Raw genomic sequence first — 55,667 nt, 5'->3', positions numbered from 1 at the left:
TGGCCGAGCAAGGAGGCTTCATGGCCACGATCATGCCGCAAGGCGAATTGACCAGACGCGCCGTCAAATGGATCGACGAGCAGCGGGGACTGACGGGCAAGCCGTTTGCCGCGCTCATTGACCAGGCAGCCATGCAGTTTAACCTCAGCCCCCGGGATACGGAGTTTCTCACCAGCTTTTTTACAGAGCGGGAGGAGCCCCGGCCATAAGCGCGGTTTCGATCAGGACGCGGCACAGCGCCTCCCGGCCAAGGCCGGTCTTGCCGGAAAATACAATGGGCGGGAAGGCGGGTTGCGCGAGCTCCCGCCACTCTTTTTTCCGGGCCTCCCGGTCACGTTGGGCCACTTTTTCGGCCTTGGTCAAAACGACCAGCACCGGCATGCGCCGGGAGCGCAGCCAGTCCACCAGCTCCATGTCCAGGCGCTGGGGCGGCAGCCGGCAGTCGATAAGCGCTGTGACAGCCAGCAGGCTTTGGGACGACTTGATATAGGATTCGATGAGTTTGGCCCATTTGTCGCGTTCGGCCATGGAGCAGCGGGCGTAGCCGTAGCCCGGCAGATCCACCAGGCAAAAGCCATGCCTTTCGGCCATATAAAAATTAAGGCTGCGGGTTTTGCCCGGGGTGGCGCTGGTCTTGGCCAGGGCCTTGCGGCCGGCTAAGCAGTTGACCAAAGTGGATTTCCCCACATTGGAGCGTCCGGCCAGGGCGATTTGGGGTGCGTCAAAGGTTGGCAGCTGATTGGCCAGATAGGCCGTATTCAGCAAGGTCAGTCCAAGGTCCGTGTGTTTCTGGGCTTGATCGTCCATGCCGGGGTTGTGACTGTCCGGGGGACATCCGTCAAGGCCGCCGGGGGCGGCATAAGGGAAAAGGAAGCGAGCATGCGCAAGGTCAGGCTGCTGGTTTTAAATGGACCCAACCTTGGTTTTATCGGTGTGCGCCAGCCGGAAATTTACGGCAGCCGCACCATTGAAGATCTGCCGGCGATGGTGCGCGAGATGCTCGGGCCACAGGCGGATCGGCTGGAATTGCAGTTCCATCAGGCCAACAGCGAAGGGCAGTGCATCGACCGTCTGGAGCAGGCCTGGAAAGACGGCCTGGACGGCATTGTGCTCAACGCCGGAGCCTACACCCATACCAGTCTGGCTTTGGCCGACTGTCTGGCCTGGATCGGCATTCCGTGCGTCGAGGTGCACATTTCCAATATTTTCGCCCGCACCGACGAACCGCTGCGACACAAAAGCCTTATCGGCAAGAACTGCATCGGCTGCATCGCCGGCTTCGGCGTCACCAGCTACGCCCTTGCCGTCCTGGCCCTGTGGCAGCAAATTACTGAAAATCCCAATTATATCTAAGGAGATACAATGCTTTCCACGACCGATTTCCGTCGCGGCCTCAAGATTGAAATGGATGGTGTGCCTTACGAAATCGTGGATTTCCTCCACGTCAAGCCCGGCAAGGGCGGCGCGTTTATTCGTACCAAGCTTAAAAATATGATCAACGGCCGGGTGGTGGAAAACACCTTCCGGTCCGGTGAAAAGATGGTCAAGCCCGACCTTGAATCCAAGGAGATGCAGTATCTCTACCGCGAAAGCGATGATTTCGTCTTCATGGACATGGAGAGCTACGAGCAGATGCACGCCGGCGTGGCCCAGATTGGCGAGAAGGGCGGCTATCTCAAAGACGGCATGGAGCTGAAGATGCTGCTCTATAAGGGCCAGCCCCTGGACATCGACCTGCCGGCCTGGGTGGTTTTGGAAGTCACCGAGACCGAGCCCGGGGTCAAGGGCGACACCGTCAGCGGTGCCAGCAAACCGGCAATCCTCGAATCCGGCATCTCCGTCAACGTGCCGCTGTTTGTCAATATTGGCGAGAAGATCAAGGTCGATACCCGCTCGGGCGAGTACATTGGCCGGGAATAGCCCCAAAATGGCCGGGAATGGTCCAAATGTCGGGGACGGCAGCTTCCGCCTGACCAGGGAACTGGTCGGGTTGGGGGCGCTGTTCCTGGCTGTCTACACCTGTGTTGCCCTCTACACTTACAGTTCCGTCGATCCGGGTTTTAACCAAGTTGTCGCGGCCAAACAGATCGTCGTCAACAAGGCCGGACGTGTCGGGGCGTATTGGGGCGGCTTTCTGGCGGAATACCTGGGTGTGTGGGGCTATCTCGTACCGGGACTGATTGCGTGGCGCGGGCTGCGGTTTTTGGCTCCGCGACTGGCTTTGCCGTTTCGCCGCAGCGTTGGACTGGCGCTTCTCGTCCTGGTTGTCCTGATTTTTCTGGGTTCGGCTTGGGGCGAAGCGATCAGCGTCGGGCGGGTGTACGGCGGCGGCCAGATAGGGCACGTCCTTTTTGAATTGCTCAATAGCTATCTGAGCGTTTTCGGGGCCGTTTGCCTGCTGCTGTTCGGCTTTATTGCCGCCATGCAGTTCCTGTTCGACCTGACCCTGGACAATTTCTGGCGGCCCCTGGCGGCAGTGGTTAACGACCAGTTTTGGCGCATCGGCGATGCGTTTGCTTCCTGGCGCGAGCGTCGGGCCGCCGCCCGGGAGGCGCAGGCGAGCGCCCCTGATGCCGCTGACACCGCGCCCAAGCCGGTGCGCGCGGCGCGCCCCAAAAAAGCCGAACCCGCCCCGGCCGCCGCCGCTGCCGCCGCCGCCGCCGCCCTCGAAGACGCGGCCGGACCTTCGGAAGCCGTGGACCGCTTTCTGGACGCCGTGGTGGAGCAGGTCGCCGGTGCCAACGCCTCCAAGGTGCCGGGACCGGCCAAACCCGCCGCCGCAGCCAAGCCGGAAGATGCGCCGGTCCTTGTGCCGGGACCGACCCCCAAGCCGGTGATGACCGCCAAACAGGCCATCAAGGCCGGCCGGGCCGCTGCCGCGTCCGGCGACATGACCCTGCCGCCGCTGGATCTGCTCTCGGTGCCGCCGGCAGCGGAAATGGTACCGGCTGATCCGGCCATCTGCCGGGGTCAGGCCGAGAGCCTTATCACCTGTTTAAACGACTTCGGCATCCAGGGCGAGGTCACGCGGGTGGTGCCGGGGCCGGTGGTCACCATGTTCGAGGTCAAACCCGCGCCGGGTGTGAAAATCAGCCGCATCGTCGGGCTGTCCGTGGATCTGGCCCTGTCCATGAAGGCGCTGGCTGTCCGCATTGACCCCATCCCGGGCAAGGATACAGTCGGCGTTGAGATCCCCAATGCCAAGCGCCAGACGGTCTATTTTCGCGAAATTCTCGACGCCGACGTCTTTCGCGCTTCGGCCTCGCGCCTGACCCTGGCCATTGGCAAGGACATCCAGGGCCGGCCCCATGTGGCCGATCTGGCCCGCATGCCCCACCTGCTCGTGGCCGGAGCCACCGGCAGCGGCAAGAGCGTGTGCATCAACGGCATCCTGCTCTCGATTCTTTACAAAGCCACCCCGGACGAGGTGAAGCTGCTGCTGGTCGATCCCAAGCGCATTGAGCTGTCGGTGTATAACGACCTGCCCCATCTGGTGCATCCGGTGGTGACCGAAACGGCCATGGCCAAATCCGCCCTGGACTGGGCCGTGGCCGAGATGGACCGGCGCTACGAGGCCATGGCCCTTCTTGGCGTACGCAATATCGCCAGCTACAACGAGAAGCTCGAAAAGCTCGGCGATGCCCGCGAGCCCGAATTGGCCGAGCTGGAGCCGTTGCCCTACCTTGTCATCGTCATTGACGAATTGGCCGACCTCATGATGACGGCGGCCAAGGAAGTGGAGGTGAGCATCGTGCGTTTGGCCCAGTTGGCCCGGGCCGGCGGCATCCACCTGATTCTGGCCACCCAGCGGCCCAGCGTCGATGTGGTCACGGGCCTGATCAAAGCCAACTTCCCCACCCGCATCTCGTTTCAGGTGACCAGCAAGCACGATTCGCGCACCATTCTCGATGCCGTGGGCGCGGAATATCTGCTCGGGCGTGGCGACATGCTCTATAAGCCCAGCGGTGGCAAGACCGTGCGCATGCACGGGGCCTTTGTCTCGGACGAGGAAACTGCCGCGGTGGTGGAATTCTGGAAAAGCAAGGCTGCGCCGAGCTACAAACTGGATTTCAGCGAATGGCAGAAAGGCGGCGACGGCGCAGGCGGCGACCTTGTCGGTGACGGCGGCGACGACACGGCCTCCGACGCCGTCTATCCCCAGGCTGTGGATTTTGTCATGGAGCAGGGCAAGGCCTCCATTTCCCTGATCCAGCGCCGGTTCCGCATTGGCTTTAACCGGGCGGCCCGGTTTATCGAACAGATGGAGCGCGACGGCCTGCTTGGTCCCCAGGAAGGCAGCAAACCGCGCTCGGTCATCCGAAACAAAGATTGAGGCGGGCGGTCGTCCTGGTGTCCTGCCTGCCATACGCTCCATGTGGACGAGACATCTAAAACAACGAAGAAGGCTGGCGGTCGTCCTGGTGGCCTGCCTGTGATACGCTGCATATGGACGAGACATCCGAAACAACGAAGACGGCGGGCGGCTTCCGGCCAAGCGCCCGGACGCCGCTGCCTGCCCGGCCTTTCGCGGCGGGATCACCTGCCGCAAAGCGAGAAATCCCATGAACTATCGTGCTGTTGCCTTGCTCCTGCTGTTTGTTTTGGCCCGGGCCGTCCCGGCCCTGGCCGCTGAGCCGGCCGAACTGGCCGGGCGTATCCAGAAGAAATACGCCGCCATTGGCTCCTTTTCCGCCGAGTTTTCCCAGGCCATTAAAAATGCCGCCAGCGGCGACGTGGAGCAGCGGTCCGGTTCGTTTGTCTTTAAAAAACCGACGTTGGTGCGCTGGGAGACGGTCAAACCGGAAAAGGAACTGCTTATCGTTGGCAAGGACGCGGTCTGGGATTATTTTGAGGAAGACAAGGAAGCCTACCGCTATTCGGTGGAAGAGATCATCAATTCCAAGACGATGCTGCGGTTTTTGACCGGCAAGGCCAATCTGACCGAGGATTTTCTGGTCGTGGCCGGCAAGGCCGGTGAAGCAGGGCCTGGCCAGGCCGTCCTGCAACTCGCCCCCCGCGAGCCCGAACCGGGGCTGGTCATGGCCAAGGTCTGGATCGACCTGTCCACGGACATGATCGCCCGTATTTTTATCCAGGATTTCTACGCCAACACCAACGACCTGACGCTGACGGGTGTTGTGGCCAACCCCAAGCTGTCCGACAACCTGTTCGTCTTCACCCCGCCCAAGGATGCCAAGATCCACGACAACGCCCCGGTCAAGGGACGCGAACTGAAGCAGTAGCCGCGAGGGCCGGCCGCGACGGCGAGGGCATAACGATTGGTGCCGGCAAGCTTGGCCCGAAAGGAAGGTGCCGGCACCTGACGTGCCGTTGCGCCGGTTTTCAGATCGAGTTTGCGCGTCGCCCACTGCCTAGAAACGGTACCCCACCGAAAGTTGACCACTCAGGCCCGCACTTCCCGAGGCGTTGCCGGCTATGGCGTTGGCTTTGGCCTCGATAACAAACGCGTCATGGCGGGTAGTCAGGCCCAGACCGGCTTTTAGAAGATCACAACTGTCGAAGGCCGACTTCTGGCTCACGGCGACCCCGTAGCGCGTTGCCGTGCTTTCGACCTGGGGATTGCCGAGCACCCGTTCATATCCGAGGCTGACGGCAGGCGCGATGGTCCAGGTTCCCAGTTGGCGCGGGTCCAGACTGAGATTGAGGTCGGCCAAGAGGCTGGTTGTGGTGTTACTCTGGCCGTGAACGTCAAGGGCCACTTCGCTGCCGCTTTCCGAAAATCCGCCGAGGGTTTGATTCGTGACGCGAAACCCCAGTTGCGGCGTGATGGTTGCCGGATCAAAGCGCAGGACGTCGCCAATACCGGCCAGCCCGCTGAAAACCGAGCCGTTTACCCGGCCGGTTGCGGTGCCCAGATTGCCGCCCAGGGGGCGGCTGCTTTGGGAATCGACCCAGCCGCCGTCGACGCGCGCCAGCACATACGGCCCGGTTTCCAGGGACACAAACCCGTAGCGCCCGCCGAGGGTGGCCAGGACCGTGTTGATCGTGGCCGTGGCTGCGGCGCTTTCCACCGTGCCTGCGGTTGCGCCCAGGCCAAGATAGGCACTGGCCTGCTCGCTTGGCCGCAGGGTGGCCCCGATGAGTGTTCCGGCGCTGTGTTCGGTGCTGGGGGAAATGCCTGAGCGCCCCTGGGACCAGAAGCCGCCGCCAAGACCGGCCAGCCAGACCCGGGTCTGGCCTTGCGCAAGGTCCAGGCCGTCGGCATAGGGCGCAAGCGCGGCATCAATCCACCGGGGTTGGCGCAGCAGATACGAAGCCGTATCGGCATGCACCTGGCCGCCGATCTGGCGTTGGACGCCTCCGAGCGTGCCTGTGTCCACTGCCGACTGGAGATAGTAATTATAGGCAGTATAATTTCCAGACAAGGAAGAATTCTGCAACGCATTGAGAAACGAGGCCCCGGAAGCGTCGTTGCCGCCAAAGGCAGTCTGACCGGGGAGCAGCGTATAATTGACCATCTTGCCGCGCAACACATAGATGTCTTCCAGGCTCAGGCCAAGGCCCTGCATCAGATAGCCGTACATGGACCCATAGGAAGCGTTGGCCTGATCAAGGGCCGCCTGAAGAAAGCTGGAATCCACACCGAACAGCGGATTGAGGTTCATTCCGCTCAGTTCTGGTGCTATTGCGACAAGGGCTGCTGTCTCGGCGCTGATGGTCGCGGCCAGAGTGGTGTTGGAGGCCAGATAGTCGTTCATGATGGTGGCCGAGGATACGCCGGCGATGCTTTCAAGGAGCACTGCCGTCCAGCCGGTGCGGTCCTTGCCAAGCGAACAATGGAACAGGTCAGGGCCGGAATCATGGGCCAGTGTGAGCAGGACCGTGCGAAATCCCGAGCGTTCGACAGGATTGGTCACAAACGTCTGGTAGCCACTTTGCCCGTAGCTGAGCACTGCATCCATGGTCACGGTAGACAGGGTGGGGGATGGCAAATTTGCCGTGCCGATAACATTGATGTTGGTATAAACGGCACCGGCCGGCACCGTGTCGGGCGCGGCGCTGATCTCGCCGGGTGTGCGCAAATCAATATCCCGGCCGATGCGCAAGGACGACAGTGTGATCCAATCCGCGTTGCTCAGACTGAGCACATTGGAGCGATAAAAGACCCCGGTACGCATCACGCCGAAGTTGCTGGTGGTGTTGGCGAACCCGGTGCCTCCCCTGTTGGCGGCTATACCGGCGATATCGCGAAAATTTTCGGCAGACGTCAGGATCGGCGTGGAAATGGCTTGCTGCGCCGCAGCGGGGGTCAAAGAGATCCACATGAGCACTGCAAGAGTGCCAAACAAGCCAATTTTCATAATACCCCTCTTGAGAGCCGACGTGCATGATCCCTACTGCTTTGAAAGCCGCAAGGTAGCTGGATTTCTATGAATCCGTCAACGACATGCTGGGGGCTGTGGGGCCTTTGGGAGCTCGTTGTGGGGGGGCAGCGCGGCGCGAGGAATGCACGCTTCCAAGGGGCCTTGGCTAGCCCTTTTGCGCCAAAATGAGCTGCACTTCGTCCAGGGACAGGCCGGTGGCCTTGGCCAGAGCCTGGGGCGACTGGCCCCGGCGGGTGCCGTTGACAATAATCTGGCGCAAAAAATCCGGCGAGCGGGTGATCTCCTCGGCCTTGCGCACAAGCTTTTCCAGATGGTGGCTGCGTTCTTCAAGCTTTTGATCCAGGATGCCCAGTTCGGCCTGACGGCGCTGGAAACTGCCTACCAATTCCTGTTCGAGCTTGGCGTTGAAATCGAGCTTTTTGAGCAACGCGTCCTGGTTTTTCTGCAACTTGGCCAGAAGATCCTCGGAGCGGCGCAGGCGCGAGAAGAAAAGCACCACGAGCAGCAGCAAGGCCAGTTCGCTCACGGTGAGGAAGATGACGAGGGTGGAAAAGCCGCTCATGCGCGACGTTCCGGTGAGGCGTCGGTGTGGTGCGCCAGGGTGCACGTGGAGATGATTGGACAGACACTGCGGGCACCTTCGGTGTGGTGCGCCAGAGCGCCAGGAGTGCCGCTATGGCCGGGGGCTGGACAGCCCCCCCGGGTGCCATCGGTCAGGCGCGCCATGGTGAAAGGCGTTTTGTTGTGGCCCGGCCGGGACGACGCGGCGGCTCGGAGCCTTTGCCGCAGGGCCGGCGAAATAGGGGGGTGGTACTGCGACATGGGCAATCAGATCTTGACGTTTATGATGTGGCCGGCAAAGGGCGTGGAGTTGCTGGACTGGGTTTCTTCCAATTCCGGCACAACACGCTGGGCCTTGCGCCGGGAGCGACGTTGCCCGGGGTCTTTGCGTTTCTCCTCGTCGTGCACGGAATCCATGGCGTCCTGCTGCTCAATGCGCTGGGCCTGCTTGTTCTGCTCGGTCACTGCCTGCTGGGCCAGAGCCTGGGAGGCCAGAAGCTGGGCTTCGGGCTGGACGAGTTCGGCGTGGGCCACGTTTTGGACGTAGGGCATGGACTGGAAGATGGTGGTCAGGTCGATGGGCATCTATTTCACCAGGTAATCCTCGATAAGCAGGTTATCCAAGGGTTGCGCCCCGATGAACTGGTTCATAACCGAGAGGACGTCTTTTTTCAGCGCGTCCGCGTTGTTCTTGTCCGTTAAAAACTCCAGGCTCTTATTTTTCAGATAATAATACACGGCGTCGCGCACGACAATATAATTACGCTTAAATTCCAGTTCCACGGCGTGTTCGCGGGTGGCCGCCGAGAAGCGGATGGTCATAAACCGGCTGCGCCCTTTCTGATCGATCAGTTCAATGAGGAACGGGTCCATGGTCAAAACGATTTCCGGTTTGGGCGCAGGCGGTTCCGGCGGCGGCGGCGGGGGCATCTGGGGTGGTGGAGCCGGTTCTTCGTGGGGGACTTGCTCCTCCACCGGTGCTTTCGGGGCTGGTTTTTTAAGCACCAGGAAATAGGCGGCCGCACCGCCGCCCAGCAGCAGCAGGACAATCAGTCCGAGCAGGATCAGGCGTTTTTTCCGGGATGATTTGGCGGTCGAATCATCAACAACCGGCGTCTCGCTTGGGCCGGATGCTTCCGGGGATGGCGGGGCTTCTTCCGGTTCGTCTTCGAGAAAGGGTGCGTCGTCGAGGTCGAGATCGACCTTTTGCAAGGCCTTTGGGAGATCGTCGGAGAGTTCCGAGTCGTCAAGTTTGGCCTTGATTGGTGCATCGAGGCTGTCGTCGTCAACCATGCTCTGGCCTCGTCAGCAGGGCGGCGGACAGGCCCCGAAATCCGAAAGAAAGTCCGGTGACAAGGAGGGCACCGGTGCACAATGCGGCGGGTCTGCCGGGTGCGACGGGCCGGACTCCGGGCAGCGATTGCCTGGGTCCGGTCCGCCTCAATGGGCTATTTATCGAAAATTTTGTCGATTTTCTGGCCAAGGGTCTCGGCTGTGAAGGGTTTGACGATGTAATTGGACACCTTGGCCTGGACAGCCTCAATGATATTTTCCTGCTGGGCTTCAGCCGTGACCATGAGAAACGGCAGCGCGCCGAATTCTTCGCTGGAACGCACTTTGCGCAGCAGTTCGATGCCGGGCATCTTGGGCATGTTCCAGTCGGAAATGATGAAGTCGATCTTGTCTTTATTGAGGGTTTCCCAGGCCGTGCTGCCGTCGTCGGCTTCAACGATGTTGGAAAAACCCAATTGGCGAAGGATATTTTTGATGATTCTGCGCATGGTGGAGAAGTCGTCAACGACCAGAATGCGCATTTCTTTATTGTAGGCCATGGCTCGTCTCCTTAAGAGTGCTACTTCAAAAGTCGCCTTGGAGCATCCCATAGGGCCGGTGATCAGGCCAGAGGATGCGTCCGTCTTGGCGTTTGCTGCGTATGACTTAGTGCTGCTCGATATTGTATTGGGACTTGAACTTCTGCCGCAACCGGGCCAGTGCCTGGGAATGCAGTTGCGAAACCCGACCCTCGGTGATGCCCATGACTTCCGAGGTTTCGCGCATGTTCAATTCCTCACCGTAATAAAGCGACAATACCAGCTTTTCCCTGGGAGTCAAATCGTCGATCAGCGAGGCCAGCTTATCGACGAGTTCCTTGAATTCTGCTGATTTATAGGGCTCGTTTTCCAGTTGGCTCTTTTGATAAGAGGAAATGTTCTCGGTGATGGCGTCCAGGCTCAGGCACAGCTGGTTTTGCAGGGCCTCAAGGCCCATGGACACTTCACGCTCGGTCAGGCCCGTGGCCTCGGACAGTTGTCCAAGGGTCGCCGGACTGCCGGAGTCGTTTTCAATGCGCCGGGTGGCTTCTTCCAGGGTGCGCACCCGCTGCCGCTGTCCCCGGGAGAACCAGTCCATGCGGCGCAGATCGTCGAGCATGGCCCCTTTGATGCGCGACTCGGCATAGGTCTCGAATTTGATGTTGAGTTCAGCCCGAAACCGGCCCAGGGCTTCGAGCAGCCCCATGGCTCCGGCGCTCAACAATTCGCCCATCTCCACCGACGGCGGCAGCTTGACCTTGAGCCGGCTGGCCACGATTTTGATTTTGGGCGAGTAATGGCGCACGATCTCCTGCCGATCGCGCGCATTGAAATCTTTCCACAGCAAGGCTCCCGACTCGAGATCAAGCCAGGGGCTGTTCTTGGAAGAGGAGCTTTTTCCAGAAGAATTTGATGTTTCCATCGAGCTTGGCGTCCACTTCCCAGGAGTCGATGACCTGTGCCAGATCCATGAGTTTTTTTGCCGCCGGAGCATCCGGGGTGAGGTGGCAAAATGGTTTTTGCCGGATCACCGCGTTTTTAACCGCCGGGTCGGTCGGTACATATCCCGTGAAATCAAGGGAAATGCCTGACAAAAAATGATCGCAGGCCGCATAGAGTTTTTCAAACACCGCCTTGGCGGCCTTGGCGCTTTGGGCCATGTTCACCACGACCCGGAAGCGGTGCACGTCGTGGTTTAAGTGCATGACCTTGACCAGGGCGTAGGCGTCGGTCAGCGAGGTCGGCTCGGTCGTCAGGACGAGCAGACGCTCGCGGGCGGCCAAGTTGAAATATATTACATTATCATTAATTCCCGCCCCCGTGTCCACTATCAAATAGTTGATCTTGCCCTCAAGGTAATCCATGGCCTCCAGCAGATCGAGCTTTTGGCCGGTGGACAGGGCCAGCATGTCGCTTATGCCCGAGGAAGCCGGCAGGATGGAAAAGCCAAACGGCGTTTCGAGCAGGATCTGGCGCAGCTCCACCCCTTCGTGAAAGAGGTGGAAGAGGTTTGTCTTGGGGGCCAGCCCCAGCAGGATGTCCACATTGGCCAGACCCAGGTCGGCGTCGAGCAGCACCACCTTGCGGCCCATGCGGGACAGGCAGTAGGCGAGGTTGACCGAGATGTTGGTTTTGCCGACACCCCCTTTGCCCGAGGTCACGGACATGACCATGGGCAGTTCCGGACCGTGTCCGGGCTGGCGCGGCTTTTCGGTTATGCGGCTTGACATGGGTCGTCCTTAGGCGCCGGCGTCGGCATCGGGATAATCGCCGGGCAGCTGGTGTTTGAACAATAATTTCCACACCGCCTTGCCCGAGGCCGCGGCCATGCCGCCCGTGAGGTCCGGACCGTAGGTCAGGGCCGAGATGGGCAGGGATGAGGCGTGCGCCATATTGACAAGGCTACCATAATTACAGGCTTCATCAAGCTTCGTCCAGATGAGGCTGGCCAGATGTTCGCAGCGTCCAACCCGCAGATAGTGGTCGGCCTGGATATTGGAATACAGGGGCGACAGCACCAGATGGGCTGCCAGCCCCGTGCGGCCGGCCAGCCCCATTTCGGTATGCCAGGCCGAGAGCGTCCCTTCGCGGCCAAGGCTTGGCGTGTCCACAAACACGGCGTCGCCGGCCGCCGCACCGTCCAAAATGCGGGCGAAATCCTCAGGCCCGTCGATCTCGGCGTAGGTCAGGCCGGACAATTCGGTGTAATGGCGCAGCATGAGACGCCCTTTGCCCCGGCCGGCATCGGCATTGACCACCACCACCCGTCCCCCGGACAGGCGGCGTTTGGCCTCCAGCGCCAGACGCAGCAGGATGGTGGTCTTGCCCACGCCGCTTGGGCCGAGAAACATGTGGGCCGTATTCGGCCAGGCCGCCGGCGTCAGGGGTTTGACGGCCACGATGCGGGACAGGGCCGGGATGACGGTCTCCTCGCCGCGCTCGACAATGGAGCGGTAGATGGCCAGGACCGAGGCCTCATCCACGCCTTCGCGTTCCAAATATTCCAGGGCCAGACGCTGGCGCGGCGACAGGGCGGCCAGATCCATGCGCGGGCGCATAAGCGCCAGGAGATGGCCTTTTATTTCGCACCATTCCCGATTCCAGTCAGCTTGTTCCGGCTTGCCCGTCGGGACGGCGGTGCTGCGGGCCGTCCCGGGTGACGTGCCGTTGCCGCCATTGCCCGCTTTAACTGATGCCGCGTTGTTGCCGGCCGGGCGGACCGTTGGGCGGGATGCCGGCATCTGGCCGGGATGTTCCAGGGCGGCCATGACCTCGCACATCGCGCGCCCGTCTTCGCGCACGGTCTGGGTGCCAAGTATAACGGCGTCCTTGCCCAGTTCCTGGCGGATAAGCGTCAGGGCGGCGGCCATGTTCTCGCCGCGAAAGGTCTTAACCCGCATTGGTCAGTCCTATGTTGGCAAGGGATTGCAGCTTGATCTCGGCCGGAATCTCGGCCTGGGAGATCACCGGCAGGTTGGGGATGAACCGGGAGAGCAGCTGGGCCAGATGGGGGCGCACCAGCGGCGAGGTCAAAAGGACGGGCTGCCCTTCGCCCAGCATGGCCTTGTCCATGGCCGCCTGGATGGCCTGGATAATGCGCTGGGCCAGGCCCGGCTCCATGGCCAGATAGGCGCCGTGGTCGGTCTGGCGCACGCTTTCCTGGATGGCACCTTCGACCTTGGGGGCGAGCGTCAAGATGGGCAGGGCCCCTTCGCCGGTCAGATAGGGTTTGACGATGGTGCGGCCCATGCGGGACCGGACGTATTCCGTCAACTGATCCGGGTCTTTGACCGTGATGGCGTAGTCGGCCATGGTTTCGGCCACGGTGAGCAGATCGCGGATGGATACGCCCTCGCGCACGAGATTTTGCAGCACCTTCTGGACGCCGCCAAGGTTCATGGCTCCCGGGACGAGTTCTTCCACGGCCTTGGGCGCGCGCTTGGACAGATTTTCGAGCAGGGTCTGCACTTCCTGGCGGCCGAGAAATTCGTGCAGGTGGCGCTTAAAGACTTCGGTCAAGTGGGTGGCGATGACGGTCGCCGGATCGACCACGGTGTAGCCGGCCAGCATGGCCTCGTCCTTTTGCATTTCCGGCACCCACAAGGCGGGCAGATTAAAGGCCGGTTCGCGAGTTTCCACGCCCTGGATGCGGTGCTTGGCGTCGCCGGGGTCCATGGCCAGGTAGTGGTCGATGAGTATTTCGGCCGAGGCCACTTCGTTGCCTTTGATCAGCACCACGTACTGGCCCGGGCGCAGTTGCAGATTGTCGCGCAGATGCAGCGAGGGGATGACCACGCCCATGTCCAGGGCGAACTGGCGGCGGATGGAGCGGATACGCGCCAGCAGGTTGCCGTTTTGTTCCTCGTCCACCAGCGGGATCAGCCCGTAGCCGACTTCGAGTTCCAGGGCGTCCAGCGGCAGCAGGGCCTGCACTTCTTCCGGGGTTTCCAGTTCCGGGGCCGGCGCTTTTTCTTTTTCGGCGGCCGTGGTCTTGAGCATATCCTGCTGCTGGCCCGAGAGCTTGGCCACGAAGAAGAGCAGGCCGGCCATGGTGATAAAGGGCAGGGTCGGCAGGCCCGGGACCAGACCGAAGATGAGCAGCATGCCGGAGACCAGGCGCAGGGCTCTGGGATGGAAGGTCAGCTGGGCCAGGAATTCCTCGCCCATCTTGGCCTCGGCGGCGGCCCGGGACACGATCAGGCCGGCAGAGGTGGAGATGATGATGGACGGGATGATGGAGACCAGACCGTCGCCGATGGTTAAAAGGGTGTAGGTCTGGGCGGCATCCTTCCAGTTCATGCCCTTTTGCAGCACACCGATGAAAAAGCCGCCGAAAATGTTGATGGCGGTGATGATGATGGTGGCGGAGACGTCTCCGGAGACGAACTTGCCGGCACCGTCCATGGCACCGTAAAAATCGGCTTCCTTCCGAATGGTCTCGCGGCGCTCGGTGGCTTGCTTTTCATTGATGATACCGGCGTTCAGGTCGGCTTCAATGGCCATCTGCTTGCCCGGCATGGCGTCGAGGGTAAAGCGGGCGGCCACTTCGGCGATACGGGTGGTACCGGCCACGATGACCTTTTTGTTGATGGCGAAAAGAACCAGAAAGATGACGCAGCCGACCACGTAGTTGCCGCCGACCACGAACTGGCCAAAGGCCTGGATGACGTGTCCCGCCGCCGCCGGCCCTTCGTCGCCGTGGAGCAGGATCAGACGGGTGGAGGCCACGTTCATGGACAGGCGCAGCAAGGTGGTGACCAGCAGCAAGGTCGGATAGATGGAGAATTCCAGGGGCGAACCCATGAACATGCTCGTGACCAGGATCACCAGGCTGATGGAGATGGAAAAGGTGAGCATGAGGTCGATAAAGAGCGGCGGTACCGGCACCAGCATGACGAACAGGATGACCACGACGCCAGCCGCCAGCATGAGGTCGCCCTGGCGGGTGAACCGTTCATAGTTGAACTGGATCGTTTCGTTGGCTGTTTTCGCCATGATTTTGACACCCTTTTTGCTATCCCGGCCGCGCTAACGGGGACGGGAAAAACGCCGGAACTTGTCGAGTTGGGCCAGGATTGAGGCCACCGCCTGGTAGAGATCCTCGGGGATCACCTGGCCAATCTCCACGCTCTTATACAAAGCCTGTGCCAGAGGCTTGTTCTCGCGGATGGGCACGTTGTGTTCCCGGGCAATGTCCTTGATTTTTTCGGCCATAAAATCGCCTCCCTTGGCCAACAGCATGGGGGCCGGCGATTCGGTCGGATTGTAGCGCAGGGCGCAGGCAATATGGGTTGGGTTGGTGATGATGACATCTGCTTTGGGGACATCCTGGAGCATGCGGCGTTGCATGACTTCCATCATCTTCTGTTTTTGCTTCTGCTTGATTGCCGGGTCGCCAAGCGATTGTTTCTGCTCGTCCTTGACTTCATCCTTGGTCATTTTCAAATTTTCTTCATAGTCCCATCGGGTGTACCAGATGTCCAAAATAACGATTACGAGCAGCGGACCCAGGGTGTAGAGCACCATGTCATAGCCGTTGCTCAGCAGGAAGGCGGCAATGGTTTCGGTGGTCTGGTAAAAAAGGGGCAGAAACTCATTGAATCTATTTTTTAAAATAAGATACGGCACCAACCCAATGGCAAAGGCCATGCCCACCTGCTTGCCGAGCTGGACCAGGGTGCGCGGGTTGATGAGCAGGCGTTGGAGGCCGGCCATGGGGTTTATGATGTTGCTGAAATCCGGGTCAAAGACTTTTGAACTCCACAGTTCGCCCACTTGCCAGCGCTGGGTGATGTAGGCGGTTATGGCCATGAGCAGCAGTATGGGCAAAAGCATGATGGCCAGTTTGGCTGACATGGCCCACATAAGGCCCGTTACTTCGTCGGTCGTGGGTGTAAAGGCCACTTGCTGGCCGAGAAACATCTGAAATATTTCACGCATTTCCTCATAGATGTTGTCGAGCGTATAGCGAATGGTGAAAAGCCCGGCCATAAGCACGGTCAGTTTGGGCAGTTCCTGGCTGCGCGCCACCGACCCTTTTTCACGCGCTTTGGTACGCCGTTTGTCGGTGGCTTTTTCTGTTTTACTCGGATCTTTGGCCAAATCGCAGCTCCCGCAAACAGGTTCTCGTCGTGTTCAGGAAGGCAGCGCTAGCCCGAGGCTTTGAGCACCAGCCGATACATCGGCTCAAGTTCGCCTAAAAACTGGTCGATGGTCAGGGCCAGGGCCGAAAACACCAAGGTCATAAACAGAAATCCCACGCTGATCTTTAAGGGAAATCCGATAAACAGCACGTTCATCTGCGGTGCCGCCCGGGCGATCAGGGCCAGGGCCAGATCGACCAAAAAGATCGAGGCCAGGATCGGGGCGGAGATTTTGAGCGCCATGACAAACATCTGGCCCGTAAAGGCGATGAGGTGTTCACCCAGGGCGGGGTTGATGAGCAGGCTTCCAGGCGGCACCAGCTCGAAACTCTGGGCCATACAGGAAATCAGCACCAAATGGCCGTTTAAACACAAAAAAAGCATGGTGGTGACCTGGCTCATGAGGTGGCCGAGGCCGGATTCCTGGGCTCCGGTGGCTGGGTCGATGCTGTTCATGAGGGAAAAGCCCATGGAAAAGCCCATGATGGCCCCGGCGCTTTGGGCGGCGGAGAATAAAAGCCGCACCAGGATATCGAGTAAAAGACCGATAATCACCTCGCCCAGAAACATAAGCCCAAGCGTCCAGGCGTTTGCCGGCATGACCGTGCCGGGAAAGGCCAGCTTGGGCCACAGGGCCAGGGCGAGTATCAGGCACAAGGCCCCCTTGATGCTGGTCGGTATGAGGTCGGCCCCATAAAAGGGCAGCATGAAGAGCACTACGCTGACGCGCATAAAGGTCAGCAGGAAGCTGAACAGCGTGGCCGGATCGAACTGGAACAGTTCCATGCGGGGGGACTAGCAAGAGCCGAGCCAGGGGCCGGCCCGCTACTCCAGGATGTAGCGCATGGGATTGACGGGTGCCCCGCCCAGGCGCGTTTCGTAGTGGAGGTGGGGTCCGTGGGTCTGGCCCGAGTCGCCCACATGGCCGATGATCTGCCCCCGGGACACGGTTTGGCCTTTGGCCACCGTAACGTCGCGCAGATGGCTGTAGGCGGTGGTCAGCCCGCCCTGATGGTCGATGACCAGACCGAAGCCGCCGTCTTCGGTCTCGCCGGCAAAGGTCACGAGGCCGGTCCCCGGAGCCGTCACCGGCGTGCCGATGGGGGCGGCGATGTCCAGGCCCTTATTGAACTCTTTTTTGCCGGTAAAGGGGGCGGTGCGCTCGCCAAAAGGCGAGACGATCCAGCCGGCCACGGGCCAGGTGGTGGGCATGGTGGCCAACCGGGAGCCGGCGGCGTCGAGCAGGGCGAGAAGTTCCTGCTGGCGCACCCGCTCCAGGGCGGCTGTATTGCCCAGTTCGGCCAAAAACTGGTGGAGTTTTCGGGTCAGCATCTCCTGGCGGTACAGCGGCAGGTACTTCTTGTCGAAATCCTTGGCCTCGCCACCCGGTGCAACGTCGCGGGGTTCCTGGTCGAGGTTGACCATCTGGCGCAGTTTGGCATCAAAGCCCCGGATGCGGGTCAGATCCGTTTCCAGGGTCTTGATCTTTTCAGACAGGCTCAGCAACTGGGCGTTTTGATCTTGAACCTGGGTCTCCCACTCGCTCCGTTCGTGTTCCATCTGTTTATAATTATAATAATATTTGACGAGGGAAATGTTGCCGGCAACAAGGCCGGCCAGGGCGACGAGCATGAGGGCAAACAGCCAGCCGCGAAAGCGCAGCTTGCGATAGGCCCCATGGTGGTCCCGGAAGATGACGAGCTGGTAGTTTTTAAACATCGTGGTGATCCTGCCCGGCGACTAGTCGGGCAAGGCGTCCCGGTCAAGCTGCCAGCGGCCCAGGGCGTGCTGGAGGCTGACGTTGCGGTGCTTGTCGCCGGCGCAGATGGAACGGACCCAGGTTTCGGCCTCATGGCGCATGGATTTGCCGGCCATGGGGCAGGGGTTGGAAAAAACCGGCAACTCCCAGGCCTTGGCTGCCCGCACAATGGTGGGCTTGTCGATGAGCAGCAGGGGGCGGATAACGGTGAGGCGGCCTGAGAAAAAGGATTCCCGGCTGGACAGGCCGTCCACCCGGCCGTTCTGGAAGAGGTTGAGCATAAAGGTGGCGGCCAGATCGTCGGCGTTGTGGCCAAAGGCCAGATGCGTCAGGCCATAGGTCGCGCACAGATCGAACAGGCGCTTTCGCCGCAGCCAGGCGCAGTAGAAGCAGGCGGAATTCTTCTTGTTTTCTTCCGAAAAAGCCCTGGGGCCGAAATCCGTCGTCTCGATGTGGGCGGGGATGCCAAGGCCGGCGCACAGTTCGACCAGGGGGCGGTGATTGTGCGGGTCGAAGCCGGGATTTAAGTGGAGCAGCAAAAGCTCCACGGGAAACGGCACGATGCGTCGCCGGATGGCCATGACGGCCAGCATGGCCAGGCTGTCCACGCCGCCGGATACGGCCAGCCCGACCCTGGCCCGGGGCGTGAGCTGGCCGGTCTGCATCATGAGTTTGCCGGCCTTGGCCACGCAGACCCGCTGGGCGTAGCCCAGATCCCGGGTGCGCAGTGAATGGGAGGAGCGTGTCATAAAAAGCTTTGCTACAGCGTGTTGTCCATGAGGATGTCGCGGACTTCGGCGATTTGTTCCATGATGGCGGCCATGACGTTTTCCATTTGCTGGGGTGTCAGGTCCAGGCGGGCGAAGACGGCCTCGGAAGGGACGTACTGCATGCCGTCGATGCCCATGCCGATGCCGGTCATTTTGGCGATGACGTCGCCGACGTGGACGAGATCCAGGGCGATGTCCGGTTCGGGGCAGTCGTCGGGCCGCAGGCGGTAGCGGACCACGTTGACGATGGGGGTGGGGATGCCCCACCGTTCCAGGAGGATGGCCCCAAGTTCGGCGTGGTTGATGCCCAGCACCAATTCCTCGGCCTGCTCAAAGGGGATGTGGCGTTCGTGGGCCAGGGTCAGGATGGGGGCGGCGTCCACTTCCAGAAACGAACCCATGACGGTCTTGCCGATGTTGACGAGCAAGCCGGCCGTGAAGGTATGGGGCGGGGCGGTGATTTCCAGTTCCCGGGCCAGCGTTTCCGAGGCCGCGGCCACGGCCACGGAATGTTCCAGGAGTTCGCCGGGACGCAGGCCGTAGCCTTTGATCTCATACCGGGCGAAAGGGGCCACGCCGGAAGCGATGACCAACTGGTAGACCCGGTTGAGCCCCAGGCGCGTGAGGGCTTCCTTGACCGTGGAAACCTTGTTTGCGCCCCCGAAAAAGGACGAATTGGCCATGCGCAGGACATTGACCGTCAGCCCCGGATCGTAGGCGATGATCTTGGCCAACTGGCGCAGATCGGCGTCGGGGTTGCCGATATAGGCCAGCACCTTTTGCACGGGCATGGGCATGTGCGCGATGGCAGAGGCTTTCTCGATGATGTCTTCGCGTCGGCTCATAGTTCCCACGACCTCCCGCACGATGAGATCACAAGCCGGCCCGTGTCCGCGAAAAGGCGCATGGTACGCGGAATGGTGCCGCCAACATCCTCGGCCGAAAGGTGCATTTCATTGACCTGCAACAATTTTTGAAGCGCCGCGAAATTGTTGGCCCCGGTGTCGAACTGATTGGATATGTGCATCATCCGGCCACAGCCGGCGGCTTTGAGAATGAGGTTTTCCCGGGTTGCTCCGCGTCCGAACATGGCGCGCATCATCTGGGGAACCCCGGTATTGACGTACATGGCCGGGTTTTTTTGCGGTGCCTTGCTGTCTCTGGCCAGGGGGAGCAGGCAATGGATAAGCCCCGCCACCCCGGCCACGGGATCATAGGCGGCAAGGCCGAGACACGAACCCAGGGCGTGCGTGACGATCACGTCCTTGGCGCGGCTGGTGACCTTCATGTCGGAGATGCTGACCACGATCTCCATAGGCAATGGTGTGTGCGTGTCCTTGGAGGAAAAGGTGTTTGCGCAAGCGTGCACGAATAAGTCGCCAGGATAGCCGGAAAATGGGCCGAGGACAAGGCCGGGTGCAGGCCGGTGGAGCATAAAGTGGGTCGCCCGGCAAGGCGAGGGGCCAGGTCGCCAAGGGGGGTGCGGCCGTCCCTGGCCCTCAACGTGGCCGCCATGGCTTCGGTGCCACACGGTGCGGTGCCTTATGGCTGTCGCCCGTTTCCGGCCCACGCGGCCCTGGCCGCCCTTTCGACCGGCGGGGACGTTACCGGTCCGCAGTCGCCCCAGGCCCGGTCCGGGGGGCGGCGGTCTCGTCGAGCCGGGACATCAAGTGGCTGGGGAAGCGGGGCAGGGACAGCGTGAACCTGGCCCCGGGGCTGTAGTCGCGGTCCAGGGTGAGCTGGCCGTTGTGCTCGATGCAGATTTCCTGGGCCAGGGCCAGACCCATGCCGCAGCCGTCGGAGCGCGAGGAATAAAACGGATCGAAAATGTGGGGGGCGTCGGCCGGGGGGACGCCGGGGCCGTCGTCAACGATGACAAGCTCCAGGCGGGGGCCGGCAACGACGGCGGTGAGGCGGATGGCCACGGCGTCGGTGCGGGAAAATTCCAGGCTGTTGCGGAACAGTTCGACCAGGGCCACAGCCAGCAGTTTGCCATCGGCCACCAGTGTCGCGTCGGGCAGGTCGGTTGTCCACACGATGGCCCGGCCAAGGGCTGTGGCCCGGCTTTCCGCCTGTCCCCTGGCCTCGGCCGCCACGGCGGCCAGGGTCGTCTGTTCCAGGCGCAAAGAGCCCAGAGCGGCAAACCGGCCCACGGTGCGCACGATATTTTCCAGACGCTTCGCCTCGTCGAGGATGATGGCGGGGTAGTCCGAAACGATGCCCAGGGCTGTGATCTGGCGCGACAGGCGGGTGGCAAAACCGCCGATGGCAAACGTCGGATTGCGGATCTGGTGGGCCACCGAAGCGGCCAGCTTGCTTAAACCGTGGATTTTTTCTTCCTGAATCCGGTTTATCTCTTTGAGTATCTCAGTTTCACGGCGCTGCATGCGCGACAGCTCGGTCACGTCGTGCACAATGACCACCACCCCGGCCGTATTCGTGTCGCCGGACAGATACGAGCTGGTGATGGACAGTTCCAGCAGGGCTCCGGCCGGTGTGGCATATGGCACCACGCGGCACAGGCCCACCAGTTCATTTTGGATCACGTCCAAAACGACTTGATTAAAGCGGGTGTTGGCCTCGTTATCGAAAAAAAGATCGCCCCAGCCCCGGCCGAGCAACTGTTCCCGCGTATAGCCCAGGATGGTTGCGGCCGCCGGATTGACCGTGGCGAAGGCTCCGGTGTGGTCGACGATGAGCAGCCCCACGGGCAGGCTCTCGACGACGTTCTGGGCGATCAGGTCGTTTAAATAAGTCATAGGCGGCTTTTGGTATAAGGTTGCTAAACCTTGTGCCAGAGTCGCGGCGGCTTATCAAGGCATGCCGGGGACGGTGCGGCTGGTCCGGGAAATTTTTCAAAAGAATGTGGACAGACGACGGGGAACCGCATACTTCTCGCCATGTTTCCATTACGCTCCGGTACAGGCGGAGCCTTGCTGAGGCAGGATCTATGTCCATTGAATTCTTTAAGGAATTGATTGCGCAGTACGGCTATCTGGCGCTGTTTGTCGGAACCTTCCTGGAGGGCGAGACCATCCTGCTGCTGGCTGGCTTTGCGGCCCAGTCGCCGGATTTCAATCTGGATCTGCGCCTGGTCATCCTGGTCGCTTTTTGCGGCAGCCTGGCCGGCGACCAGACCGCCTTTTTCATAGGCCGTCATTATGGCCGAAAGCTGCTTAATAACAGCGAGAAATGGCGGAATCGGGCCGAAAAGGTCCATACCATGCTGCGCAAGTACCAGGAAGTGCTCATCCTGTCCTTTCGGTTTTTCTACGGTTTGCGCAACCTGACCCCGTTTGTCCTGGGCACGGCGGACATCACGGTTCTCAAGTTTTTTTTATTAAATGCTATTGGTGCGGCCATCTGGGCCGTGTCCTTTGCCTCGGTGGGCTATGTCTTCGGCAGCCTGCTGGAAAACGTGCTGACCCGGGTCATCGACAACGTGCATAACGCCGAACTTGCTATTCTGGGCCTGGCCGCCCTGATCGCCCTGGGATTTTGGCTGCGAAAAGCCCTGCGTAACCGTCGCCGTTAACGGTCGGGCAGCGTCTGGCCGGCGTCGTTTGCGGCGCAAGAACATTTTGATTTTTCCCGGTAAGCGTGTAGCCTAGGCCCAGGCTTGGACACCGTCAGCACAGCCAACGTCCTGTGTGCTGGAGGGATCGTCCGGGCGTTTGACCCGTAAGCTGCAGACGATGCGGCAGGGATGGGGACTATGGCCGATACGACTCAGTCAACTGTCGTCCGCGATCTTATGCGGCAATGCAGGCAGGCCCTTGGCGGAACGGAGCAGGGGCTGTCCGTTGTTGTCAAAGCCCGCGAACAGGATTTTCTGGAGCTTGGCGAGGCGTTATACGCCTTGCAATCGAGTTGTGAGGACATTTCCGGCACTGCCCAAGGGTTGGTTGACTGCACCGCAGCCCAGGACATGCACGCCAAGCTCAACGACTTGTCCGAAGAACTCAAGTCCCTCACCGACGACAAGGCCCGGGCCGCCGGCCATCAGAGCCTGGTGGAAATTGACGGCGTGGTCCGCATTGTTGACGAACTTTCCAATATTCTGTCTGCCTTTTCAAAAATTGTTAAGCATTTAAGTATGCTTGGCATCGCCACCCGCATCGAAAGCGCCCGTCTCGGGGCTGACGGCCGGGGCTTTACCACCCTCGCTGATGACGTCGAAAAGCTGGCCCACCAGATCGTTGACCACTGCGCCGGTATCGCCGCACGCATCGAAACCTTGCGCGGCCATGTCCAGTCGGCCCGGCAGCACAACCTGGACATCCTCAACACCCAGGAACAATGCCACGAGGTCATCGGCCGGCAACTCGGGGCCAACATTGCCGCGTTAAGCGACATGGCCGGAAGTTCCGCCGCCGTGTCCCAGGAACTGTCCCGCAGTGCCACCGAGATCGCGTATGACATCGGGCAGGCTGTCAAGTCCATGCAATCCCACGATATTGTCCGTCAGCAGATCGAGCATGCCGAGCATTCCCTGCACGAAACCGCAGTCATGATCGACACCGAAACCACAGACGGGGCCACGCCCCAGGCCCTGCTGGAACTCGTGGCCTTCGTGGCTGACGTGCTCACCCTGCAAACGTCGCAAATCGCCAGTGCGGATACGCATTTTACCGAAGCGGCCGACACCCTGCGCAGCTCCCTGACCTCCCTGGCCGGACGCATCCGCGGCATCGGCGACGCCATTGCCGGCGTTGCCGGCGACGGCGTTTCCCAGACCCCCCTGTCCAGGCTGGAGGCCGGCGTGGCCACGGTCAAAACCGAACTTGGCGATTTTGTCGCCCAGGGTGAAGCCCTGGGTGACATCATGAATGCCGTGGTCGAGACCATTTCCGGCATGGGCGGCGCCATTGAGGCGATTGAAGAGGTGGGAACGGAGATCGAGCTTATCGCCATCAACGCCAGCATCAAGGCCGCCCATACCGGCGAGGCCGGGGCGGCCCTGGGCGTTTTGGCCCTGGCCATCCAGCGCCTCTCGGCCGAGGCGCGCAGCCAGACCAATGCCGTAGCCCGCATCCTTGGGGATATTTCCAATGCTTCTATCGGGTTGCAGGAAAATGCCAGCCGGTATAATGACCAAGCCGAGGCGTGGCGCGTGGTGGGGGAACTGGATACCGTGCTGGGCGAAACCGCCCAAACGGCACGACGCTGTGAGGATCTCTTTGCCTCCCTGCGCCAAGCCAGCGTCATCTGGGGCGACCGGGCCGAGGTTCTGGCCCGTGACATTTCCTTTGACCGTGAAATCGGCCGCAGCCTGACCAGCCTGCGCAGCGCCTTGGAAAGCCAGATCGCCGCGTCGAAAAAACTGGTTCCCGGCGGCGGCAGGGGACGCAGTGCCCGGCTGCGCCAGCTTTACGACCGCTATACCATGGAAGCCGAGCGGGATGTGCACGAAGCCGCCTTCGGACTGTCCCGGAAAAACAAGCCGGCCCGGCGAGAGTCCCTCGCGGCAGCGCAAGCGCCTGCCGAGTTCGGGGATAACGTGGAGTTGTTCTAGGGCCATGACGCCCCGGAGGGCACAGGAGCCAGCCAGAGTATGATATCCCAGGACGATGTCCATCGCTTGGCCTATCTGGAAGAGGCCCGGGAGCTCTTGGCCGATCTCGAGGCATCGCTTTTGGAGTTGGAGCGCACGCCCGACGACGCCGATCTGCTGCACAAGATTTTTCGGGCCATGCACACCATCAAAGGCTCCGGGGCCATGTTCGGGTTTGACGACATTGCGGCGTTTACCCACGATGTTGAAACCGTCTTTGACCGGGTGCGAAACGGACAGCTCGCCGTCAACCGGCAGTTGCTCGATCTGTCGCTGCACGCCTGCGACCATATCCGGGCCTTGCTCGAACCCAAAACGGATCAGGATAGTGCCGTAGCCGCCCAGGGGCGCCTTCTTCTTGACGGCTTTCGCGCCTATGCCGGAGACGTCGAGGCAGGTGCCGATCAGACCCAGGCCGGGGCGGACAGGCACGCCCACGCGCCAGCAGACGCCAGGACTGACCAGCCCCGTATTTTCCGCCTGCGCATCACGCCCCACGCCGATATGCTGATCACGGGCAACAACCCGCTGCATTTGCTTGCGGATGTCATCGACTTGGGCCAGTGCCGGCTCTATCCCCATGTCGAGAACGTCCCGTCCCTGGCCGAGCTTGACCCCGAGTCCTGCTGCGTCTGGTGGGATTGCGTCCTGCGCGCCGCAGCCACCAGCGAGGCGGTGGCCGACATCTTCGTCTTTGCCGAGGACAGCTGCGATCTGGCCATTGATCTGCTCGACGACGGCAGCACGGCTGACGGCGAGCTGGTCCACAAACGCCTTGGGCAGATTCTCGTCGAACGCGGGGATATTGCCGCCGGAGATCTGGAAGCGGCGTTGTCTTCGCAAAAGCGGCTCGGCGACATTTTGACCGGCCAGGGGCTGGTGCAACCGACCCAGGTGGCCTCGGCCCTGGCCGAGCAGGCCGCCGTGCGCGATCTGTGCCAGGCCAAACCCGAGCGCCAGGACAAGACGTCGAGCATTCGGGTGGCCGCCGACAAGCTCGATTTCCTGGTCGATCTCGTGGGCGAACTGGTCATTGTCCAGGCCCAGATCCGTCAGGCCGTGGAAGAGCGGGGCGACGTCGTCATGCGCAGCCTGGCCGAACACCTGGAACGCTTAAGCGGCAGCCTGCGCGATTCCACCCTGTCCATCCGCATGCTGCCCATTGGGGCGACCTTCGCCAAATTCCGCCGCCTCATCCGCGATCTTTCCGCTGAACTTGGCAAGGATATCGAGCTTGTGACCAGCGGCGAGGAAACCGAGTTTGACAAGACAGTCATCGAACGCCTGGGCGATCCGCTGGTCCATCTCCTGCGCAACAGCATCGACCACGGCATCGAACGGCCCGAAGTCCGCCTCGCCGCCGGCAAGCCTATCATCGGCCGGATCAGCCTGACCGCCGCCCATGTCGGGGGTGAGGTGGTCATCACCGTGGCTGACGACGGCGGGGGACTCGATGCCGCCGCCATCCGGGTCAAGGCCGAGGCCCGGGGGCTGATCGCGCCAGGAGCCGACCTGTCAGCCAAGGAACTCTACGCCCTTATCTTTCAGCCGGGCTTTTCCACGGCCAAGGCCGTTACCAGCATCTCCGGGCGGGGTGTGGGCATGGACGTGGTCAAACGGGCCATCGATGCCCTGCGCGGCAGTGTGGAAATCGACTCCGAACCGGGAGTTGGCACGTCCATCAGCGTCCGGTTGCCGCTCACCCTGGCCATCATTGACGGCTTGCAGGTGCAGGTGGAAGGGGAATACTACGTCGTGCCGCTTACCCTGGTCGAGGAATGCGTGGAGCTGCCCCGGGAGGCTGACGGGGGCCGACGACGCATCATCAATCTGCGCGGTGAAGTGGCACCGGTCCTGCGGTTGCGCGAACTTTTCGGCATTGCCGGCACAGCCCCGGTCATTGAACCCGTTGTCGTGGTCAAGGCGGACGGCGAACGCATTGGCATTGCCGTTGACCGGGTGGTGGGCGAACACCAAACCGTCATCAAAAGTCTGGGCCGGCTCTATCGGGACATTGGGGAATTTTCCGGTGCCACCATTCGGGGCGACGGTTCCATGGCGCTGATTCTGGATGTCGCCGCGTTGGTGCGACGGGCTGTTGGAACTGAAGGCGCACCTTCACTCTAGCTCGAAACCGCAGTGTTTTTTTTGGCAACCCCTACGCAACACGAGACAATACCGCGATGGCGGGAGGAAGATATGGCCGAGGCCGCAACCACCAACGACAACCAGTATCTGACGTTCACCCTGGAACGCGAGTTCTTTGCCCTCGACATTGCGTCGGTGCGCGAGGTTCTCGAACTTGTCAACATCACCCGGGTTCCCCGTACGCCCGACTATATTCGCGGTGTGATCAATCTGCGCGGCCGGGCCGTGCCGGTGGTGGACCTCAAGATGAAGTTTGGCCTGGGGGCCACCGAGCGCACGGTCAATACCTGCATCATCATCGTGGAAGTCTGCCTGGACGGCGAGGGCACGGTGCTCGGGGCGTTGGCCGATTCGGTCCAGGAGGTCTATGAAATGGAAACCGGGCAGATCGAGCCGCCGCCGCGCATGGGGACGCCCATCCGGGCCGAGTTCATCCGGGGCATGGGCAAGACCGGGGACCAGTTCATCATCATCCTCGATATCAACAAGGTTTTTACCTCAATGGAACTGGCCGGGCTGGCCCAGACCCTGGGGGATGCCGGCCCCGACGCCGGTGAGGCCTGATTCCCATGCTCCCAAGCGCCCCTCCCGGCCGGACTTCCGGTCTTGTCGCCATGACCGACAAGGAATTCAAACGACTGAGTGAATTCATCCATACCGAGGTCGGCATCAAGCTGCCGTCGTCGAAAAAGGTCATGGTCGAAGCGCGGCTGCAAAAGCGTCTGCGCCAACTGGGCAAGGCCGGTTACCACGACTACTACGAATACCTTTTCAGCCCCGAAGGACTTGATGCCGAACTCGTCCAGCTTATTGATGTCATCACCACCAATACCACGGAATTTTTCCGGGAGCCGCGCCATTTCGAGATCATGACCGAGCAGACCCTGCCGCTGTGGCGCAAGCAATACAGCACGAGCCGGCCCTTTCGGCTCTGGAGCGCCGGGTGTTCCACGGGCGAGGAACCCTATACCCTGTGCATGGTGCTCTCGGAATTCGCCGCGCGTGCCCCGGGCTTTCGGTTTGGCGTCATGGCCACGGATATTTCCACCCGGGTGCTGGCCATGGCCAAAAATGGCGTCTATCCTGAGGAACGCGTGGGCAAGATGACCCTGGACTTCAAGCGCCGCTATTTTCTGCGCAGCAAGGACCACGCCAAGCGTCTGGTGCGGGTGGTGCCGGACATCCGCCGCCTCGTGGATTTCAGACGTCTCAACTTTATGGATTCCTTCGCTTTCCCAGAACCGTTGGACACCATTTTTTGCCGCAATGTCATGATCTATTTCGACCGGGCCACCCAGGAACGGCTGCTCCAGAAATTCTGCACCCAATTGCTGCCCGGCGGTTTTTTATTCATCGGCCACTCCGAAAGCCTCACCGGTATGGACCTGCCCTTGCGCCAGCACGCCCCGACAGTATATAGAAAGATTTAACGCTACTTACGAATTCTGTTTGCGAGGTTTTGCGTGAAGCAGACAATCAAGGTTCTGGTGGTGGACGACTCCGCCCTGGTTCGCCAGACCCTGACCGATATCCTGGCCTCAGATCCGGAAATCGAAGTCATCGGCTCTGCCGGTGACCCCTATGCTGCGGTCAAGCGTATGGAAACGCAGACCCCCGATGTCATAACCCTGGACATCGAAATGCCGCGCATGGACGGGCTGACGTTTTTACGCAAAATCATGACCCAGCATCCCATCCCCGTGGTCATCTGCTCCACGCTCACCGAAGCCGGTTCGGAAACCATGCTGCGGGCCATGGAATACGGCGCAGTGGACGTCATCCTCAAGCCCAAACTCGGCACCCGCCAGTTTTTGGAAGAATCGCGCATCCGCGTGGTGGATGCGGTCAAGGGCGCTGCCCGGGCGCGCCTCAAACGGCTGGCTGCGTCCGGGCCGATGAAGGTCTCCCCCAAGCTGTCCGCCGACGCCATGCTGCCCGGCCCCACCGGCAAAGCCATGTTTCAGACCACCGACAAGGTCGTGGCCGTGGGCGCGTCCACCGGCGGCACCGAGGCCCTGCGCGAATTCCTGGAAGCCATGCCCCAGGACTGCCCTGGCATCACCATTGTCCAACACATGCCCGAACAGTTCACCGCCGCCTTTGCCAAACGCCTCGACGGCATCTGCCGCATCACGGTCAAGGAAGCCGCCGACGGCGATACCATCCTGCGCGGGCAGGCGCTCATTGCGCCAGGTAACCGCCACATGCTGCTCAAACGCAGCGGCGCGCGCTACTATGTCGAGGTCAAGGACGGGCCGCTGGTGCGCCGGCACCGGCCCAGCGTCGATGTGCTCTTTCGTTCCGCCGCCCGCTATGCCGGAAAAAACGTCGTGGGCGTCATCATGACCGGCATGGGCGACGACGGCGCGGCCGGAATGCTGGAAATGCACGAAGTCGGGGCCTACACCATCGCCCAGGACGAAGCGTCGTGCGTGGTCTTCGGCATGCCCCAGGAAGCCATCAAACTCGGTGGCGTGGATAAGGTCATGCCCCTTGGTGCCATCGCCTACGAAGTGGTCCGAGCCTGCACCGGCTAGCATAAGGGAAGAGAAATAAAGAAAAGGCAGAAGAGGCCTCCGGCGGCCAAAGGGCTGAGCCCTTTGGAATCCCACCTGGAAGGCAAGGGGTTAAAGGGGAACGGCGTTGCCGCAACGGTGGGTGGGTGCGGGCAAGGCCGCACGGCAGGCTTGACGGGAACCACCATTTCTCCGGCGGCCGGGGGTTCATCCACCGGGCACCCCTTATCGGGGAAAGTTTTTCAAGGGATTCCGCGTTGGCTGGCAACCGGGCCGGCTTCGGCCGGAGAAGGGGGTGCGCATGACCATCGCTGACGAGATCGAAACCAAATTTGTCGTGGCGGATTTCGACGCCGTGCGTCCGGCCCTCTCCGCTGCCGGCGGTGTGTTGCGCGCGCGCTGCTTTGAGGAGAACGTGGTCCTTGATGATGCGGCCGGCACGTTGCGGGGGAGCGACGTGCTGCTGCGCATCCGGCGCGACGCCGGATGTAAGGTGACGGTCAAGCTCCCGTCCGAGACGGCAGGCCGCACAGGGCTTAAAATCCGTCGGGAGATCGAAACCGAGGTGGCCGACGCCGTGGCCCTGGAGGCCATATTCGCCGCCTTGGGCTATGTGCCGTTTCTGCGCTACGAAAAAGTCCGGGAAACCTGGCAGGTCGGAGACACCCTGGTCTGTCTCGACGAACTCCCCTTTGGCCGCTACCTGGAGATCGAAGGCCCGGCCGCAGCCATCCCGGCACTGGCCGCGCGGCTTGGCTTAGCCATGGAGCAGGCCCGGCCCGAGACCTACCACGAATTGCATCAGGCGTACCGCCGCGCCCACAATCTGCCCCCGCAGACAAGCTTCGTCTTCCCGCCCGACACACGTCGCAGCATCCTGGCCGAATTGGCTGGATCGCACTAAAAAGCACCAACGATTTCAGCTTGCTGCCAACGCAGTTGTCAGTGGCCGCATTTTTCCGTAGGCCAGAGCATGGAGTCCGGGGTGCTGGGCGCGGCCTTGCGCCCCCTCGACAGTCCGCCGCAATGACTTATATATCCCCGAAGTAGGGAAATCGGGCCAAGGGCCTGACTTACTCCGTTGCACGAGGTTAGCACAAGCTCATGAGTCATCCCATGCAAGAGCAACAGCCCGGCCTGGGCGTTGCCGTCGAAGACGATGTCCGCGAACCCAGGCAGTACAAAGTCATGCTGCACAATGACGACTACACGACCATGGAGTTCGTCATCCTTGTGCTCGTCAACGTGTTTCGCAAAAACGAAAATGAAGCCACGCAGATCATGCTCAACGTCCATAACACTGGCGTAGGGGTTTGCGGCATCTATACGGCCGAGGTGGCCGAGCTCAAAGTTTCGCTGGTCCACCGTCTGGCCAAGGAAAACGGCTATCCCCTGCGTTGCAGTATGGAAGAGGTCTAAATGCTCAGTAAAAAGCTTGAACGGGTGTTGACCAGCGCCGTCAAAGAGGTCAAGCGCCGCCACCATGAGTATCTCACCCTGGAGCATCTGCTGTACGCCATGCTCCTGGAAGATACCGGCCGGGATATCCTGGTCCACTGCGGTGCCAACGTGGTCCGTCTCAAGCATCAGCTTGAACGCTTTTTCACCGATCACATGGAAACCCTGCCCCAGGATGCCAACGCCGAAGTGGTGCAGACCCTTGGTGTGCAGCGCGTGCTGCAACGGGCCATCATGCAGATGCAGTCCTCGGGCAAGGATCAGGTGGAAGTCGGCGACGTGCTGGCCGCCACCTTTGACGAGGAAGATTCCTATGCAGTCTATTACCTGAAGTCGCATAACGTCACCCGCCTGGACGTGCTGGAGTACATCTCCCACGGCGGCGGCAAGGAAGCGGCTAGCGAAGGGACCGGCAGCAGTGGTGATGATCAGCGCGACGGCAAGGCCGGCGGCTCGGCCCTTGAGCAGTACACCGTGGAACTGGTGGCCAAGGCCAAAAAGGGCGAGGTCGATCCGCTGATCGGCCGCGACCAGGAGCTGACCCGCACCATCCATGTGCTGCTGCGTCGCCGCAAGAACAATCCCATCTTTGTGGGCGATCCGGGCGTTGGCAAGACCGCTCTGGCCGAGGGGCTGGCCCTGCGCATCGCCAAAAACGAAGTGCCCGAGAGCTTTCGGGATACGCTCATCTACGCCCTGGACATGGGTGCCCTTTTGGCCGGCACCAAGTACCGCGGCGATTTCGAGCAGCGTCTGAAAAGCGTGCTGTCGGAACTGGAGCAAAAGCCCGGAGCGATTCTCTTTGTGGATGAAATCCACACCATCGTCGGGGCCGGTGCCACCAGCGGCGGGACGCTCGATGCCTCCAACATCTTAAAGCCCGTGCTTGGGTCCGGGAAGATGCGCTGCATCGGGTCCACCACCTACGAAGAATACAAGAACCATTTCGAGAAGGACCGCGCCCTGTCGCGCCGGTTCCAGAAGATCGACGTGGCCGAGCCTTCGGTGGAAGAGGCGGTGGAGATCTTAAAGGGGCTGCGCAGCCACTACGAGAACCATCACGGCGTGCGCTACACGGTTGCCGCCCTGCGTTCGGCCGTGGAGCTTTCTTCCCGCCACATCAACGACCGCTTCCTGCCGGACAAGGCCATTGACGTCATCGACGAGGCCGGGGCCGTGCGCAAGCTGGCCGGCACCGAGGCCAAGGGGGCCATTGGCGTGGCAGAAATGGAAAAGGTCGTGGCCACCATGGCCAAGATTCCGGCCGCCCGGGTCACGTCCTCGGACAAGGTGCGCCTGGAGAACCTCGAAGGGGAACTCAAGAGCCTCGTCTTCGGCCAGAATGAGGCCGTGGACGCCATGGCCAAGGCCATCCTGCGCTCCCGGGCCGGGCTGGCCCATAGCGGCAAGCCGACGGGATCGTTCCTGCTGGCCGGACCCACGGGCGTTGGCAAGACCGAACTGGCCAAGCAGCTCGCTGCGGTGCTGGGTGTGAACTTTGTGCGCTTTGACATGAGCGAATACATGGAAAAGCATGCGGTGGCCCGGCTCATCGGCTCGCCTCCGGGCTATGTCGGTTTCGAGCAGGGCGGGCTTCTCACCGACGCCATCCGCAAGCATCCGTATTCGGTGCTGTTGCTTGACGAAATCGAGAAGGCACATCCCGACATGTTCAGCATCCTGCTGCAGGTTATGGACTACGCCACGCTCACCGACAACAACGGCCGCAAGGCAGACTTTGGCCACGTGATCCTGCTTATGACCACCAACGCCGGAGCGCGCGAGATGTCGGCCAAGAGCATCGGGTTTGGCGCTGGCAAGCCCGGCGAGGCGGCGGACAAGGGCTTAAAGGCCATCGAACGGCTGTTTAGCCCGGAATTCCGCAATCGCCTGGACGGCATCATCGGCTTTAAGTCCCTGACCCCCGAGGTCATGGACCGCATTGTCCACAAGTACATTCGCGAGCTCAATGCCCAGTTGGCGGAAAAGCGCGTGTTCGTGCGCCTGACCCCGCTGGCGGCGGCCAAATTGTCCGAGAAGGGCTTTGACGCCGATTACGGCGCGCGGCCGCTGTCCCGGGTCATCCAGGTGGAGATCAAGGACACGCTGGCCCAGGAGATGCTCTTCGGCAAGCTGCAAAAGGGCGGCGAGGTCGTCATCGACGCCGCCCCCGAGGGTGCGCCGGAACTGTTCAGCTTCACCTTCTCCAACCGCGCCCCGCGAAAGGCCCTGGCCGAAACGGCCGAGGCCGAATAGACTCCAACAGCAGATGCCCCCGGCCGTCGGGGGCATCTGCTGTTTTCTCTTCCCTTACTTCTTTTCTCCGTCCATTTTCCTAACCGGCCGGGGCCAGCGCCACGTAGATTTCCGTCAGGTTGTCTTCGGGCGGCGTGGTTTTGGGGTCGGTCAGATAGAACTCCATGCTCGGCCCGGCGGCAAATTCCCGGCCAGACTGCGGTCCCCAGACGCCGGCCAGCCAGGCATAGGCCGGGCCAAGGTTGGTGTACGGCCCCTTGACCACGGCGCTGGCGTATTCCTGATCCCCGATGACCGCCACCGGCAGTTCCGGCGTGCCGGCAAAGCTGTCCGGCACGGTCAGGCAGGCGTCGTAGCGGATTTTCTCCGGCGGCGTGATCTGGGGACAGTCGTGGCCGATGCCGATAAATTGGGTCGTCGGCCCGAACAGTCCCAGCGGCCCGGCCAGGGCGCACAGCGTTTCCCAGGCTCCCTCGCACTGGTCGTAGGGACCGACATGGCGCACGCAGGCCACCTTGAACGGCGGCAGTTTCTTGATGGTGACGGTCAAATCCATAGTCATGAACTCCTCCTGGATAAGGGGTTGGCATGTGGGAATGGCCGGCGGGCCGCTGCGGGCCAGGCAGGCGCGCCGCCAGGCTGAAGGTGCCATCGAATAGACGCGGGCAAAGGCGCGGGTAAAGGCTTCCGGGGCGTCGAAACCCGCATCCAGCGCCACGTCCGTCACCGGCTGGTCGCTGTAGCACAGGCGTTGGGCCGCCCGTTCCAACCGCAGCCGGCGCAGGCACGCGCCAACCGTCTCGCCGGTCATGCCGGCAAAGACCCGGTGGAAGTGGTATGGCGAGAAATGGGCCGCCGTCGCGATGTCGGCCAGGGACAGTTCGCCGTCAAGCCCTGCCTCCATCACCTGCATGGCGGCCAACACCCGCCGTTCCCAATCCTTTCGCGTCTGTGTGGTCATTCGTCCTCCGTGGCCAGGGTGATACCCGGCCCTCAGGCTGCGCGCCTGATATTTTTTGCTTTTTTCATAAAACGGGTGGGATTGTCTGATTTGAAATGATAAACAAGCTAAAATTATTGTTGCACAATAATTTTAGCTTGTTTATCAATCCCTCGTCCGGACAGTGAGCCAGAGAGTTGGGCAACTTCGCCCGCCGTTTGTCGCCGCTTCGGCGGACACAGAAAAGAGGAAAACAATCATGGAAGCCACGAACAACCTGGAACGCATCCGGCGACAGGGCCGGCTGCTCGAAATCATCTGCCTCGTGGCGGCTGTATCGGTCGTGCCGCTGACTGCCGTCTATTGGACTGCCTTTAACCTGTTGCCGGCGGACATGACCCGCCAGGCCGCCGAACTGGCTGTCTCGCCCGAACTGCCGGGCTGGGTGCGCCTGCTGTGTTTCCTGGCCGCCCTGGTGCCGGGTGTGGCGCTCATGGTCACCTTGCTGCGGCTGCGCCGCCTCTTTGCTCTCTACAAGGCCGGGCGCATCTTCACCCTGGCCACCGTGGCCTGCTTTCAGTCCGTGGCCAGGGCGCTTTTTGTCTGGGCCGCCTGCGCAATTCTCTCTACGCCGCTGCACGGGCTGGCCGTCACCGCCGCCAATCCGCCGGGACGCCACATGCTCACCCTGGGCATCGGCACCACCGAACTGGCCCTGCTTTTCATTGCGACGCTGGCTGTGGTTCTCGCCCGGGTCATGGACGAGGCCAGACGTCTGGACGAAGAAGCGGCACTGACGGTATAGGCCGGTTATGGCAATTATTGTCAATCTCGACGTCATGTTGGCCCGGCGCAAAGTCAGCTCCAAGGAACTGGCCGAGGCCGTGGGCATCACTGCCCAAAACCTCTCGATCCTCAAAACCGGCAAGGCCAAGGCCATACGCTTCTCGACCCTGGAAGCCGTCTGCGCCTTTTTGGCCTGCCAGCCCGGCGATATCCTGGAATACCGCCAGGATGGCGATGCACCGTCAAGCAAAGGAGACTGACGTGGCCTATTGTGTCATCCTGGCCCATCCCGACCCCGGCAGCTTTAACCACGCCCTGGCCCGGGCCGCCTGCGATGCCCTGTCCGGCCTTGGCCGCGAGGTGCACTGCTACGACCTCTATGCCGAGGGCTTCGACCCCAGGCTCCCGGCTGCCGAACTCGGCCGCGATGCGCCCTTGGATGATGCCCTGGCCCGGCACTGCGCCGCAGCCGCCGCAGCCGAAGGGTTTGTCATTGTCCACCCCAACTGGTGGGGCATGCCCCCGGCTGTGCTCACCGGTTGGGTGGACCGGGTGCTGCGCCCGGGCGTGGCCTACGAATTCGTTGCCGGCGACGGCGGCGAAGGCGTGCCCCGGGGCCTGCTCGCCGCCAAAGCAGCCGTCGTCCTCAACACCTCCAACACCGCCGCCGCACGCGAACAAAGCGTTTTTGGCGACCCCTTGGAGCGCATCTGGAAGGACTGCATTTTTGGCCTGTGCGGCGTGTCCGACGTGCGCCGCCGCATGTTTGAAACCATCGTGACCAGCACCCCGGCCCAGCGCCGGGACTGGCTGGCCGATGCCGCAACCCTGGTCGAGCAAACCTTCGGCCCAGCCGCATAAAAGGAGAATCCCATGCCCTTCGTCAACATCAAGATCACCCGCGACGGTGCCACCGCCGAACAAAAAGCCCAACTCATCGAAGGCGTGACCAACCTGCTGCGTGACGTCATGGGCAAAAATCCGCAAACCACCGTGGTCATCATCGACGAAGTCGAGTGCGACAACTGGGGCATCGGCGGCGAATCCGTCACCGTGCGCCGGGCGCGGGGGTAGGTGAAGCGCGATGATGTAGGCAGAAGATGAAGACGAAGAGTGGGGCGCTGCCCCACGCCCCGCCGGGGGGCTCAGCCCCCCGGCCCCCCGGGTTGGGGTTGGGGGAAGCGGGTGGGAGGTGGTGGCTTGTGACGACGGTGGCGCGTTTTTTCGGGGGGCGAGGCCGACGCTGGCGCGCCGGCCTCGCCCCCCGAAAAAACGCGCCACCGACTGGCCATCGGTCCCGGGGCGGGACCGAAAGGGGGGGAATGTGCGGAAGTGCCGGATTCCCTTAATAACGAATCAGGTAGACGCCGGCCAGCAGCAGGATGGAGCCGGCCAGACGCTTGCCGTCAAAGGCGATGTGCGGAAAACCGAGTAGCCCGAAGTGGTCCAGCGCCATGGACGCCGCCACCTGTCCGGCCAGGGTCAGGGCGATCATGGCCCCGCCGCCGATGCGCGGAGCCAGAATCACCGTGGCTGTGACGAAAAATGCCCCCATGGTGCCGCCGATCCAGTACCACCAGGGTGAGGTTTTAAGTGCTGTGGCAACGGGGACGCCCTGGCCCATGACGGCCAAAATGGCGGCCAGGGCCAGCGTGCCAACCAGAAACGACACGAAGGCGGCCGGGATGGCCCCATCCACCATGCCGGCCAGCTTGGAATTGATACCGGCCTGGATGGGCATGAACATGCCGGCGGTCAGGGCCAGGGCAAGGAGCAGATACTGCACGGGCGCTCCTCGGTTTAGTAGCGTTTTTCGATGACGGTCTTGCCGATGGGGGCCAGGGCCAGACCGGCGAGCTTGAGATGCTGCAGGGCAAAGGGGATGCCGATAATCGTCACAAAGTTGGCCACGGCCGCCAGCAGATGGCCGATGGCCAGCCAGACCCCGGCCAGTACGAACCAGATCACGTTGCCGATAAAACCCAGGGTGCCGGTGCCGATATCGTGGCCGGACACGTCGCGGCGATCCACGACTTCCTTGCCAAACGGCCACAGGGACAGGTTGCCCAGAACGAAACAGGCCCTGGCCCAGGGCAGGCCGATGATGGTGATGGCCATAACGACGCCGGCCAGATACCAGCCGATGGCCATCCAGAAGCCGCCGAGGATGAGCCACAAGATGTTCATGAGGAAATTGACGGGTTGCATGAAAAGCTCCTTGGCTTAGGCGGTTGCGATGCGGGATAAAAGGACGCCCACGGCGTGCAAATGGGCTTTTTCCTCCTGGGCCAGGCTTCCATAGAGGGCTTTGGCGTCGGCATTTTCGGTGCGCCCGGCCAGTCGGGAATACAGGTCCAGGGCCTGGGCCTCAACAGACGCGGCCAGTTCCAGGGCCTCCTGGGCCGAGGCCGGTTCACCGCCAAGCTGGGCCAGGAAGTCGGCGGCCGGCAGCCCGCCTTCAAGTTCGGGCGCGACGTTGGCGAGCAGGCTGGCCAGTTCGGCTGTGTCACCGGTTTCCTTGGCATAGAGGCTGTGCACATGGGCTAAATGGCGGTCTTCAAAAACAGCCAACCGGGTGAAGGTGGCGGCGGCGTCGCCGTCTGGGGCCGTGCTGGCCAGTTTTTTATAAAACGCGCCCAGGGCCGCTTCCATGCCAAGGGCCGCGCGCAAGATCTGGCGCGGGGTTTCGTTGCCGGAAAGCAGCGTCAGGCCGGCGTCCGGTGCTCCAATGGCTGCCGCGCCCTGCCAGGCCATGGCCCCGCCCAGCATGTTGACGATGCGGGGAAACCCGGCTCCGGCCAGGAGCCGGGCCGCAGCGGCGCTGCGCGCGCCTGAGCGGCAGTAGACCACGACGGGTTTGCCTTTGTCGATTCCCTCCAAGCGGTCGGGCAGATCGGGCAAGGGCAGAAGTGTCGCGCCCGGCAGATGGAATTCTTCGTATTCCGGTTCCATGCGGACATCAAGGAGCGAAACCTCCCCGGGACGTGCGGCGGCAAGCAGGGCGCGCACGGCCTGGGGCGAGGCGTTTTCGATTTGTGGCGGGGAAGCGGTGTCGGACATGGCCGTCTCCGGGGTTACGGGGGGTTACGGGTTGCGTTCTGGCCGGCGGGTAGGATAGCTTGGGCCTTGTGCCCAAAGCATATGCTCGTGGGCGGGAAATCTTGTCAAGGCAGGAACGTATGGCGCAGGTTGGAACGCGGTGGCTCACGCCGCTGTGGCTGGAGTTGGCGGTCATCCTCGTGCTCGGGGCGGGCCTGTCCGTGGCCATGAACATGGCCCGGACGGAACCTGTGCCCTGGGTCATCGATTTTGCGGCCCTGGATAAGCGCGATGCGCTGCGCCGCGGGCTGGAAACCATTGAACCCCACGCGGCCCTGACCATGCTTGGCAAGCCCGGGGTGGTTTTCGTGGACGCCCGCACGGCCGAGGAATTTGCCGGACAGCGGGTGGCCGGGGCCAAAAATCTGCCCCAGGAAGCCATGTACGGCGACCTGGACGCAGCGGCCAAATCCCTCGGGCTTACAACCGAAGACCGGATTGTGGTCTATTGCGGCAATCTGCTGTGCGACAAAAGCAAGGAACTGGCCGAGGCGTTGCGCACGGCCGGCTTTCCCTATGTGACGGTCATGCCGGAAGGATTGGATGGCTGGCGGACCGTTGGCGGACCCATGGAGGGTGGCGCGTGAGAACTCTCGGCATTCTGGCCCGCCTGGCCCTGGGCATTATTTTTCTGGCTGCGGCCTGGGACAAGATCGTCGATCCCATGGCCTTTGCCAAGATCATGCGCAACTACCAGATTCTGCCCGATATGGCCGTGGCCGGTGTGGCCCTGGTGTTGCCCTGGATCGAGGTGGTGGTGGGCATGTGCCTGTTGACCGGGTGCATGGCCCGGGGCGCGGCCTTGTCTGCCTGCCTCATGATGGCCGTCTTCCTGTCGGCCATGGCCTGGGCCCAGCACAAGGGCATCGCCACCCAGTGCGGCTGTTTCACCACCAAGGCCGATGACAGCATTTCCATGGTCACTTTTATTCGTGACGGTTCGATCATGGCCCTGGCCCTGCTGGTTGCCGTGGACGTCTTTGTCCGGGCGCGGCGCGCCTAAAGGATTCCCCATGACCGGGGTCAAAGTCATTCCCATCGGCAAACCGCGCACCGTGCGCCTGCGCCTTCTGGAAGCGCTTGGCGATCTGCTGGCCAGGCAGGGTTTCGACGGCCTGTCCCTGGAAGCCGTGGCCAAGACGGCGGGCCTGGAGCGGGCTGTTGTGCTGCGCCATTTCCAGGATCTCGACGACATGGTCACGGCCTTTGGCCAGTCGGAGGCCTTTTGGCCCACGGTTGCAGAACTGCGCGAAGAAGTGGCTGAGCGTTTCGCGGCCATGCCGCCGCGCGCCCAACTGGCCCATTTCTTCAAGGCCACCATCCGGGGGCTGCTGGCCCGGCCGCGAACGCTGGACATCCTGGCCTGGGAACTTATGTCGCGAAACCGCTATACCCGGCTGCTGGAATATCCCCGGGTGCGGGCGGCGCTGGAATTTTTCGAGACCGTCACCGGCGAAGTGCCGGAAACCCTTGATCTGACCGCTGTTGTGGCTGTACTGGGCGGCGCGGTCATCTTTCTGGTCGTGCGTTCCCGGCAGTCCGGCGTGTTCGGGGGGCTTAATCTCTATGACGACACCGACCGCGAACGCGTGGACCGGGTGCTGGACCTGCTGTTAACCGGCATTATCCGCGAGGCCGAGATCCGTCCCTAACGGCCGCCCGGCCGCCTGTCCCGGTCGGGACGTCAGTCTGCCGGGCGCGAGAAGGAGTTGTGCAATGTTGATGCAAGACAAAAAAGCCGTGGTGTTTGGCGTGGTCAATGAGCGCAGCATCGCCTACGGCATTGCCAAATCGCTGTGCGAGCAGGGCGCGAAACTGGCCCTGGGCTACGCCGCCGAACCGATCCGCAAGCGCATCGAGCCTATTGCCGCTGCGCTGGGAGCTGATTTCATCTTTCAGTGCAATGTGTCCAGCGACGCCGAGATTGCCGCCGCTGCCGGGGGCGTGCGCGAGCAGTGGGGGAGCGTTGACTGTCTGGTCCATTCCATCGCTTATGCCAATCGGGAGGATCTCACCGGCCGGTTTATCGACACCAGCCGCGAGGGTTTTCGCGTGGCGCTTGATGTCTCGGCCTATTCCCTGGTGGCCCTGTGCCGGGCTTTTGAGCCGCTGTTGTCCCCGGGCGCGTCGGTGATGACGCTGAGCTACTACGGAGCCGGCCGGGTTGTCGCCAACTACAACGCCATGGGCGTGGCCAAGTCGGCCCTGGAAGCCAGCGTGCGCTATCTGGCCGTGGATCTGGGCAAGCGGGGCGTTCGCATCAATGCCATCAGCGCCGGTCCGGTCAAGACCATGGCCGCCTCGGCCATCACCGGCTTTCGCACCATCCTTGAAACTATTGAGAACCGTTCGCCGCTTGGCCGCAACATCAGCCTGGAAGACATCGGGCGTTGCGCCCTCTATCTCGCCTCGGACCTGTCCTCGGGCACCACCGGCGAGGTCATTTTTGTCGATTCCGGCTACAATATCATGGGAGTGTAACCAACGCCCTCTCCAAAAAAACCACAAGTACCACAAGGCCGGAGTGATCCGGCCTTTTTTGTTGTGGTGCCGGGGCTGCGGTTCAATGGCTGTTGAGGTAGTTGGAGCCGACGTACTTTATTTCATACCAGGCGTTGTTGGGATTGATGGCTCCATTTATACTTTGCAGCGAGCCAATGATGGATGAGCCGCCGCCAGGGTTGATATTGCCTGCCGCCAGGATCGTTCCAAACCAATCGACGCCGCCGCCGAGGGAGAAGGTGCCGCCGGTGTACAGAAAAACTTTGGCGGCCGCTGCGGAAAATGTCTCGCCAATGTTGTCCATTCTATTACTGTTGGCGAAGCAGTTTCCAGAGCTACTCGTTTTGACGTAGAGTGTGGCATTGCTTGAAACATTTCCAGATACAAATATATTGATGTCTCCAGCCGAAACGTCAAGGCATATGTCGGTCCACGACGTAGTAAATGTTGTATAATAGTAATTCCCCGCAGTAAAGGTCATTGCGCTGTTGATACTGATGGGATTTGTTGCGGTAAAAACCGGCGCTGTCGGCGGGGCGTATGTGGCGCAAGCCACGGGAGATGTTGGGCCGGTTGGGTTGGTAAAGATGCTGCCGTAGAGATGCGTCTGCCACTGGGTCGTGGTGACGCCGTTTTGGGCATACATATTGCCGTAGACCGTGATGTTTTGCAGGGCTATGGCGTTCTGGCTGTGGATATCGACGTAGATGGTCGAACCGCCGGTGACGGTGACTGTCCCGCTGGCGTAGATGAATCGCTTGGTCGAGGCCGTGCCCATGCGGCCGTTGAGAAAATTGACAGTGGAAAGACTGTGAATGTCGCCGTTGACCGTGGCACCGCCGTTAATGGTCACGGTGCCCTTGGCGTAGATGGTGCCGTTAACCGTAGCACCGCCGTCGATCAGCACGTCTCCCTGGGCGTAGATGTTGCCGTTGACGACCTGGGAACCGCCACTGACGGTGATGTCGGTGTTGGAACAGAGAAATGCGCCGGCTCCGCCCACGGTCACCCCGCCCGAGACGGTCAGGGGCGTCGTGGTTGAAGTCGAAGTGATGGAGCCGGTAACGGTCGAGCCGCCTTGAAGCGTCACGGTTTCAGCCATGACATCCCCACCGACGTACCCCGCCACCTTGGCGCTTTTGCCAAAAATGCCCGCAGTATCCGAAGGATCGGTTGTACCACCACCAGATGGTGCCGGCACTACATTGCCCGTGACATATGCGTTGGATACGATTGCCGTTCCCGGGTTGGCCGTGCCAAGAACCGTGACGGGATAGATCCCCGTTCCAATGTTTTTTGCGCCGACGGTGAGACGAAAGGTGGCGTCATTGGTCAAGGTGAAGTCAGTGGCTCCGGCTGTGACGAGGTCGGCGAGGTTTGCGTCGGTCTGCGCCCTGGCATAATTGACACCGGAGTAGGCGGCATAGGTGGCTGCATCGGAGCGGTTGCCTTCAAGCGTTGTGCCAACAGTTGAAGACACCATGGTATAGGTTGCAGAGCCTAAGACAGCGATAATCAATATGGAGGCAATGGCGTATAACAGCGCAGCGCCTTTCGTGTTCATGGTGCTCTCCAGGGCAGTGCCTGACACAGATTATTTATGAACAAGCGCCAACGCCTTCTTGTTGGTTCGAAAAGACGCCAGAACCTGGATGTCGTTCGATAACCTCCAACAGCCCTATCCCCAGGGGGCGGACGCCAGGGATTCCACAGATAGGAGTCTTCAGGATATTCCCTATTTTCCTGGTCAAAAATAAGACCACTATCCGCAATTACAAGGGGGGTGCCAATATGAGATTCTCGCGGTGGGACTTGGGCCGGAATCTGCCGCCCCGCTTCAGGACTCACGCCTGGGTGCAGGCCACTGCCAGGGCTTGACGCTACCGGCAATTGCTGGCACTGGCTGATAAACAAGTGTTTAATACATTTGTTTGGGAGGAGCCATGGCCGAAGAAGCAAGCGGGGTCAGGGAACGGCTGTTCTGGGGGGCGCTGCGCACCTTTGCCGCCAAGGGCTACAAGGCGGCCACGGTGCGCGACATCTGCCGGGAGGCCGGCGGGGTCAATCTCAATGCCGTGCAGTACTATTTCGGGGGCAAGGACAAGCTCTACCAAGCCGTGCTGGAGGTGCTTTTTACCGAGGGCGACCGGCAAATGCGCCTGCGCCTTGCCGCCGGCGAGGGGACTTCGGCCGAGGAGCGGCTGCGGCTGTTGCTTGAGGTCTTTTGCCAGACACTTTTCAGCCACGGCGAGGCCGGCGACGCCTTCCTGCGGCTGTGGGCCATGGAGCTGGCCAACCCGACCCCCTTTCTCGGCGATATGGTGGAGCGCCACAGCCGGCCCCAGACCCTGGCTGTACTTGAGCTTATGGCCGAATTGCTCGGCCGCAACGCGCCTGTGCCGGTGCTTATGGCCTGCATGTCCAGCGTGCTCGGGCCGTGCCTGTATCAGGCGCTTATGTGGCCGACCGTGCAGCGGATACTTCCCGGCCATCCGCCCATGACCGGGCACTGGGCCGAACTGGCTGCCCATTGCTTTCGTTTTTCCATGGCCGGCCTTGCCGCTGTGCGCCAATCTCTGGACGAGGAGGGTGTATGAGTACCCAGACTGCGGCGGGTGGGCGCATTGCCCCCCTGGACGCCCTGCGCCTGGTCGGCGTGCTGGCCGTGGTGGCTCTGCATGCCGGCGTGGCCTACGGCACGGTGGTTCCCTGGTGGTATGTGACCGATCCGGACCGAACGCGGCTGATGGATTTCGTGCTGGCCTTGGCCGACGGCTTTCCCATGCCGCTGCTGTTTGGCGTGGCCGGCTATTTCGCCTGTCCGTCCCTTGAGCGGCACGGCCCGGCCGGATTTGTCATTGGCAAGGCCCGGCGCCTCCTTGTCCCGCTTGTCGGCCTGACGCTTTTTTATTGCCCGGTCATTGCCTATGTGGATTTCTTGGACAAGGGCGGGACGGGCGGCTTTTTTATGCGTTGGCTGGCACTGTTGCCTTCGCTGGCCGACTGGCGCTTCCAGCTTTTTTCCGCAAACCAGGCAACCTCGGCCACCCGGGATATGGTGTGGTCGTACCATCTGTGGTTTCTGCCCCTGCTGTTCCTTTTCTGTCTGGCCCTGGCCGCCGCCCGGCCTGTTGCCGGGTCCGGGCCGAGTCGGCCGGCCAGAGCGGGCGGGCCGGGCTGGGGGCGGTTTGGCCTGCTGGCCTTGGGCGTTGGTCTGGCTGCGGGCGTTGGCCAGATTTGTTGGCCGGATGCAGCCTGGAGCAGACTGGGGCCTTTCCTGGCTTTCCAGCCGGCGCGGCTTCCCCAGTATGCTGGGTTTTTCCTGCTCGGGATTTTTGCCTGGGCACACGGCTGGTTCGTGGCGTATGGCGTCCCGGGGCGTCTCTGGGACTGGGGGATTGGGGCTGTTGTCTTTTTTGCGCTTATGGTGGCCAGCCGGATTGTGACCCTGGGGGCCTTTCCCGGTGTTGACTGGCTGCTGCTGGCCCACGGCCTGGCCCGCACCGGCTTTGCCCTGGCTGTTATGGGCCTGCTGGCTGTGGCTTTGGCCCGGACCGGGGCGCGCTCGCTGTGGCGACGGCCGGGGTTGGCCCAAGCCTCCTTTGCTCTTTATCTCCTGCATTTCCCCATGGTCATTGTCTTACAATACGTTTTGGTCGGGACAGGATTGCCGCTTGCAGCCAAGTTTGCGGTGTGTTTTCTGGTCCCTGTGGCGGTGTGTCTGGGGCTTGGCCGGCTTTTGGGCCGGTGGCGGGGCTTTTTGGTCCCTGTGCTGGCGGCGGCGACATTTGGGCTTAGTCTGGCGGTCTGGCCCTGAGCCTGCCGTGGGAGGAACTCTGGACGTGAAAAAAACAGGTATTGGCCGGGTTGGCGGCCGGAGTCGCCGGCAAAACAGGATCGGCACCCACCGGCCATAAGGAGCAGCGACATGACGGATGACGCGTTACTGCGGCGCATCGCCCCCTGCGGGCTGGACTGCGGCCGCTGTCTGGACAATCCCGACAGCCCCATCGGCCGCCACGCCCGGGAACTGGCCCGGGAACTGGGCGGCTTCGGCCGACGGGCAGCGTTTTTCAGCCAGCTTGATCCGGTATTTGCCGCCTACCCTGAATTTGAACGCGTCCTGACGCGGCTTGGCCAGGGCGGCTGTGCAAGCTGTCGCACCGGGACATGTCTCTTGGGCGACTGCCGGGTCAAGGATTGCGTCCGGGAGCGGGGGCTGGCTTTTTGTTTTGCCTGCGCCGACTTTGCGGCCTGCGACCCGGGACTGCCGCCGGGGCTGGCCGAACGCTGGCGGGCTAATAACCGGCGCATGGCCGACATCGGCCTTGAGGCCTACGCGTTGTGGCTTGACGGGCAGCCCCGCTACTGAGGCCGTCCGGGCCGGACGCGGGAGGCGTCGTCGCCCCAGGCACACGGCTGCGGCGGCGTAAAGACGGCCGGGGTATTGCTGCGGCGGCCGGGCTTATTGCCGCTTCAGCCGCCGCCGACGGGCGGGAAAAGGCCAATCCGGTCGCCGTCTGCCAACACCCGGTCCAGCTCGGCGGCCTGGCCGTTGACGAAGACGATTTTGATTTCATCGACGGGGATGGTCAGCCGCTCGGCCAGGGCACGGACTGTTTCTCCGTCCTTGAGCGGGAAGGCGCTGGCGTTGTCCGGGGTCAGCGGGGCCAGGGTGGCGTAGCATTTGAGATCAATGGGCATGGCGTCCTCCAGAGCGTGGCCGGCCGGTGGTGTCCGGCAGCGTTATGCTTATGGCAACATATTTTTGCCGGGCTGTCCATGCACCCCGCCGTCTTCCGGGCCGCCGGGCGCAGGGACAGCCTGTCCGGCGTTGCTTCGGTCCTTGGCTGCGTGTATGTTGGCCGGAGATTTTCACGCCAAGGGTCGCCAGCCGTGCGGCCGCGCCCTGGCCGACGCTGCTTCCCAGCCGGCCGCCACTTCCCGGAGGATTGCCCATGAGCCAGACTGTCATCGAACTGCTTATGACCCGTTTAAAGCAAATCGGCGTCACCGACGTCTTTGGCGTGCCCGGCGATTTCTCCTTCGCCTTAAACGACGCCATCGACAACGATCCCGACATGCGCTGGATCGGCTGCACCAACGAACTCAACGCCGCCTACGCCGCTGACGGCTACGCCCGCATCAAAGGCCGCTCGGCGCTGTGCACCACCTACGGCGTGGGCGAGCTTTCGGCGCTGTGCGGCGTGGCCGGCTCCTACACCGAGCATCTGCCCATTTTTCATCTGGTCGGCATGCCGAGTATTTCCACCCAGCGCTCCCGGCGCATCGTCCACCATACCCTCGGCGACGGGCAGTTTGACGCCTATGCCGCCATGACCAAGCCGGTGGTCTGCGCCAGCGCCATTTTGACCGCCGAAAACGCCGCCTGCCAGATCGAGCGCTGCATCGAGGCGGCCGGCTCCCGCAACCGGCCGGTCTACATGGCCCTGCCCCAGGATCAGGCCGACAAGCCCCTGCCCGGGGAATACGTCTGCGCCCCGGAAGCGCCCCAAAGCGATCCCGCGACCCTGGCCGCCGTCATTGAAGCCATTGCCGAAAAGGTCGCCGCCGCCGGCTCGACGGTCGTCCTGGCCGGCTATCTCATCGCGCGCCTGGGGCTGCGCGGTGCCGCCAGGGAACTGCTCGGTCGCACCGGACTGCCCTTTGCCACGATGTTTATGGACAAGACCGCCCTGGACGAGACGCTGCCCGGCTATGTCGGCCTCTACGACGGCCGCATCATGAATCCTGAAGTGCGCGATTTTGTGGAAGGTTGCGAATGCGTCTTAAACCTTGGGGCGATCTGGAGCGATTTTAACACCGGGGCCTTTACCGCCCACATCGATCCCAGCCGCATGATTGCCGTCATGCAGCACGAGGTGCGCATCGGCCACGCCGTTTTTGCCAATGTGGAGATGCGCGACGTCCTGGCCGGGCTGGCCACGGCCCTGCCGCACAAGCCCATGGCCGGTCCCCGGGCCAAGGGCCTGGGCCAACCCAAGGGCGGCCCCGACGATCCCATCACGCCGGATTATCTCTATCCGCGCTGGGAGCAGTTTTTGCGACCGGGCGACGCGGTCATTGCCGAGACCGGCACGGTGTCCATGGGCCTGGGGTTTGCGCTCATGCCCGAGGGCGCGGAATTTTTCAACCAGACCTTGTGGGGAGCCATCGGCTGGGCCACGCCGGCCGCTTTCGGGGCCGCCCTGGCTGCGCCCGAGCGGCGCACGATCCTTTTTACCGGCGAAGGCGCCCATCAGATGACGGTCCAGGAATTGGGCCAATTCGGCCTGCACGGCTTAAAGCCCATCGTTTTTTGCCTCAATAACGACGGCTATCTGATCGAGCGCCTTTTGTGCAAAAACCCCATGAGCGCCTACAACGATCTGGCCCCCTGGAACTATACCCAGTTGCCGGCCGCGTTTGGCCTCACCGATTGGTACTGTGCCAAGGTCACCACCAACGCCGCATTGGAGCAGGCCCTGGCCCGGGCCGAGACTTGCGGCACGGGAACCTATATCGAAGTGGTGATGGATCGCATGGCCGCCTCGCCCCTGGCCCAAAAGCTTGGCGAGTCCATAAAGACCCTCTACGCCAGCGCCACCTAAAAGGGCGTTTCCCGGGGACGCGTTAGCGGGGGGCAGAGGCGTCGGGCGGGGCTGCCCCCTCCTGGGCCAAGGGCAGGGTCAGGACGCAACGCGTCCCGCCTTCGATCAGCCCCATGGCGATGCCGCCGGAATATTTCCGGGCGATGGTCTTGGCCATGGCCAGCCCCATGCCCGTGGCCATGGGGTCGGTGGAATGAAACGGGCTGAAAATCCGGGTCAGTTCTTCAGCGGTCAGGGTCTGGCCGGTGTTTTCGATGGTCAGCATGGCGAAACCCCGGCGGCCGTTATTGGGCTGGCAGAGTACGCTGACGCGCGGATTCTCGGGCGCGGCGTAGCGCACGGCGTTATCCAGTAGCGCAAAAAGCAAGGTGTCGAGGTCGTTTGGGGCCATGGCAAGGCGGTCGGCCTCGGGCGCGACGGCCACGTCGAGGACGACCTTTAGCCGATCGGGCTGGGCGGCAATCCGGGCCAGGACCGCCTGCAGGATCGGCGACAGGGGCGTTGTTTCGGCCGCCGGCTCGCGTTGCGACACGTCCATGTAATGGGTCACCGAGCGGGCCAGGGCGTCCAGTCGGGCCGCTTCCTCCAGCACCACCTGGGCCGCGGCCGTTACCTCGACGTCCTGGCCGCGCAGGCGCACAAGCCGCCGGGCCTGACTGCCGATGACCATGATGGGGTTTCGCACCTGATGGGCGATGCCCTGGATGACGTCCAGTTCGCACCGGGTGGCAAAGGTCACGAAGGCGTCGGTCTCCACGAGCAGGCTGAAATCGATGAAGGCATCAATGGCGCGCAGTACAGGCGGGGCATCGTTTCCCGGCACGCTGGCCACGACTTTTTCGTGCAAAAAGACCCGGGCCAGGGCGTAGGCCATGCTGATCAGGCGGTGGTCCACATTGTAGGCCACATGGGCCTGCCCACTGCGCCACAGGCGCGTGAGGAGTTCGTCGCCAAGCCCCTGGCGAAAAAGGCCCGAGAACCATTCCATCCAGTTGCGGCGCAGTTTGGACGGGTCGGGCAGGTTGTCCTGGACGATGCGCAACTGCGGCGACTCCTGGACAAAGGCCTGGATGCGCTCGGCAAAGTCTTCGGGCCTAGCCCCAAGGACGTCGGCCCAACGGGCCAGCGGGTTTTCCGGCAGCTCCGAGAGGCCGAGCAGTTCGCGAAAGCGATGCAGACGATCGGTTGGAATATCGGACAAGGACATGGGCCTCTCCTTTGCGAAAAAGCTACTCGCCGATGATTTTGACCAAGACCCGCTTTTTGCGGCGGCCGTCGAACTCGCCGTAAAAGATTTGTTCCCATGTCCCGAGATCGAGGCGGCCCTCGGTCACGGCCACGACAACCTCCCGGCCCATGATCTGGCGTTTCATGTGGGCGTCGGCGTTGTCCTCGCCGACGTTGTGGCGATAGCCCGAGACGGGCTCGTGGGGGGCGAGCTTTTCCAGCCATACCTCATAATCATGGTGCAGGCCGGATTCGTCGTCGTTTATAAAGACAGAGGCCGTAATGTGCATGGCGTTGACCAGACACAGGCCTTCGCGGATGCCGGATGCGTCAAGGCTGGCCTGGGCGTCCCGGGTGATGTTTAGAAACCCCCGACGCGACGGGACAGTGAACCAGAGTTCCTTGCGGTAGCTTTTCATGGCGCGGCTCCAGGCGTTTTTTTGTCCTGTAGCCCAAACGGCCGGGATTGTCCTCCCGGCCCTCCCGAAGCCGCGCCAGCTGTCCTATTTCTCCAGGGCAAACGGCCAGGCCGCCAGCCCGCCTTCCATGACCGTCACATTGGTATAGCCTGCCGCTTCCAGAATGCTTTCGGCTTCGTAGCCGCGCATGGACACCTTGCAATAGGCCACAATGGGCGCGTTTTTGTCTGCCGGCATTTCACCCAGGCGCTTTCGCAACTGCCCCAGCGGCACCAGCGTCTCGCCCAGGCCCAGACGCATTTCCTCAAATTCCTTGGGGCCGCGCACGTCCAGCAGAAACGGCGTCTCCCCGGCATCGAGCCGGCCCTTGACCGCCACACACGACTGGCCCTGCATCAGGCCGCGCATCTTGTTTTGAACGATATGGGCCGTTCCAATGGCATGATCGATGGCCAGGGAATAGGGCGGGGCATAGGGCAGATCGGCCATGGCCACATCGTCCACGGTCAGCCCGCCAAGGATGGCCATGGCCATTTCCGCCGCCTGCCGGTTGACATTGCCGGCACCGACGCAGGCAAAGCCGAGAATGCGTCCCGTGCCCGCTTCGACCACGATCTTGGAGACAACGGGCTTGGCACCCATGAAGCCCGGAATGTCCGGGCCGGCGTTTATGGCCGTGACCACCTCAAACCCGGCTTCCCTGGCCCGGCGTTCGGACAGGCCGGTGGACGCGGCGGCAAAATCAAACACCTTGCAGATGCCGCTGCCGATGGTTCCGGGAAAGGTCGCCTTGTCGCCAAGGACCGCATTTTCCCCGGCCACCCGGCCTTCGAGATTGGCCAGATCGCCGTAGGGGGCCAGCATCGGTTTGCCGGTCAGCCTGTTTAACACTTCCACGCAGTCGCCTGCAGCGTAGATGTCCGGGTCGGACGTGGTCATATGCGCGTTGACGGCAATGCCGCCGGTCGCGCCAAGGGTCAGGCCGGCCGCCTTGGCCAGGGCCACGTTTGGCGAAACGCCAATGGCCATGACCACCAGCGAACACGGCAGTTCCCGGCCATCGGCCAGGCGAACGCCGGTCACTTTGCCTGCTGCGCCGAGGATCTCGCTGATGCCAACGCCGGTGACGATGGTCGCGCCCTTGGCGCGGGCATGCTTTTCCACCAGCAGGGCCAGTTCGGGATCGAGAAAGCTTAAAATGTGGGGCAGGGCCTCGACCACGGTAACGGCCATGCCGGCGGTCACCAGGGCTTCGCAGGTTTCCATGCCGATAAGCCCGCCGCCGACAATGACCGCCTGCCCGCCCTTGGCAGCGGCGGCAACAGCCCGCAGGCCATCGGCGTCGGCCAGACTCGACAGCGTGGTCACTCCGGCCAGTTCGCGGCCCGGGATGGGCGGCACTTTGGGCATCGAACCCGTGGCCAGGATGAGTTTGTCATAGGGCAGATGGCCGGTTTCGCCGGTGGCGGCGCGTTTCCAGGCAACCGTTCGGGCCGCGCGGTCAATGGCCGTCACTTCCGTGCCGACCAGGGCGGCAACACCCTTGGCCCCGGCGAAAAAGGCCGGATCGCGCACCACCCCGACCGGTGTCGCCAGCAGCATGGCCCGATCCCGGACTTCGCCGGACACGTAATACGGATAGCCGCACGAGGCCATGGACAGTTCCGGGGCCTTTTGCAGCAGGGTGACTTCGGCCGTCTGATCCAACCGTTTGGCCCGGGCCGCGGCTTTGGGGCCGGCCGCCGTGCCGCCGATGACGACGATGCGTTTTTTGCTCATGATCTTTTCCCCTGTTTTTCTCTGCGGTTAGTATTTGTTGTGGCCGACTTTCGGCCTGGAAGGCGCACTGAATTCCCGTACAGTTCATACCGTAAACTAAAAAAGCCTGCAACCGCTGGAATCGCCGCAGACGCAGCGGCGCAGCCAAGGGGGCATCAGCCGGCGGCAGCGATCAGGGCGTCCAGGGTGGCAACGGCGGTGCGTTCCCAGGTGAAGCGGGCTTCGTTGGCGTAGCCTTCGTCTCTCAGCGCTTGGCGCAGGGCGTGGTCGGTCACGATGCGGGCGAGTCCCACGGCCCAGGCGTCCACGGAATGCGGATCGACCAGCAGCGCCCCGTGTCCGGCCACCTCGGGCAGGGACGTGGCATCGGCGCAGATCACCGGCACGCCACAGGCTTGGGCTTCCAGGATGGGCAGGCCAAAACCTTCAAACAGCGAGGGAAAGGCCAGGACATGGGCACTGCGGTAGAGCAGCGGCATTTCATGCCGGGGCACATGCCCCAGCCGGCGCACCCGGTCGGTCAGGCCGGCCTCGCGCACCAGGACGTCAAAATCTTCGCTCCAGGCCAGACCGCCGGTCAGGACCAGATCGCACGGAGCAAGATCGGCCATGCGGGCGTAGGCGGCCAGCAGGGTGGGCAGATTTTTTCGCGGCGAGATATTGCCGCTGTAGAGAATGAAATGGCGGTCGAGGTTGTGGCGGCGGCGAAACCCGGCCAGGGCGCTGGCATCCACCGGGGCATGGTAGAGGGGATCGCAGGCCAGATGGGTGACCGCCACCTGCGTCGGCCGGGCCTTGGTCAGGCGCAGGACGTCATGGCGGGTGTACTCGGATATGGCGACAAGCCGCTTGGCCCGTCTGGCGCTGTAGCGGATGGCCCAGCGCATGTAGGCGGTGTCGGCGGCACGGTACATGGACAAGGTGGGGTGGAAATAGCCCAGATCCAGCATGGCGACCACGGCCGGGCAGGGGATGGCGGGCGGCATGTTGGAGGAGGGAAAAAAGGCCGCGTCGCAGGGGCGGCGGCGCAGCGCCAGCGGCAGGGCCAGCCAGTCAAAGGCCAGCCGGTTTCTGACCGGCAGCACGATTTCCGTGGCACCGGCAAAGGTGCCCAGATGGCTGGCGTGGGGATAATAGAGCACCAGTTCGTGGCCTGTATTAAGGGCCAGCAGGGCGTTGACCAGACTTATCAGGTATTCTTTCGGGCCGCCGGAAGGATACTCCAGCGTGCGGGCGTTTATGGCGATGCGCATGGCTTATCCGGCGAGATGGTGCTTTCTGCGGGCATAGGCGCGCAGGGGTTCCAGGCGGCAATTGATCTGGCTGGGGAGCGCGCGGCCTTTTACTAAGGCCCCGAGTTGGGCCAAAACCGAACCCAGGCGCACTTCCAGGGTCACCAGTTTGATGGCCAGTTCATGGAGCAGCCCCTGGCCGTGGCGGTGCTGGCAGGCGTAGACGTCGCGGCGAAAGACTTCCTGCCAGGTGGCGGTCTTGGCCGATTCGTGCAGGCGAAAGGCCGCCAGCGTCTTGGGGATGCGGATGATGCGGCCCTGCCGGCTGATGCGCTCAAAGAGGTCGAAATCCATGCAGTAGGCAAAGGCCGTGTCCATGCCGCCGGCCGCCAGATAGGCGCTTTTGCGAAAAAACGTGGACTGCTGGGCCACGGCCATGGTGTGGCGCATTTGCCGGGCCGAGGGTGCCAGCACCATATCGATCATGACCGGACGGCCGTCCGCGTCGGTCAGCACCGTATCGCCGGTGACCATGACCGCCTCGGGATGGCGGGCAAAGGCCAGGGCCACGGCGGCCAGGGCGTCGTTGCTGACGAGATAATCATCGGAATTGAGCCAGCCCAGCACCTCGCCCGTGGCCCGGGCAAAGCCTTCGGCCAGGGCGGCTGTCTGGCCGGCGTCCGGGGCCGAGCGCCAATACGCCAGCCGGTCGCTCCAGCGGCCCAGGATGTCCGGGGTTGCGTCCGTGGAACCGCCGTCGAGCACAAGATGCTCCACGGCGACCCCTTGCTGGGCGGCCACGGTTTCCAGGGTCTGGGGCAGATAGGCGGCCTGATTGTAGGACGGGGTGACGATGCTGACCTTGGGTAGAATTGGGCGCAGTCCCGAGGCCTCGGTGAGCGCCGCGTAGACATGTTCGGCGCAGGCCTCCCAGGAAAAGGCGGCAGCACGATCCAGACCGAGTGCAACCTGACGGCAACGCTCGGCGTCGTCAGTACGCAGCCGGGTCAGGAGGCCGGCCAGGGCGGCGTCGTCATCCGGGGCAAAGGCGAGGCCGGCCACACCGGCCGCTTCCGGCAGCGAAGCGGCGTCGGCATAGGCAACCGGCGTGCCGCTGGCCATGGCTTCGAGCAGGGGCAGGCCAAAGCCCTCGTAGCGCGACGGAAAGACGAACGCCGTCGCTGCCCGGTAGGCCAGCCCCACGTCCGCATCGGACAGATAGCCCAGACAGCGGACGCGCTCGGGGGCAAGACCCGGGGGCATGGCGGCGGCCAGAGACGTGGCGTCGCCATGGCCGACCACGGCCAGGACCGGCGCAACGTTCTCCGGCAGCCGGGCCATGGCCCGCAGGGCGACGCCCAGATTTTTGTGCGGCATGAGGTTGCCCACACTTAAGACAAAATTTTCGGGCAGGCCGTGGCGGGTGCGAAAATCAGCCAGGGGTGCGGCGTCGTCGGCCGTTGCCGGGCGGAAACGACTGTGGTCCACGGCGCACAGGTCGGTGGGCCGGGTGCGGGCGGCCATGGGGCCGTAGAGGCGCAGCAGTTCGCGCCGGGTAAAGGCCGAAAGGGAAAGCGGGATGGTCAGACGGGCCAGACTGGCCCGCTGGCGCAGGGCGAAAACGAGGCGGATATGCCAGGGCAGGGTCTGGGGCAGACGCTTCCATAAAATATCATTGACCACCCCCACCGACCGGCCAAAAAAGCCCAGGGGCAGCAGGCCGTCCGGGGCGTAGTGGACGTCGGACCCGGCTTTTCTGATCTGCCAGGCCAGACCGGTCTGCTGCCAGGCGTAGAGCGACGGCATGTTGGCCGTGACGGCCCGCAGATGGCCGGATTCCAGCAGGGTAAGCGCCGTGGCATTGACGATGGGACGGCCTGAAACGAGAATGATTTCGTCGCGCCCGGCAGCCAGAGACGCCAGATGGGGCAGGATGGATTCCAGGCAGCGGCCGATGCCGGTACGCTTGGGATAGGATAAGGAACTGGCGTCGATAGTGATGCGCATGGGGCGTCCGAAGCGGCTTAAAAGTTCGGGGGTTGCGGCGGATGCGTTGACATGCGTCAATTTGATCGAATATGCAACCGGCTCCATGCATGTATCACCCAAAGCCATGGTCGTGCGGCGGCCCCGGGCCGGATCGTTATGGTCCGGTCTGTTGGCAGGTATCAGCCCCGTGGCCTTTGTCCGCGCCTTCTGGCGTCGCCGGGAAGTGCTTTCCACCTTCGCCCGCATCGAATTTGCCTCCCGCTATCACGGGGCGCAGCTCGGCGTGCTGTGGAGCCTCGTCTCGCCCCTGGCCACGCTTACTGTCTATACTTTCGTTTTCTCCGTTGTTTTCAAGCCCTCCTGGGCCGGCGGCGGCGATGGCGGAGTGGCTGGCTACGCCTTGATCCTCTTTGCCGGCCTGTCGGCCTTCGAGGTCTTTGCCACGAGCCTTAACCGCGCCCCCCGGATACTGTCGGAAAACGTTAATTTCATTAAAAAAGTCCTTTTTCCGCTGGAAATCTTGCCAGTTGGCGTCATTTTGGCGGCCGTACTGGAATCCCTGGTCAGCCTCGCTTTGGTGGCACTCGGCGTGCTCGTGACCACGGGACGCCTGCCGGCCACGGCGCTTTTTGCCCCGCTGGCCTATCTGCCCCTGACCATGCTGACCCTTGGCATGTGCTGGCTGCTCGCACCTGTTGGCGTTTTTCTCAAGGATCTCGGGAATATCGTCGGTGTTGGCGTCCAGCTCCTGTTTTTCGCCACTCCCATCCTCTATCCGCTCTCGGCCGTACCCGAGCCGTACCGGGGCCTTTTGGCTCTTAATCCGCTGCATCCCGTGGTCGATCATCTGCGCCGCACCATCATCTACGGCCAGATGCCCGACTGGCCGGCCCTTGGCGTTGTGACCCTGGTCTCGGCCGGGGTGATGCTGGTCGGCTACGCCTTTTTTATCAATATCAAGAGGCTGTTTGCCGATGCCGTCTGACGCCCCAATCATCGCCGCCCGGGGCGTGTCCAAGATGTACGAATTGTACTCCCGGCCCCAGGACCGACTGCGCCAGATGCTTTTCCCTGGCGGCAAGCCGCTGTACCGCGAGCATTGGGCGCTTCGCGACGTGTCCTTCGAGGTCGGTCCGGGCGAGGCCTTTGGCATCATCGGCAAGAACGGGGCCGGCAAATCGACCTTGCTCCAGGTTCTGGCCGGCGTTCTGGAGCCTACCGCCGGCGAGGTGGTCCTGCCCGAGCGCACCACGGCGCTCTTGGAACTCGGCTCAGGCTTTAAACCGGAATTCACCGGTCGGCAAAACGTCTACGTCAACGCCGCCGTGCTCGGCATTCCCCGGGCCACGGTGAGCGAGCGGTTGGATGACATCGCCGCCTTTGCCGATATCGGGGCCCACTTCGACCAGCCGGTCAAGACCTATTCCAGCGGCATGTTTTTGCGTCTGGCCTTTGCTGTGACCACGAGCCTGGAGCCAGACGTGCTCATCATCGATGAGGCTCTGGCTGTGGGCGACGTTTTTTTTCGCCAAAAGTGCTACAAGCGCCTGGAAGGGCTTCTTTCCCATGGCACGGTGGTGGTGCTCGTCTCCCATGCCATGAACGACGTGGCCCAGTTCTGCCACCGGGGGCTGCTGCTCGAACGCGGCCGGGTCACGTACCTGGGCGATGCGGCCGCAGCGGTCAAACGCTATATGGTGGGCGACGGCGGCTACGCCCCGGCTGACCTCGGCGACGCCGTGCGCGGCCTCGATCTGCCGCCCGAAGCCCAGGCCGACGATCCCTGGCCGGTGCCCGAAGCCTTTCTCGATCTTTCGACCGTGGCCGCAGCGGAAAACGACTGGGCCGGCTGCACCCATGTGGCCGTGTGCGACGTTTCGGGCCAGCCCTGCCGCAGTTTTGAGCAGGGCGAAACCATTTCGATTTTTTGCCGCTACGCCGTGCATCATGATCTGGAAGTGGCCGTGGCCGGGGTCGAACTTATTAACGACAAGCGCGTCATCGTCTTTGGCAAAAACAGCCTGCAATTTGACAGCGACCATCCGACCCTGACCCCGGCCGGCAGCAGTCTGCGGGTGCGCTTTGACGTCAAACTCGATCTGGCCCCGGGCGAATACACCTTCAATCTCGGCTTCTCGGCCATGAGCCACGAAGATTTCGAGCGTCGGGCCAGCCTGTCACACCAGGAACTGGAGAGCCGCAACACCGTCATATCCATCCTGACCCGGGCCGGGGATTTTCTGGTGACCTTTCGCAGCCGCGACACGACGCCGGTGCAACTTACCCACCACGGCGTGGCCAACCTGCCAGGACAGGCGACACTGCGCCTATATGGCGGCGACGGTAGTGGGACGGAGGAAGAGTGCCTCCGGCGGCCAAAGGGCTGAGTCCTTTGGAATCCCACCTGGAGACAAGGGGTTAAGGGGGAACGGCGTTGCCGCCACGGTGAGTGGGAGCGGGACTTCCGTCGAGCGGGCTATGCCGCAGGGCATGCTTGACGGAGGAAGAATGCCTCCGGCGGCCGGGGGCCTGAGGCCCCCGGACCCCCACAGGGGGAAAGGTTTAAAGGGGTTCTGGGGCGAGGTGCGGCAATCGCGTCGGCTACCGCTCTGGACGCAAACCCCTCATAATTCCATTTTACCACTTTCAAGCATCAGTCAGTGTTCGTACAAGAACACCTCACCCCCATGAAAAGTTTTTGGGGAAGGTGGGGGTCTGGGGGAGGAAACCCCTTTTTTCAAAAAGGGGTTTCCTCCCCCAG

At 62.4% G+C, this 55,667-nt stretch carries 56 protein-coding genes; 28 read left to right on the top strand and 28 right to left on the bottom strand.

Features of this window, described 5'->3' with window-relative positions; genetic code table 11:
• Positions 1-20: 20 nt before the first annotated feature.
• Complete coding sequence (locus GTA51_RS14040) at positions 21-209, top strand: hypothetical protein (protein WP_160962092.1); 189 nt, start codon at positions 21-23, stop codon at positions 207-209.
• Here GTA51_RS14040 and yihA read toward each other — a convergent pair.
• The gene (yihA, locus tag GTA51_RS14035; RefSeq protein WP_160962090.1) at positions 181-807 is read right to left on the bottom strand and encodes a ribosome biogenesis GTP-binding protein YihA/YsxC; all 627 of its coding nucleotides are present in this window, start codon (positions 805-807) and stop codon (positions 181-183) included. The two genes, GTA51_RS14040 and yihA, sit on opposite strands and share 29 nt — an antisense overlap.
• A 72-nt stretch (positions 808-879) precedes the next feature.
• Between yihA and GTA51_RS14030 the strand changes: the two genes are divergently transcribed.
• From GTA51_RS14030 to lolA, 4 genes are all read left to right on the top strand, one after another.
• A complete protein-coding gene (locus GTA51_RS14030; protein WP_160962088.1) occupies positions 880-1,353 on the top strand; it encodes a type II 3-dehydroquinate dehydratase in 474 nt (157 codons plus the stop codon).
• Positions 1,354-1,362: 9 nt separating this feature from the next.
• Positions 1,363-1,920, top strand: coding sequence for an elongation factor P (efp, locus tag GTA51_RS14025; protein WP_160962086.1), 558 nt, complete (start codon positions 1,363-1,365; stop codon positions 1,918-1,920).
• A 7-nt stretch (positions 1,921-1,927) separates the two neighbouring features.
• Positions 1,928-4,333, top strand: coding sequence for a DNA translocase FtsK (locus tag GTA51_RS14020; protein ID WP_160962084.1), 2,406 nt, complete (start codon positions 1,928-1,930; stop codon positions 4,331-4,333).
• A gap of 229 nt (positions 4,334-4,562) precedes the next feature.
• A complete protein-coding gene (gene lolA, locus GTA51_RS14015; protein WP_160962082.1) occupies positions 4,563-5,243 on the top strand; it encodes an outer membrane lipoprotein periplasmic chaperone LolA in 681 nt (226 codons plus the stop codon).
• Positions 5,244-5,372: 129 nt separating this feature from the next.
• Here the strand turns inward: lolA and GTA51_RS14010 are convergent, their stop codons facing one another.
• The 16 genes from GTA51_RS14010 to GTA51_RS13935 form a co-directional block, all read right to left on the bottom strand.
• The gene (locus GTA51_RS14010) at positions 5,373-7,322 is read right to left on the bottom strand and encodes a tyrosine-protein phosphatase (RefSeq protein ID WP_160962080.1); all 1,950 of its coding nucleotides are present in this window, start codon (positions 7,320-7,322) and stop codon (positions 5,373-5,375) included.
• A gap of 169 nt (positions 7,323-7,491) precedes the next feature.
• Positions 7,492-7,908 (bottom strand): hypothetical protein, encoded by a 417-nt coding sequence (locus GTA51_RS14005; RefSeq protein ID WP_160962078.1) that lies wholly within the window; start codon positions 7,906-7,908, stop codon positions 7,492-7,494.
• Positions 7,909-8,174: 266 nt separating this feature from the next.
• Complete coding sequence (locus GTA51_RS14000; protein WP_160962076.1) at positions 8,175-8,492, bottom strand: hypothetical protein; 318 nt, start codon at positions 8,490-8,492, stop codon at positions 8,175-8,177.
• Positions 8,493-9,200 (bottom strand): flagellar basal body-associated FliL family protein, encoded by a 708-nt coding sequence (locus tag GTA51_RS13995; RefSeq protein WP_160962074.1) that lies wholly within the window; start codon positions 9,198-9,200, stop codon positions 8,493-8,495.
• A gap of 155 nt (positions 9,201-9,355) precedes the next feature.
• Positions 9,356-9,739 (bottom strand): chemotaxis response regulator CheY, encoded by a 384-nt coding sequence (locus GTA51_RS13990; RefSeq protein WP_160962072.1) that lies wholly within the window; start codon positions 9,737-9,739, stop codon positions 9,356-9,358.
• A 106-nt stretch (positions 9,740-9,845) separates the two neighbouring features.
• Positions 9,846-10,640: a FliA/WhiG family RNA polymerase sigma factor gene (locus GTA51_RS13985; protein WP_160962070.1), complete on the bottom strand. Its 795-nt coding sequence runs from the start codon at positions 10,638-10,640 to the stop codon at positions 9,846-9,848.
• Positions 10,582-11,448 carry a MinD/ParA family protein gene (locus tag GTA51_RS13980; RefSeq protein WP_160962068.1) on the bottom strand — a complete coding sequence of 289 codons (867 nt, stop codon included), beginning with the start codon at positions 11,446-11,448 and terminating at the stop codon, positions 10,582-10,584. The genes GTA51_RS13985 and GTA51_RS13980 overlap by 59 nt, the downstream gene beginning before the upstream one ends.
• 9 nt (positions 11,449-11,457) lie before the next feature.
• Positions 11,458-12,618 carry a flagellar biosynthesis protein FlhF gene (locus GTA51_RS13975; protein WP_160962066.1) on the bottom strand — a complete coding sequence of 387 codons (1,161 nt, stop codon included), beginning with the start codon at positions 12,616-12,618 and terminating at the stop codon, positions 11,458-11,460.
• Positions 12,608-14,713, bottom strand: coding sequence for a flagellar biosynthesis protein FlhA (flhA, locus tag GTA51_RS13970; protein WP_160962064.1), 2,106 nt, complete (start codon positions 14,711-14,713; stop codon positions 12,608-12,610). The genes GTA51_RS13975 and flhA overlap by 11 nt, the downstream gene beginning before the upstream one ends.
• A gap of 33 nt (positions 14,714-14,746) precedes the next feature.
• A complete protein-coding gene (flhB, locus tag GTA51_RS13965) occupies positions 14,747-15,820 on the bottom strand; it encodes a flagellar biosynthesis protein FlhB (RefSeq protein WP_160962062.1) in 1,074 nt (357 codons plus the stop codon).
• A 47-nt stretch (positions 15,821-15,867) separates the two neighbouring features.
• Positions 15,868-16,647, bottom strand: a complete 780-nt coding sequence (fliR, locus tag GTA51_RS13960; protein ID WP_160962060.1) for a flagellar biosynthetic protein FliR — start codon at positions 16,645-16,647, stop codon at positions 15,868-15,870.
• A gap of 39 nt (positions 16,648-16,686) precedes the next feature.
• Positions 16,687-17,580: a M23 family metallopeptidase gene (locus GTA51_RS13955; protein WP_160962058.1), complete on the bottom strand. Its 894-nt coding sequence runs from the start codon at positions 17,578-17,580 to the stop codon at positions 16,687-16,689.
• 21 nt (positions 17,581-17,601) lie between these two features.
• Entirely contained in the window at positions 17,602-18,369 is a 768-nt protein-coding gene (locus GTA51_RS13950) for a tRNA lysidine(34) synthetase (RefSeq protein WP_160962056.1), read from the bottom strand.
• Between the two features lie 11 nt (positions 18,370-18,380).
• Positions 18,381-19,235 carry an HDOD domain-containing protein gene (locus GTA51_RS13945; protein ID WP_160962054.1) on the bottom strand — a complete coding sequence of 285 codons (855 nt, stop codon included), beginning with the start codon at positions 19,233-19,235 and terminating at the stop codon, positions 18,381-18,383.
• Positions 19,232-19,705, bottom strand: a complete 474-nt coding sequence (locus tag GTA51_RS13940) for a chemotaxis protein CheD (protein WP_160962106.1) — start codon at positions 19,703-19,705, stop codon at positions 19,232-19,234. The genes GTA51_RS13945 and GTA51_RS13940 overlap by 4 nt, the downstream gene beginning before the upstream one ends.
• A 289-nt stretch (positions 19,706-19,994) precedes the next feature.
• Positions 19,995-21,149 (bottom strand): two-component system sensor histidine kinase NtrB, encoded by a 1,155-nt coding sequence (locus tag GTA51_RS13935; RefSeq protein WP_160962052.1) that lies wholly within the window; start codon positions 21,147-21,149, stop codon positions 19,995-19,997.
• Between the two features lie 191 nt (positions 21,150-21,340).
• Between GTA51_RS13935 and GTA51_RS13930 the strand changes: the two genes are divergently transcribed.
• The 9 genes from GTA51_RS13930 to clpA all read left to right on the top strand — a co-directional run bounded on the left by GTA51_RS13930 (position 21,341) and on the right by clpA (position 32,322).
• Positions 21,341-21,925: a DedA family protein gene (locus tag GTA51_RS13930; RefSeq protein WP_160962050.1), complete on the top strand. Its 585-nt coding sequence runs from the start codon at positions 21,341-21,343 to the stop codon at positions 21,923-21,925.
• A gap of 180 nt (positions 21,926-22,105) precedes the next feature.
• Positions 22,106-23,905, top strand: a complete 1,800-nt coding sequence (locus GTA51_RS13925; protein WP_246198140.1) for a methyl-accepting chemotaxis protein — start codon at positions 22,106-22,108, stop codon at positions 23,903-23,905.
• 39 nt (positions 23,906-23,944) lie between these two features.
• Positions 23,945-26,071 (top strand): chemotaxis protein CheA, encoded by a 2,127-nt coding sequence (locus GTA51_RS13920; protein WP_160962046.1) that lies wholly within the window; start codon positions 23,945-23,947, stop codon positions 26,069-26,071.
• 72 nt (positions 26,072-26,143) lie between these two features.
• A complete protein-coding gene (locus tag GTA51_RS13915; protein WP_160962044.1) occupies positions 26,144-26,656 on the top strand; it encodes a chemotaxis protein CheW in 513 nt (170 codons plus the stop codon).
• A gap of 5 nt (positions 26,657-26,661) precedes the next feature.
• Positions 26,662-27,522: a CheR family methyltransferase gene (locus GTA51_RS13910; protein ID WP_160962042.1), complete on the top strand. Its 861-nt coding sequence runs from the start codon at positions 26,662-26,664 to the stop codon at positions 27,520-27,522.
• A gap of 33 nt (positions 27,523-27,555) precedes the next feature.
• A complete protein-coding gene (locus tag GTA51_RS13905; protein ID WP_160962040.1) occupies positions 27,556-28,629 on the top strand; it encodes a chemotaxis-specific protein-glutamate methyltransferase CheB in 1,074 nt (357 codons plus the stop codon).
• A gap of 280 nt (positions 28,630-28,909) precedes the next feature.
• On the top strand, positions 28,910-29,512 hold the full coding sequence (locus GTA51_RS13900) for a class IV adenylate cyclase (RefSeq protein WP_160962038.1): 603 nt from the start codon (positions 28,910-28,912) through the stop codon (positions 29,510-29,512).
• 212 nt (positions 29,513-29,724) lie between these two features.
• Positions 29,725-30,027 (top strand): ATP-dependent Clp protease adapter ClpS, encoded by a 303-nt coding sequence (gene clpS, locus GTA51_RS13895; RefSeq protein ID WP_160962036.1) that lies wholly within the window; start codon positions 29,725-29,727, stop codon positions 30,025-30,027.
• Positions 30,028-32,322, top strand: coding sequence for an ATP-dependent Clp protease ATP-binding subunit ClpA (gene clpA, locus GTA51_RS13890; RefSeq protein ID WP_160962034.1), 2,295 nt, complete (start codon positions 30,028-30,030; stop codon positions 32,320-32,322).
• 79 nt (positions 32,323-32,401) lie between these two features.
• Here the strand turns inward: clpA and GTA51_RS13885 are convergent, their stop codons facing one another.
• Complete coding sequence (locus GTA51_RS13885; RefSeq protein WP_160962032.1) at positions 32,402-33,283, bottom strand: AraC family transcriptional regulator; 882 nt, start codon at positions 33,281-33,283, stop codon at positions 32,402-32,404.
• Positions 33,284-33,521: 238 nt separating this feature from the next.
• On the opposite strand from GTA51_RS13885, the gene GTA51_RS13880 reads away from it, so the two are divergent.
• Genes GTA51_RS13880 through GTA51_RS13865 form a run of 4 tightly spaced genes read left to right on the top strand, consistent with a single transcriptional unit; the run spans position 33,522 to position 35,122 of the window.
• Positions 33,522-34,067 carry a DUF2975 domain-containing protein gene (locus GTA51_RS13880; protein ID WP_160962030.1) on the top strand — a complete coding sequence of 182 codons (546 nt, stop codon included), beginning with the start codon at positions 33,522-33,524 and terminating at the stop codon, positions 34,065-34,067.
• Positions 34,068-34,074: 7 nt separating this feature from the next.
• Positions 34,075-34,308, top strand: a complete 234-nt coding sequence (locus tag GTA51_RS13875) for a helix-turn-helix domain-containing protein (protein WP_160962028.1) — start codon at positions 34,075-34,077, stop codon at positions 34,306-34,308.
• A gap of 1 nt (position 34,309) precedes the next feature.
• Entirely contained in the window at positions 34,310-34,909 is a 600-nt protein-coding gene (locus tag GTA51_RS13870; protein WP_160962026.1) for an NAD(P)H-dependent oxidoreductase, read from the top strand.
• Positions 34,910-34,921: 12 nt separating this feature from the next.
• Positions 34,922-35,122: a 2-hydroxymuconate tautomerase family protein gene (locus GTA51_RS13865; RefSeq protein WP_160962024.1), complete on the top strand. Its 201-nt coding sequence runs from the start codon at positions 34,922-34,924 to the stop codon at positions 35,120-35,122.
• 271 nt (positions 35,123-35,393) lie between these two features.
• On the opposite strand, the gene GTA51_RS13860 is transcribed toward GTA51_RS13865, so the two are convergent.
• The 3 genes from GTA51_RS13860 to GTA51_RS13850 are packed head-to-tail and all read right to left on the bottom strand — an operon-like array spanning position 35,394 to position 37,108.
• Entirely contained in the window at positions 35,394-35,834 is a 441-nt protein-coding gene (locus GTA51_RS13860; protein WP_160962022.1) for a DMT family transporter, read from the bottom strand.
• 14 nt (positions 35,835-35,848) lie between these two features.
• A complete protein-coding gene (locus GTA51_RS13855) occupies positions 35,849-36,256 on the bottom strand; it encodes a YccF domain-containing protein (RefSeq protein ID WP_160962020.1) in 408 nt (135 codons plus the stop codon).
• Positions 36,257-36,271: 15 nt separating this feature from the next.
• Positions 36,272-37,108 carry a rhodanese-like domain-containing protein gene (locus GTA51_RS13850; RefSeq protein ID WP_160962018.1) on the bottom strand — a complete coding sequence of 279 codons (837 nt, stop codon included), beginning with the start codon at positions 37,106-37,108 and terminating at the stop codon, positions 36,272-36,274.
• A 119-nt stretch (positions 37,109-37,227) separates the two neighbouring features.
• Between GTA51_RS13850 and GTA51_RS13845 the strand changes: the two genes are divergently transcribed.
• The 4 genes from GTA51_RS13845 (at position 37,228) to GTA51_RS13830 (ending at position 39,628) form a co-directional block, all read left to right on the top strand.
• Positions 37,228-37,734 (top strand): rhodanese-like domain-containing protein, encoded by a 507-nt coding sequence (locus GTA51_RS13845; protein ID WP_160962016.1) that lies wholly within the window; start codon positions 37,228-37,230, stop codon positions 37,732-37,734.
• Positions 37,731-38,150 carry a MauE/DoxX family redox-associated membrane protein gene (locus GTA51_RS13840; RefSeq protein WP_160962014.1) on the top strand — a complete coding sequence of 140 codons (420 nt, stop codon included), beginning with the start codon at positions 37,731-37,733 and terminating at the stop codon, positions 38,148-38,150. The genes GTA51_RS13845 and GTA51_RS13840 overlap by 4 nt, the downstream gene beginning before the upstream one ends.
• A gap of 10 nt (positions 38,151-38,160) precedes the next feature.
• The gene (locus GTA51_RS13835) at positions 38,161-38,799 is read left to right on the top strand and encodes a TetR/AcrR family transcriptional regulator (RefSeq protein WP_160962013.1); all 639 of its coding nucleotides are present in this window, start codon (positions 38,161-38,163) and stop codon (positions 38,797-38,799) included.
• A 64-nt stretch (positions 38,800-38,863) separates the two neighbouring features.
• A complete protein-coding gene (locus GTA51_RS13830) occupies positions 38,864-39,628 on the top strand; it encodes an enoyl-ACP reductase FabI (RefSeq protein ID WP_160962011.1) in 765 nt (254 codons plus the stop codon).
• 82 nt (positions 39,629-39,710) lie between these two features.
• On the opposite strand, the gene GTA51_RS13825 is transcribed toward GTA51_RS13830, so the two are convergent.
• On the bottom strand, positions 39,711-41,213 hold the full coding sequence (locus GTA51_RS13825) for a polymer-forming cytoskeletal protein (protein WP_160962009.1): 1,503 nt from the start codon (positions 41,211-41,213) through the stop codon (positions 39,711-39,713).
• Positions 41,214-41,592: 379 nt separating this feature from the next.
• On the opposite strand from GTA51_RS13825, the gene GTA51_RS13820 reads away from it, so the two are divergent.
• From GTA51_RS13820 to GTA51_RS13810, 3 genes are all read left to right on the top strand, one after another.
• Positions 41,593-42,246: a TetR/AcrR family transcriptional regulator gene (locus GTA51_RS13820; protein WP_160962007.1), complete on the top strand. Its 654-nt coding sequence runs from the start codon at positions 41,593-41,595 to the stop codon at positions 42,244-42,246.
• Entirely contained in the window at positions 42,243-43,466 is a 1,224-nt protein-coding gene (locus GTA51_RS13815; RefSeq protein ID WP_160962005.1) for an acyltransferase family protein, read from the top strand. Before GTA51_RS13820 ends, GTA51_RS13815 begins: the two co-directional genes overlap by 4 nt.
• A 111-nt stretch (positions 43,467-43,577) precedes the next feature.
• A complete protein-coding gene (locus GTA51_RS13810) occupies positions 43,578-44,021 on the top strand; it encodes a DUF3795 domain-containing protein (protein WP_160962003.1) in 444 nt (147 codons plus the stop codon).
• A gap of 104 nt (positions 44,022-44,125) precedes the next feature.
• On the opposite strand, the gene GTA51_RS13805 is transcribed toward GTA51_RS13810, so the two are convergent.
• On the bottom strand, positions 44,126-44,353 hold the full coding sequence (locus GTA51_RS13805; protein ID WP_160962001.1) for a MoaD/ThiS family protein: 228 nt from the start codon (positions 44,351-44,353) through the stop codon (positions 44,126-44,128).
• A 254-nt stretch (positions 44,354-44,607) separates the two neighbouring features.
• On the opposite strand from GTA51_RS13805, the gene GTA51_RS13800 reads away from it, so the two are divergent.
• The gene (locus tag GTA51_RS13800) at positions 44,608-46,260 is read left to right on the top strand and encodes an alpha-keto acid decarboxylase family protein (RefSeq protein WP_160961999.1); all 1,653 of its coding nucleotides are present in this window, start codon (positions 44,608-44,610) and stop codon (positions 46,258-46,260) included.
• Between the two features lie 22 nt (positions 46,261-46,282).
• Here the strand turns inward: GTA51_RS13800 and GTA51_RS13795 are convergent, their stop codons facing one another.
• From GTA51_RS13795 to GTA51_RS13775, 5 genes are all read right to left on the bottom strand, one after another.
• Entirely contained in the window at positions 46,283-47,467 is a 1,185-nt protein-coding gene (locus GTA51_RS13795; protein WP_160961997.1) for a sensor histidine kinase, read from the bottom strand.
• Positions 47,468-47,489: 22 nt separating this feature from the next.
• On the bottom strand, positions 47,490-47,906 hold the full coding sequence (locus GTA51_RS13790) for a secondary thiamine-phosphate synthase enzyme YjbQ (RefSeq protein ID WP_160961995.1): 417 nt from the start codon (positions 47,904-47,906) through the stop codon (positions 47,490-47,492).
• 84 nt (positions 47,907-47,990) lie between these two features.
• Positions 47,991-49,685 (bottom strand): FAD-dependent oxidoreductase, encoded by a 1,695-nt coding sequence (locus GTA51_RS13785; protein WP_160961993.1) that lies wholly within the window; start codon positions 49,683-49,685, stop codon positions 47,991-47,993.
• A 155-nt stretch (positions 49,686-49,840) separates the two neighbouring features.
• The gene (locus tag GTA51_RS13780; protein ID WP_160961991.1) at positions 49,841-50,938 is read right to left on the bottom strand and encodes a glycosyltransferase family 4 protein; all 1,098 of its coding nucleotides are present in this window, start codon (positions 50,936-50,938) and stop codon (positions 49,841-49,843) included.
• A 3-nt stretch (positions 50,939-50,941) separates the two neighbouring features.
• Positions 50,942-52,924 (bottom strand): glycosyltransferase, encoded by a 1,983-nt coding sequence (locus tag GTA51_RS13775; protein WP_160961989.1) that lies wholly within the window; start codon positions 52,922-52,924, stop codon positions 50,942-50,944.
• 61 nt (positions 52,925-52,985) lie between these two features.
• Between GTA51_RS13775 and GTA51_RS13770 the strand changes: the two genes are divergently transcribed.
• Both GTA51_RS13770 and GTA51_RS13765 read left to right on the top strand, forming a co-directional pair.
• Positions 52,986-53,891 carry an ABC transporter permease gene (locus GTA51_RS13770; RefSeq protein ID WP_246198139.1) on the top strand — a complete coding sequence of 302 codons (906 nt, stop codon included), beginning with the start codon at positions 52,986-52,988 and terminating at the stop codon, positions 53,889-53,891.
• Positions 53,881-55,293, top strand: a complete 1,413-nt coding sequence (locus tag GTA51_RS13765; RefSeq protein WP_160962104.1) for an ABC transporter ATP-binding protein — start codon at positions 53,881-53,883, stop codon at positions 55,291-55,293. The genes GTA51_RS13770 and GTA51_RS13765 overlap by 11 nt, the downstream gene beginning before the upstream one ends.
• The last annotated feature ends 374 nt before the right edge of the window (positions 55,294-55,667 follow it).

It is taken from the genome of Solidesulfovibrio aerotolerans (assembly GCF_009856865.1).
Classification (GTDB): Bacteria; Desulfobacterota; Desulfovibrionia; order Desulfovibrionales; family Desulfovibrionaceae; genus Solidesulfovibrio; species Solidesulfovibrio aerotolerans.
The sequence above is the reverse complement of the archived record's forward strand: the minus strand, read 5'-3'. Positions and strand labels throughout refer to the sequence as shown.

Coding starts and splice junctions, on each gene's coding strand:
- GTA51_RS14040 (WP_160962092.1), top strand. CDS start 21: ATGGCCACGATCATGCCGCAAGGCGAATTGACCAGACGCGCCGTCAAA.
- yihA (WP_160962090.1), bottom strand. CDS start 807: ATGGACGATCAAGCCCAGAAACACACGGACCTTGGACTGACCTTGCTG.
- GTA51_RS14030 (WP_160962088.1), top strand. CDS start 880: ATGCGCAAGGTCAGGCTGCTGGTTTTAAATGGACCCAACCTTGGTTTT.
- efp (WP_160962086.1), top strand. CDS start 1,363: ATGCTTTCCACGACCGATTTCCGTCGCGGCCTCAAGATTGAAATGGAT.
- GTA51_RS14020 (WP_160962084.1), top strand. CDS start 1,928: ATGGCCGGGAATGGTCCAAATGTCGGGGACGGCAGCTTCCGCCTGACC.
- lolA (WP_160962082.1), top strand. CDS start 4,563: ATGAACTATCGTGCTGTTGCCTTGCTCCTGCTGTTTGTTTTGGCCCGG.
- GTA51_RS14010 (WP_160962080.1), bottom strand. CDS start 7,322: ATGAAAATTGGCTTGTTTGGCACTCTTGCAGTGCTCATGTGGATCTCT.
- GTA51_RS14005 (WP_160962078.1), bottom strand. CDS start 7,908: ATGAGCGGCTTTTCCACCCTCGTCATCTTCCTCACCGTGAGCGAACTG.
- GTA51_RS14000 (WP_160962076.1), bottom strand. CDS start 8,492: ATGCCCATCGACCTGACCACCATCTTCCAGTCCATGCCCTACGTCCAA.
- GTA51_RS13995 (WP_160962074.1), bottom strand. CDS start 9,200: ATGGTTGACGACGACAGCCTCGATGCACCAATCAAGGCCAAACTTGAC.
- GTA51_RS13990 (WP_160962072.1), bottom strand. CDS start 9,739: ATGGCCTACAATAAAGAAATGCGCATTCTGGTCGTTGACGACTTCTCC.
- GTA51_RS13985 (WP_160962070.1), bottom strand. CDS start 10,640: ATGGAAACATCAAATTCTTCTGGAAAAAGCTCCTCTTCCAAGAACAGC.
- GTA51_RS13980 (WP_160962068.1), bottom strand. CDS start 11,448: ATGTCAAGCCGCATAACCGAAAAGCCGCGCCAGCCCGGACACGGTCCG.
- GTA51_RS13975 (WP_160962066.1), bottom strand. CDS start 12,618: ATGCGGGTTAAGACCTTTCGCGGCGAGAACATGGCCGCCGCCCTGACG.
- flhA (WP_160962064.1), bottom strand. CDS start 14,713: ATGGCGAAAACAGCCAACGAAACGATCCAGTTCAACTATGAACGGTTC.
- fliR (WP_160962060.1), bottom strand. CDS start 16,647: ATGGAACTGTTCCAGTTCGATCCGGCCACGCTGTTCAGCTTCCTGCTG.
- GTA51_RS13955 (WP_160962058.1), bottom strand. CDS start 17,580: ATGTTTAAAAACTACCAGCTCGTCATCTTCCGGGACCACCATGGGGCC.
- GTA51_RS13950 (WP_160962056.1), bottom strand. CDS start 18,369: ATGACACGCTCCTCCCATTCACTGCGCACCCGGGATCTGGGCTACGCC.
- GTA51_RS13945 (WP_160962054.1), bottom strand. CDS start 19,235: ATGAGCCGACGCGAAGACATCATCGAGAAAGCCTCTGCCATCGCGCAC.
- GTA51_RS13940 (WP_160962106.1), bottom strand. CDS start 19,705: ATGGAGATCGTGGTCAGCATCTCCGACATGAAGGTCACCAGCCGCGCC.
- GTA51_RS13935 (WP_160962052.1), bottom strand. CDS start 21,149: ATGACTTATTTAAACGACCTGATCGCCCAGAACGTCGTCGAGAGCCTG.
- GTA51_RS13930 (WP_160962050.1), top strand. CDS start 21,341: ATGTCCATTGAATTCTTTAAGGAATTGATTGCGCAGTACGGCTATCTG.
- GTA51_RS13925 (WP_246198140.1), top strand. CDS start 22,106: ATGGCCGATACGACTCAGTCAACTGTCGTCCGCGATCTTATGCGGCAA.
- GTA51_RS13920 (WP_160962046.1), top strand. CDS start 23,945: ATGATATCCCAGGACGATGTCCATCGCTTGGCCTATCTGGAAGAGGCC.
- GTA51_RS13915 (WP_160962044.1), top strand. CDS start 26,144: ATGGCCGAGGCCGCAACCACCAACGACAACCAGTATCTGACGTTCACC.
- GTA51_RS13910 (WP_160962042.1), top strand. CDS start 26,662: ATGCTCCCAAGCGCCCCTCCCGGCCGGACTTCCGGTCTTGTCGCCATG.
- GTA51_RS13900 (WP_160962038.1), top strand. CDS start 28,910: ATGACCATCGCTGACGAGATCGAAACCAAATTTGTCGTGGCGGATTTC.
- clpS (WP_160962036.1), top strand. CDS start 29,725: ATGCAAGAGCAACAGCCCGGCCTGGGCGTTGCCGTCGAAGACGATGTC.
- clpA (WP_160962034.1), top strand. CDS start 30,028: ATGCTCAGTAAAAAGCTTGAACGGGTGTTGACCAGCGCCGTCAAAGAG.
- GTA51_RS13885 (WP_160962032.1), bottom strand. CDS start 33,283: ATGACCACACAGACGCGAAAGGATTGGGAACGGCGGGTGTTGGCCGCC.
- GTA51_RS13880 (WP_160962030.1), top strand. CDS start 33,522: ATGGAAGCCACGAACAACCTGGAACGCATCCGGCGACAGGGCCGGCTG.
- GTA51_RS13875 (WP_160962028.1), top strand. CDS start 34,075: ATGGCAATTATTGTCAATCTCGACGTCATGTTGGCCCGGCGCAAAGTC.
- GTA51_RS13865 (WP_160962024.1), top strand. CDS start 34,922: ATGCCCTTCGTCAACATCAAGATCACCCGCGACGGTGCCACCGCCGAA.
- GTA51_RS13855 (WP_160962020.1), bottom strand. CDS start 36,256: ATGCAACCCGTCAATTTCCTCATGAACATCTTGTGGCTCATCCTCGGC.
- GTA51_RS13850 (WP_160962018.1), bottom strand. CDS start 37,108: ATGTCCGACACCGCTTCCCCGCCACAAATCGAAAACGCCTCGCCCCAG.
- GTA51_RS13845 (WP_160962016.1), top strand. CDS start 37,228: ATGGCGCAGGTTGGAACGCGGTGGCTCACGCCGCTGTGGCTGGAGTTG.
- GTA51_RS13835 (WP_160962013.1), top strand. CDS start 38,161: ATGACCGGGGTCAAAGTCATTCCCATCGGCAAACCGCGCACCGTGCGC.
- GTA51_RS13830 (WP_160962011.1), top strand. CDS start 38,864: ATGTTGATGCAAGACAAAAAAGCCGTGGTGTTTGGCGTGGTCAATGAG.
- GTA51_RS13825 (WP_160962009.1), bottom strand. CDS start 41,213: ATGAACACGAAAGGCGCTGCGCTGTTATACGCCATTGCCTCCATATTG.
- GTA51_RS13820 (WP_160962007.1), top strand. CDS start 41,593: ATGGCCGAAGAAGCAAGCGGGGTCAGGGAACGGCTGTTCTGGGGGGCG.
- GTA51_RS13815 (WP_160962005.1), top strand. CDS start 42,243: ATGAGTACCCAGACTGCGGCGGGTGGGCGCATTGCCCCCCTGGACGCC.
- GTA51_RS13810 (WP_160962003.1), top strand. CDS start 43,578: ATGACGGATGACGCGTTACTGCGGCGCATCGCCCCCTGCGGGCTGGAC.
- GTA51_RS13805 (WP_160962001.1), bottom strand. CDS start 44,353: ATGCCCATTGATCTCAAATGCTACGCCACCCTGGCCCCGCTGACCCCG.
- GTA51_RS13800 (WP_160961999.1), top strand. CDS start 44,608: ATGAGCCAGACTGTCATCGAACTGCTTATGACCCGTTTAAAGCAAATC.
- GTA51_RS13795 (WP_160961997.1), bottom strand. CDS start 47,467: ATGTCCTTGTCCGATATTCCAACCGATCGTCTGCATCGCTTTCGCGAA.
- GTA51_RS13790 (WP_160961995.1), bottom strand. CDS start 47,906: ATGAAAAGCTACCGCAAGGAACTCTGGTTCACTGTCCCGTCGCGTCGG.
- GTA51_RS13785 (WP_160961993.1), bottom strand. CDS start 49,685: ATGAGCAAAAAACGCATCGTCGTCATCGGCGGCACGGCGGCCGGCCCC.
- GTA51_RS13780 (WP_160961991.1), bottom strand. CDS start 50,938: ATGCGCATCGCCATAAACGCCCGCACGCTGGAGTATCCTTCCGGCGGC.
- GTA51_RS13775 (WP_160961989.1), bottom strand. CDS start 52,924: ATGCGCATCACTATCGACGCCAGTTCCTTATCCTATCCCAAGCGTACC.
- GTA51_RS13765 (WP_160962104.1), top strand. CDS start 53,881: ATGCCGTCTGACGCCCCAATCATCGCCGCCCGGGGCGTGTCCAAGATG.